57 protein-coding genes and 1 tRNA gene (2 of these 58 only partly in view) are annotated in these 55583 nt (G+C 64.8%); 36 read left to right on the top strand and 22 right to left on the bottom strand.

The window, feature by feature from the left end; genetic code table 11:
* The 5 genes in view from E5675_RS13385 to E5675_RS13365 are tightly spaced (at most 1 nt apart) and all read left to right on the top strand, a layout consistent with a single transcriptional unit that may run on beyond the window.
* Positions 1-1100 carry the 3' portion of a lysophospholipase gene (locus E5675_RS13385; protein ID WP_247594617.1) on the top strand. 31 nt of this gene lie to the left of the window's left edge, so the window shows 1100 of its 1131 coding nt (coding positions 32-1131); its start codon lies off the left edge, out of view; its stop codon occupies positions 1098-1100.
* 1 nt (position 1101) lies between these two features.
* Entirely contained in the window at positions 1102-2079 is a 978-nt protein-coding gene (locus E5675_RS13380; protein WP_247594616.1) for an aminoglycoside phosphotransferase family protein, read from the top strand.
* Positions 2076-3374: a phosphopyruvate hydratase gene (eno, locus tag E5675_RS13375; RefSeq protein WP_136174950.1), complete on the top strand. Its 1299-nt coding sequence runs from the start codon at positions 2076-2078 to the stop codon at positions 3372-3374. Before E5675_RS13380 ends, eno begins: the two co-directional genes overlap by 4 nt.
* Positions 3371-4291 carry an NAD(P)-dependent oxidoreductase gene (locus E5675_RS13370; protein WP_136174949.1) on the top strand — a complete coding sequence of 307 codons (921 nt, stop codon included), beginning with the start codon at positions 3371-3373 and terminating at the stop codon, positions 4289-4291. Before eno ends, E5675_RS13370 begins: the two co-directional genes overlap by 4 nt.
* Positions 4292-4984, top strand: a complete 693-nt coding sequence (locus E5675_RS13365) for an alpha/beta fold hydrolase (RefSeq protein WP_136174948.1) — start codon at positions 4292-4294, stop codon at positions 4982-4984.
* An 85-nt stretch (positions 4985-5069) separates the two neighbouring features.
* On the opposite strand, the gene E5675_RS13360 is transcribed toward E5675_RS13365, so the two are convergent.
* Positions 5070-6122: a 5-methyltetrahydropteroyltriglutamate--homocysteine methyltransferase gene (locus tag E5675_RS13360; protein WP_136174947.1), complete on the bottom strand. Its 1053-nt coding sequence runs from the start codon at positions 6120-6122 to the stop codon at positions 5070-5072.
* A gap of 86 nt (positions 6123-6208) precedes the next feature.
* On the opposite strand from E5675_RS13360, the gene E5675_RS13355 reads away from it, so the two are divergent.
* On the top strand, positions 6209-7774 hold the full coding sequence (locus tag E5675_RS13355; RefSeq protein ID WP_136174946.1) for a long-chain-fatty-acid--CoA ligase: 1566 nt from the start codon (positions 6209-6211) through the stop codon (positions 7772-7774).
* 252 nt (positions 7775-8026) lie between these two features.
* Here the strand turns inward: E5675_RS13355 and E5675_RS13350 are convergent, their stop codons facing one another.
* Genes E5675_RS13350 through E5675_RS13320 form a run of 7 tightly spaced genes read right to left on the bottom strand, consistent with a single transcriptional unit; the run spans position 8027 to position 13462 of the window.
* Positions 8027-8620: a VOC family protein gene (locus tag E5675_RS13350; protein WP_136174945.1), complete on the bottom strand. Its 594-nt coding sequence runs from the start codon at positions 8618-8620 to the stop codon at positions 8027-8029.
* An 11-nt stretch (positions 8621-8631) separates the two neighbouring features.
* Complete coding sequence (locus E5675_RS13345) at positions 8632-9249, bottom strand: glutathione S-transferase (protein ID WP_136174944.1); 618 nt, start codon at positions 9247-9249, stop codon at positions 8632-8634.
* Positions 9250-9295: 46 nt separating this feature from the next.
* Positions 9296-10222, bottom strand: coding sequence for an SMP-30/gluconolactonase/LRE family protein (locus E5675_RS13340; protein ID WP_136174943.1), 927 nt, complete (start codon positions 10220-10222; stop codon positions 9296-9298).
* Complete coding sequence (locus E5675_RS13335) at positions 10219-10866, bottom strand: carboxymuconolactone decarboxylase family protein (RefSeq protein ID WP_136174942.1); 648 nt, start codon at positions 10864-10866, stop codon at positions 10219-10221. The genes E5675_RS13340 and E5675_RS13335 overlap by 4 nt, the downstream gene beginning before the upstream one ends.
* Positions 10867-10876: 10 nt before the next feature.
* Positions 10877-11272 (bottom strand): nuclear transport factor 2 family protein, encoded by a 396-nt coding sequence (locus tag E5675_RS13330; RefSeq protein WP_136174941.1) that lies wholly within the window; start codon positions 11270-11272, stop codon positions 10877-10879.
* Between the two features lie 10 nt (positions 11273-11282).
* Positions 11283-12170 (bottom strand): SDR family NAD(P)-dependent oxidoreductase, encoded by an 888-nt coding sequence (locus E5675_RS13325; RefSeq protein ID WP_136174940.1) that lies wholly within the window; start codon positions 12168-12170, stop codon positions 11283-11285.
* Positions 12167-13462 (bottom strand): MFS transporter, encoded by a 1296-nt coding sequence (locus E5675_RS13320; protein WP_136174939.1) that lies wholly within the window; start codon positions 13460-13462, stop codon positions 12167-12169. Before E5675_RS13320 ends, E5675_RS13325 begins: the two co-directional genes overlap by 4 nt.
* Before the next feature lie 108 nt (positions 13463-13570).
* Here E5675_RS13320 and E5675_RS13315 point away from each other — a divergent pair, with 108 nt between their 5' ends.
* Positions 13571-14338: an SDR family oxidoreductase gene (locus tag E5675_RS13315; RefSeq protein ID WP_168707864.1), complete on the top strand. Its 768-nt coding sequence runs from the start codon at positions 13571-13573 to the stop codon at positions 14336-14338.
* A 92-nt stretch (positions 14339-14430) separates the two neighbouring features.
* On the opposite strand, the gene E5675_RS13310 is transcribed toward E5675_RS13315, so the two are convergent.
* The 3 genes from E5675_RS13310 to E5675_RS13300 are packed head-to-tail and all read right to left on the bottom strand — an operon-like array spanning position 14431 to position 17934.
* A complete protein-coding gene (locus E5675_RS13310; RefSeq protein WP_136174937.1) occupies positions 14431-15141 on the bottom strand; it encodes a glutathione S-transferase C-terminal domain-containing protein in 711 nt (236 codons plus the stop codon).
* Positions 15138-15638: a nuclear transport factor 2 family protein gene (locus tag E5675_RS13305; protein WP_136174936.1), complete on the bottom strand. Its 501-nt coding sequence runs from the start codon at positions 15636-15638 to the stop codon at positions 15138-15140. Before E5675_RS13305 ends, E5675_RS13310 begins: the two co-directional genes overlap by 4 nt.
* 7 nt (positions 15639-15645) lie before the next feature.
* Positions 15646-17934 (bottom strand): TonB-dependent receptor, encoded by a 2289-nt coding sequence (locus tag E5675_RS13300; RefSeq protein WP_136174935.1) that lies wholly within the window; start codon positions 17932-17934, stop codon positions 15646-15648.
* 123 nt (positions 17935-18057) lie between these two features.
* Here E5675_RS13300 and E5675_RS13295 point away from each other — a divergent pair, with 123 nt between their 5' ends.
* Together E5675_RS13295 and E5675_RS13290 are read left to right on the top strand one after the other, a co-directional pair.
* Positions 18058-18555 (top strand): DUF3237 domain-containing protein, encoded by a 498-nt coding sequence (locus E5675_RS13295; protein WP_168707863.1) that lies wholly within the window; start codon positions 18058-18060, stop codon positions 18553-18555.
* The gene (locus tag E5675_RS13290) at positions 18555-19280 is read left to right on the top strand and encodes a glutathione binding-like protein (RefSeq protein ID WP_136174933.1); all 726 of its coding nucleotides are present in this window, start codon (positions 18555-18557) and stop codon (positions 19278-19280) included. The genes E5675_RS13295 and E5675_RS13290 overlap by 1 nt, the downstream gene beginning before the upstream one ends.
* A 139-nt stretch (positions 19281-19419) precedes the next feature.
* On the opposite strand, the gene E5675_RS13285 is transcribed toward E5675_RS13290, so the two are convergent.
* Complete coding sequence (locus E5675_RS13285) at positions 19420-21195, bottom strand: ATP-binding cassette domain-containing protein (RefSeq protein WP_136174932.1); 1776 nt, start codon at positions 21193-21195, stop codon at positions 19420-19422.
* Between the two features lie 134 nt (positions 21196-21329).
* Here E5675_RS13285 and E5675_RS13280 point away from each other — a divergent pair, with 134 nt between their 5' ends.
* On the top strand, positions 21330-22073 hold the full coding sequence (locus E5675_RS13280) for an SIMPL domain-containing protein (protein WP_136174931.1): 744 nt from the start codon (positions 21330-21332) through the stop codon (positions 22071-22073).
* A 70-nt stretch (positions 22074-22143) separates the two neighbouring features.
* Here E5675_RS13280 and E5675_RS13275 read toward each other — a convergent pair whose 3' ends face one another.
* Positions 22144-22824: a 2OG-Fe(II) oxygenase gene (locus tag E5675_RS13275; protein WP_247594615.1), complete on the bottom strand. Its 681-nt coding sequence runs from the start codon at positions 22822-22824 to the stop codon at positions 22144-22146.
* A 102-nt stretch (positions 22825-22926) separates the two neighbouring features.
* On the opposite strand from E5675_RS13275, the gene E5675_RS13270 reads away from it, so the two are divergent.
* From E5675_RS13270 to E5675_RS13260, 3 genes are all read left to right on the top strand, one after another.
* Positions 22927-23003 (top strand) — tRNA-His (locus E5675_RS13270).
* Between the two features lie 98 nt (positions 23004-23101).
* Positions 23102-24154 carry a Glu/Leu/Phe/Val dehydrogenase dimerization domain-containing protein gene (locus E5675_RS13265; protein WP_037554731.1) on the top strand — a complete coding sequence of 351 codons (1053 nt, stop codon included), beginning with the start codon at positions 23102-23104 and terminating at the stop codon, positions 24152-24154.
* A gap of 80 nt (positions 24155-24234) precedes the next feature.
* Positions 24235-24588 (top strand): YbaN family protein, encoded by a 354-nt coding sequence (locus E5675_RS13260; RefSeq protein ID WP_136174930.1) that lies wholly within the window; start codon positions 24235-24237, stop codon positions 24586-24588.
* 3 nt (positions 24589-24591) lie between these two features.
* On the opposite strand, the gene arr is transcribed toward E5675_RS13260, so the two are convergent.
* Positions 24592-25014: an NAD(+)--rifampin ADP-ribosyltransferase gene (arr, locus tag E5675_RS13255; RefSeq protein WP_136174929.1), complete on the bottom strand. Its 423-nt coding sequence runs from the start codon at positions 25012-25014 to the stop codon at positions 24592-24594.
* Positions 25015-25238: 224 nt separating this feature from the next.
* On the opposite strand from arr, the gene ccmC reads away from it, so the two are divergent.
* The 10 genes from ccmC (at position 25239) to E5675_RS13210 (ending at position 33580) form a co-directional block, all read left to right on the top strand.
* Positions 25239-25970, top strand: coding sequence for a heme ABC transporter permease CcmC (gene ccmC / locus E5675_RS13250; protein WP_136176474.1), 732 nt, complete (start codon positions 25239-25241; stop codon positions 25968-25970).
* Positions 25971-25973: 3 nt separating this feature from the next.
* Positions 25974-26129, top strand: coding sequence for a heme exporter protein CcmD (locus E5675_RS13245; protein ID WP_136174928.1), 156 nt, complete (start codon positions 25974-25976; stop codon positions 26127-26129).
* Positions 26126-26563 carry a cytochrome c maturation protein CcmE gene (gene ccmE, locus E5675_RS13240; RefSeq protein ID WP_136174927.1) on the top strand — a complete coding sequence of 146 codons (438 nt, stop codon included), beginning with the start codon at positions 26126-26128 and terminating at the stop codon, positions 26561-26563. The genes E5675_RS13245 and ccmE overlap by 4 nt, the downstream gene beginning before the upstream one ends.
* Positions 26560-28530: a heme lyase CcmF/NrfE family subunit gene (locus E5675_RS13235; RefSeq protein WP_136174926.1), complete on the top strand. Its 1971-nt coding sequence runs from the start codon at positions 26560-26562 to the stop codon at positions 28528-28530. The genes ccmE and E5675_RS13235 overlap by 4 nt, the downstream gene beginning before the upstream one ends.
* Positions 28527-29057, top strand: a complete 531-nt coding sequence (locus E5675_RS13230) for a DsbE family thiol:disulfide interchange protein (RefSeq protein ID WP_136174925.1) — start codon at positions 28527-28529, stop codon at positions 29055-29057. The genes E5675_RS13235 and E5675_RS13230 overlap by 4 nt, the downstream gene beginning before the upstream one ends.
* Entirely contained in the window at positions 29054-29485 is a 432-nt protein-coding gene (locus E5675_RS13225; RefSeq protein WP_136174924.1) for a cytochrome c-type biogenesis protein, read from the top strand. The genes E5675_RS13230 and E5675_RS13225 overlap by 4 nt, the downstream gene beginning before the upstream one ends.
* Complete coding sequence (locus E5675_RS13220) at positions 29482-30165, top strand: tetratricopeptide repeat protein (protein WP_247594614.1); 684 nt, start codon at positions 29482-29484, stop codon at positions 30163-30165. Before E5675_RS13225 ends, E5675_RS13220 begins: the two co-directional genes overlap by 4 nt.
* A 39-nt stretch (positions 30166-30204) precedes the next feature.
* Entirely contained in the window at positions 30205-32166 is a 1962-nt protein-coding gene (locus E5675_RS13215; protein WP_136174923.1) for a potassium transporter Kup, read from the top strand.
* Between the two features lie 113 nt (positions 32167-32279).
* Entirely contained in the window at positions 32280-33107 is an 828-nt protein-coding gene (locus E5675_RS21505; RefSeq protein ID WP_168707862.1) for a hypothetical protein, read from the top strand.
* On the top strand, positions 33104-33580 hold the full coding sequence (locus E5675_RS13210; protein WP_168707861.1) for an AHH domain-containing protein: 477 nt from the start codon (positions 33104-33106) through the stop codon (positions 33578-33580). The genes E5675_RS21505 and E5675_RS13210 overlap by 4 nt, the downstream gene beginning before the upstream one ends.
* Before the next feature lie 313 nt (positions 33581-33893).
* Here E5675_RS13210 and E5675_RS13205 read toward each other — a convergent pair whose 3' ends face one another.
* Genes E5675_RS13205 through E5675_RS13195 form a run of 3 tightly spaced genes read right to left on the bottom strand, consistent with a single transcriptional unit; the run spans position 33894 to position 36435 of the window.
* Positions 33894-34907, bottom strand: coding sequence for a histone deacetylase family protein (locus E5675_RS13205; RefSeq protein WP_136174921.1), 1014 nt, complete (start codon positions 34905-34907; stop codon positions 33894-33896).
* Positions 34904-35482: an FMN-binding negative transcriptional regulator gene (locus E5675_RS13200; RefSeq protein ID WP_136174920.1), complete on the bottom strand. Its 579-nt coding sequence runs from the start codon at positions 35480-35482 to the stop codon at positions 34904-34906. The genes E5675_RS13205 and E5675_RS13200 overlap by 4 nt, the downstream gene beginning before the upstream one ends.
* Positions 35479-36435, bottom strand: a complete 957-nt coding sequence (locus E5675_RS13195; RefSeq protein ID WP_136174919.1) for an alpha/beta hydrolase — start codon at positions 36433-36435, stop codon at positions 35479-35481. Before E5675_RS13195 ends, E5675_RS13200 begins: the two co-directional genes overlap by 4 nt.
* Before the next feature lie 176 nt (positions 36436-36611).
* Here E5675_RS13195 and E5675_RS13190 point away from each other — a divergent pair, with 176 nt between their 5' ends.
* On the top strand, positions 36612-37370 hold the full coding sequence (locus tag E5675_RS13190; RefSeq protein WP_136174918.1) for a helix-turn-helix transcriptional regulator: 759 nt from the start codon (positions 36612-36614) through the stop codon (positions 37368-37370).
* A 14-nt stretch (positions 37371-37384) separates the two neighbouring features.
* Here E5675_RS13190 and E5675_RS13185 read toward each other — a convergent pair whose 3' ends face one another.
* A complete protein-coding gene (locus E5675_RS13185; RefSeq protein WP_136174917.1) occupies positions 37385-37798 on the bottom strand; it encodes a DUF2147 domain-containing protein in 414 nt (137 codons plus the stop codon).
* Complete coding sequence (locus tag E5675_RS13180; RefSeq protein WP_136174916.1) at positions 37795-38652, bottom strand: metal-dependent hydrolase; 858 nt, start codon at positions 38650-38652, stop codon at positions 37795-37797. The genes E5675_RS13185 and E5675_RS13180 overlap by 4 nt, the downstream gene beginning before the upstream one ends.
* Positions 38653-38813: 161 nt before the next feature.
* On the opposite strand from E5675_RS13180, the gene E5675_RS13175 reads away from it, so the two are divergent.
* On the top strand, positions 38814-39440 hold the full coding sequence (locus E5675_RS13175) for a TetR/AcrR family transcriptional regulator (protein WP_136174915.1): 627 nt from the start codon (positions 38814-38816) through the stop codon (positions 39438-39440).
* 12 nt (positions 39441-39452) lie between these two features.
* Here the strand turns inward: E5675_RS13175 and E5675_RS13170 are convergent, their stop codons facing one another.
* Both E5675_RS13170 and E5675_RS13165 read right to left on the bottom strand, forming a co-directional pair.
* Complete coding sequence (locus tag E5675_RS13170; RefSeq protein WP_136174914.1) at positions 39453-40448, bottom strand: FecR domain-containing protein; 996 nt, start codon at positions 40446-40448, stop codon at positions 39453-39455.
* Positions 40445-40957: an RNA polymerase sigma factor gene (locus E5675_RS13165; protein ID WP_168707860.1), complete on the bottom strand. Its 513-nt coding sequence runs from the start codon at positions 40955-40957 to the stop codon at positions 40445-40447. The genes E5675_RS13170 and E5675_RS13165 overlap by 4 nt, the downstream gene beginning before the upstream one ends.
* 333 nt (positions 40958-41290) lie before the next feature.
* Here E5675_RS13165 and E5675_RS13160 point away from each other — a divergent pair, with 333 nt between their 5' ends.
* The 3 genes from E5675_RS13160 (at position 41291) to E5675_RS13150 (ending at position 48149) form a co-directional block, all read left to right on the top strand.
* Entirely contained in the window at positions 41291-44551 is a 3261-nt protein-coding gene (locus E5675_RS13160; RefSeq protein WP_136174912.1) for a TonB-dependent receptor, read from the top strand.
* A gap of 597 nt (positions 44552-45148) precedes the next feature.
* Positions 45149-45619: a hypothetical protein gene (locus E5675_RS13155; protein ID WP_136174911.1), complete on the top strand. Its 471-nt coding sequence runs from the start codon at positions 45149-45151 to the stop codon at positions 45617-45619.
* 190 nt (positions 45620-45809) lie between these two features.
* Positions 45810-48149: a hypothetical protein gene (locus E5675_RS13150; protein ID WP_168707859.1), complete on the top strand. Its 2340-nt coding sequence runs from the start codon at positions 45810-45812 to the stop codon at positions 48147-48149.
* Between the two features lie 3 nt (positions 48150-48152).
* Here the strand turns inward: E5675_RS13150 and E5675_RS13145 are convergent, their stop codons facing one another.
* Positions 48153-48632 (bottom strand): Lrp/AsnC family transcriptional regulator, encoded by a 480-nt coding sequence (locus E5675_RS13145; protein WP_136174909.1) that lies wholly within the window; start codon positions 48630-48632, stop codon positions 48153-48155.
* A gap of 187 nt (positions 48633-48819) precedes the next feature.
* On the opposite strand from E5675_RS13145, the gene phhA reads away from it, so the two are divergent.
* The 8 genes in view from phhA to E5675_RS13105 are tightly spaced (at most 7 nt apart) and all read left to right on the top strand, a layout consistent with a single transcriptional unit that may run on beyond the window.
* The gene (gene phhA, locus E5675_RS13140; RefSeq protein ID WP_136174908.1) at positions 48820-49692 is read left to right on the top strand and encodes a phenylalanine 4-monooxygenase; all 873 of its coding nucleotides are present in this window, start codon (positions 48820-48822) and stop codon (positions 49690-49692) included.
* Positions 49689-50594, top strand: a complete 906-nt coding sequence (locus E5675_RS13135) for a tryptophan 2,3-dioxygenase family protein (protein ID WP_136174907.1) — start codon at positions 49689-49691, stop codon at positions 50592-50594. The genes phhA and E5675_RS13135 overlap by 4 nt, the downstream gene beginning before the upstream one ends.
* Positions 50591-51220, top strand: coding sequence for an arylformamidase (gene kynB / locus E5675_RS13130; protein WP_136174906.1), 630 nt, complete (start codon positions 50591-50593; stop codon positions 51218-51220). The genes E5675_RS13135 and kynB overlap by 4 nt, the downstream gene beginning before the upstream one ends.
* Positions 51217-52458 carry a kynureninase gene (gene kynU / locus E5675_RS13125; RefSeq protein WP_136174905.1) on the top strand — a complete coding sequence of 414 codons (1242 nt, stop codon included), beginning with the start codon at positions 51217-51219 and terminating at the stop codon, positions 52456-52458. The genes kynB and kynU overlap by 4 nt, the downstream gene beginning before the upstream one ends.
* Positions 52455-53468 (top strand): carbon-nitrogen hydrolase family protein, encoded by a 1014-nt coding sequence (locus E5675_RS13120; RefSeq protein ID WP_136174904.1) that lies wholly within the window; start codon positions 52455-52457, stop codon positions 53466-53468. The genes kynU and E5675_RS13120 overlap by 4 nt, the downstream gene beginning before the upstream one ends.
* Positions 53465-54607 (top strand): cupin domain-containing protein, encoded by a 1143-nt coding sequence (locus E5675_RS13115; protein WP_247594613.1) that lies wholly within the window; start codon positions 53465-53467, stop codon positions 54605-54607. Before E5675_RS13120 ends, E5675_RS13115 begins: the two co-directional genes overlap by 4 nt.
* Positions 54595-55503 carry a fumarylacetoacetate hydrolase family protein gene (locus tag E5675_RS13110; protein ID WP_136174903.1) on the top strand — a complete coding sequence of 303 codons (909 nt, stop codon included), beginning with the start codon at positions 54595-54597 and terminating at the stop codon, positions 55501-55503. The genes E5675_RS13115 and E5675_RS13110 overlap by 13 nt, the downstream gene beginning before the upstream one ends.
* A 7-nt stretch (positions 55504-55510) precedes the next feature.
* Positions 55511-55583, top strand: partial view of an Asp/Glu racemase gene (locus E5675_RS13105; protein ID WP_281727856.1) — the start only. Its footprint extends 680 nt past the window's final position; 73 of the gene's 753 nt are visible here — the first part of the coding sequence; the start codon lies at positions 55511-55513; its stop codon lies beyond the right edge, outside the window.

Raw genomic sequence — 55583 nt, 5'->3', positions numbered from 1 at the left:
ACGCGCAATTTATCGGGCGAGTGTCGCCGACGGCGCCGCGCATCCAGGCGGGCGGGCATCCGTGCCAGGGTATCTATTGGACCCAAAGCGGCAAGCGGCCGAAGGTCGCGATCATCGCGACGCATTACAACGTCGATTTCTCCGAACATTATATCGCGCCCTATTTTGCCCGGCAGGGGTTCGGTTTCCTCGGCTGGAACACGCGTTATCGAGGCGTCGAGGACCAGTTTCTGCTCGAACATGCGGTGCTCGACATCGGCGTCGGGATGAAGTGGCTCAAGGAAGAGGCGGGCGTCGAACAGATCGTCATTCTCGGCAATTCGGGCGGCGGTTCGCTGATGGGTGCCTATCAGGCCGAGGCGATCGCGCCGACGCTCACCGATCGCCTGCCATCGGTCGGACAGGACGCGCTTGCGAACCTCGTCAAAGGCGATCTCTACATCAGCTTCAACGCGCATCAGGGGCGGCCCGAAGTGCTGACCGACTGGATGGACGCGTCGGTGATCGACGAGAATGATCCGACGCTGACCGATCCCGAACTCGATCCGTTCAACCCCGACAACGGGCCGCCCTATTCGGATGCGTTCATCGAAAAATACCGCGCCGCGCAGCGCGCGCGCAACCAGCGCATCACCGACTGGGCGAAAGCCGAACTGAAGCGGCTCAACGATGCGGGCATCCCCGATCGCATCTTTCCGATGTTCCGTTGCTGGGGCGACATCCGCTGCGTCGATCCGGCGATCGATCCGTCGGACCGCAAACCCAACTGGTGCTATCGCGGCGATCCGGCGGTCGCGAACCGCACGCCGAGCATCGGACGCGCTAACACGATCAAGACCTGGCTCAACATGTGGAGCCTCGAAACCTCGCCGTGCCAGGGGCAGCCGCACCTCGCCAAACATGATACGCCCGCGCTCGTCGTGCAGGGAACGGCGGACACCGGCGTTTTCCCCAGCGACGCGCGCAAGATCTTCGATTTCCTGGGGAGCAGCGACAAGAAGCTCGAATTGATCCCCGGGGCGCATTATTTCGAGGATTCGATCGAGGAACGGCAGAATGCCGCCGACCTCGTCGGCGCATGGATCCGGGAGAAGCTGTGACGTGACGGTGGACGCCGACATCGTGGACGGGTTGCGCGGCGCCGGCTTGGCTGGCGAGGGCGATATCGTCCTCGAACCGCTCACCGGCGGTGTGTCGTGCGATGTGTGGAAGGTCGAAACGCCGTCGGGGCCGATCGTCGTCAAACGCCCACTGCCGCAGCTCCGCGTCGCGGCCGAATGGCTCGCGCCGGTCGAACGCGGGACGAGCGAGGTGCGCTGGCTGCGCCGCGCGCGCGGTGTCGATCCGCATATCGCGCCCGAGGTGCTCGCCGAATTGCCGGGCCACGCCTTCGCGATGCGCTTCCTCCCCGGTTGCCCGGTGTGGAAGGACGAGCTGATGGCGGGGCGTATCGATCTCGCATTTGCGGCGCAGGTGGGGCAGGGGATCGCCGTTGTGCACGCTGCAACCGCGCATAATGATCGCGACCGCGCCGCCTTTCCCAACGACGAGATGTTCCGCGCGCTGCGCGTCGATCCCTTTCTGCTCCATGTCGCGCGACACGACGCCGAACTCGCGCCCGTGCTCACCGCGCTTGCCGACGATCTTTCGGGGCGCAAGATCGCGCTAGCCCATGGCGACGTCAGCCCGAAGAATATCCTCGTCAGCGCCGATGGTCCGGTGTTTCTCGACGCCGAATGCGCCGTCTATGGTGATCCGGCTTTCGATCTGGCCTTTTGCACCACGCACCTGTTGCTCAAGGCGGTGTGGTCGGGCGATGCGCGGCTGAACGAAGCTGCGGCGGCGCTGGTCGGCGCCTATCGCACGGGGATCGACTGGGAAGACGCCGACGGGCTGATGCTGCGCGCGGGCAAATTGACCGCTGCGCTGCTTCTCGCCCGGGTCGAGGGCAAGTCGCCGGCGCCTTATCTGACCGACCCCGAACATAAAAACATCGTGCGCGATCAGGCGCGGGCGCTGATCGCCCGCCCGTCGCCGCTGGGCGAAATGGTCGCCAACTGGAAAAGGAACCTCCCATGACTTCGCGTATCGCCTCCGTCACTGGCCGCCAGCTCTGGGATTCGCGCGGCCGGCCCACTGTCGAGGCCGAGGTGCAGCTCGAATCGGGCGCCATCGGGCGCGCCATCGCCCCCGCGGGCGCCTCGCGCGGCGCGCATGAGGCGATCGACCTGCGCGATGGGGGCGACGCGTTCGGCGGCTTCGGGGTCAACCGCGCGGTCGCCGGGATCGGGTCGGAGATTGCGGGCGCGATCGCCGGGATGGACGCGCGCGATCAGGCGGCGGTCGACGCGACACTCTGTGCGCTCGATAATACGGCGAACAAGGCGCGGCTTGGTGCGAACGCCATCGTCGCCGTGTCGATGGCGGTGCTGCATGCCGCAGCCGCCGATGCGCGCGAGCCGCTATGGCGCTATCTCGCGGGCGGGCACAAGGTGCGAGTGCCGCTGCCCGAGATCCAGATTTTCGGCGGTGGCGCGCACGCCGGGCGGCGCACCGATGTGCAGGATTTCATGGTGATGTGCCCGAAGGCCGGCAGCTTTCGCCGCGCGCTCGAGATCACCGACGACGTCTATCGCGCCGCGGGCAAGCTGATGGAAGCGAAAGGGCCTCTGTCGGGGGTGGCCGACGAAGGCGGCTGGTGGCCGAATTTCGCGTCGAACGAGGATGCGCTCGATACGCTGACTAAGGCGATCGAGGCGAGCGGGCACCGTGCGGGTGATGAGGTCTTCATCTCGCTCGATATTGCGGCGAACGAACTCGGCGACGCGGGCGGCTATCATCTCGCGCTCGACGAAGGGCGCCTGTCGGGCGAGGAAATGACGGCGCGCATCGTCGAATGGGCGAAGCGCTATCCGATCCTGTCGATCGAGGACCCGGCGGGGCAGGACGACTGGACGACGATGGCGGCGGTGACCGCGGCGATCGGCAATACGGTGCAGATCATCGGCGACGATGTGCTCGTCACCGATGCCGAACGCGTCGCGCGCGCGGGCGAGGCGGCGGTGTGCAACGCGGCGCTGATCAAGGTCAATCAGGTCGGCACCGTGACCGAGGCGAAAGCCGCGCTCGACGCGGCGGTAGCGCGCGGTTGGGGCGCGATCGTTTCGGCGCGCTCGGGCGAGAGCGAGGATGTCACGATCGCGCATCTCGCGACCGGCTGGAACGCCGGGCAATTGAAGGTCGGCAGCTTCACGCGGTCGGAACGCATGGCGAAGTGGAACGAGATGCTGCGGATCGAGGAAGCGATGGGCGGCGATGCCGTGTTCGCCGGCTTCTCGGCCTTTACCGGATCGATCGGACGGGTGGCGGCATGATCGTCCTCCACGCGCGTCCCAGCCCCGGTTTTCGCGACGCGGTCGATGCGATCTTTGGCGCCGGCGTTGTGACGCATATCGACGAGGCCGCGCCGCTCGATGAGATAGCCCCCGACATCACCGCACTGCTCCATGTGCTGACCCCGGTGACCCCCGAGTTCATTGCTTCGGCACCCAAATTGAAGCTGATCCAGAAGCTCGGCGTCGGGGTGAACACGATCGCGCTCGATGCGGCGCATGGGGCTGGCGTCGCGGTGTGCAACATGCCCGGCACCAACAGCCAGGCGGTCGCCGAAATGGCGCTGTCGCTGATGATGGCGGTGCTGCGCCGCACCTGCTTCTTCGACGCGCGAACGCGTAGCGGAGAGGGCTGGACCGCCGATCCGTCCGAGCTCGATCAGGTCGGCGAAATCGCCGGTCGCACGATCGGCCTGGTTGGTTTCGGCAATTCGGCACAATTGCTGGCGCCGGTGCTCTCGGCGCTCGGCGCAAAAGTCGTCTATACGGCGCGGAGCGAGCGCGACGTGCCCTACGAATATTGGCCGCTCGATCGCCTGCTCGCCGAAAGCGACGTCGTATCGCTGCATATCCCGCTGACCGACGACACGCGCGCCAGCATCGACCCCTTTGCTATGAAGAAGGGCGCGGTGCTGGTGAATACCGCGCGCGGCGAGCTGGTCGACGAGGCTCGGCTCGTCGACGCGCTGACCTCGGGCCATCTGCACGGCGCCGGGCTCGACGTCTTCGCCGAGGAACCGCTACCGCGCGGCAATCCGCTGCTCGGACTGCCGAATGCGGTGCTCGCGCCGCATATCGCATGGCTCACCCCCGAAACGCTCGTTCGCAGCCTGACGGTCGCGCACGAAAATTGCCGCCGGCTCGCCGCTGGCGAACCCTTCCTCCATCAGGTGGTCTGAATGTCGCTTCCCATCGTCCTCATCACCGGCCAGCTTTTGACCAATGCCGTCTGGCAGCCTTTGCTCGATGCGTGGGGCGACCGGCAGGTGATCGTCGCCGACAACCGCAGCGACGATAGGATCGAGGGTTTTGCGCAGCGCCTCCTCGACAATGCGCCGCCGAAATTCGTGCTGGTCGGCCATGCGATGGGCGGCTTTATCGCATTCGAGGTCATGCGCCGTGCGCCCGAGCGTGTCGCGAAGCTCGTCCTGATTTCGACGCTCGCCTCCGCCGACGGCCCCGCGCAGACCGCGCGGCGGCAGGGCTATATCGACCTCGTCGAGAGCGGCAATTTCGATCAGGTCGTCGAGGAACGCATTCCGATCCTGTTTCCCGAAGAGAAGCGCGGCGACGAGCGCCTGCTCGGCATCGCGCGGCAGATGGCGGCCGATACCGGCGCCGATACCTTCCTCGCGCAGCAGCGCGCGATCATGGCGCGCATCGACAGCCGCCCGCGTTTGCATGAGATCGCGGTGCCGACGTTGCTGATCTGGGGCGAAAAGGACGGAATCACCAGCCGGGCGCACCATGACGAGATCGCGGAGGCGATCCCCGGCGCGCGGCTTGAGGTGATCGCGGGGGCAGGGCATCTGCCGACGGTCGAGGTGCCCGAGGTGGTGGTGCCGCTGTTGACGGCCTTCATCGACCAATAAACCTTCGTTATTCCCGCGAAAGCGAGAACCCAGTGGCGACGCTTGCTCGCTGGGTTCTCGCTTTCGCGGGAATAACGAGGTGAGTTTATCTTAGCTCCGCCCGCACCAGCTCCGCCCCGTCAACCATCGCCTTCAGCTTTGCCTGGCTATGCTCGCGGCTGTGATATTTCATCCCGCAATCGGGCGCGATCCAGAGGCGCTCGGCGTCGACATAACGCAACGCCTCGCGAATGCGTCCGGCGACGACTTCGGGCGTCTCCACCTCGGGGATCGACAGGTCGAGCACGCCGTACATGATCGTCTTGGTCGGCAGTTCGGCGAGGATCGCGGGGTCGAGTCCGGGCTGCGCGGCCTCGATCGAAATCACGTCGATCGCCGACGCTTCGAGTTCGGCAAGGAAGTCATAAGCCTTGGGCTTCGGTCCCGTCGCGCCCGCGCCGTGATGCACCATTGCGTAGCCGAAGCAGATATGGAGCGCGGTGGTGCCGCCGACGCCGTCGAGCGCGCGGTTGATCGCCTCGATCGCATAGCTGTTCGCCTCGGCAGCGCGTGCCTGCAGATAGGGTTCGTCGAGCTGGACGACGTCGACGCCCGCCGCGAACAGATCCTTGACCTCGGCATTGACCGCATCGGCATAGTCCATCGCCAGCGCGCGCGCGTCGGGATAATATCCGTTCTCGGCTTGCTGCGTCATCGTGAACGGGCCGGGGAGGGTGAGCTTCACCGGCTTGGTCGAATGACGGCGCAGGAACGCCGCATCCTGCGCCTCGATCGGCGCGACGCGGCGGATCGGGCCCGAGACGAGCGGCACCGGGTTGGCGTTGCCCGTGCGGTCGATCGCGGTGCCGTGCTTCTCGCGGTCGATTCCCGAGAGCGCGGTCGCGAGCCGGTTCGAATAGCTTTCGCGGCGCATCTCGCCGTCGCCGACGATGTCGATGCCGACCTCTTCCTGGTCGCGGATCGCCATCAGCGTCGCCGCTTCCTGCGCGTCCGCGAGCCAGGGTTCGGGAATGCGCCACAGCGTCTCGGCGCGCACGCGCGGGGGCAGGCTGGCGTTCAGCCGCTCGCGGTCGATCAGCCAGTCAGGCTGGGGGTAGCTTCCGACGATCGTCGTCGGCAATATGGGGTGGTCGAACAAGGCCAATCCTCTCGATTTTTGGGCTGGCCAAACATTTGCTTAGTATTCTATCTAATTCAAGTCGAAACGACGGTTGGGAGAGCAAAATGATCGATCTGGAGGCCATCCGGACGCTGGCGGACATTCCGGCGGCACAGGCGAAAATGCGGGGGCGCGCGACCGCGGTGAAATTCGGAGAGCGCGAGACGAGTTTTGCCGAACTCGATGCGCGGTCGAACCGCGTCGCGCACGCGCTGGCCGCTTCGGGCATTGCGCCCGGCGACCGCGTGTCGGCGCTCACCAAGAACCACGACAGCTGGTATCCGCTCTTCTTCGGCGCCGCGCGCGCACGCGCCTGCTTCGCGCCGATCAACTGCCGGCTCGCCCCCGCCGAGATTGGCTTCATCCTTGGCGATGCCGGGCCGAAGCTGCTGTTTGTCGGCGAGGATTTCTTTGACTGCGCGCTCGCCGCGGTCGCCGATCTGGCCGCGCCGCCGCGGCTGATCGCGCTCTATGGTGAGCATCCGGCGTTCGAGCCATTCGACGTCTGGCTGGGCACGGCGTCCGATGCGCCGCTCGCCGATCCGCCGCAGCTTTCGGACGATGTGCTCCAGCTCTACACGAGCGGCACGACCGGCCTACCAAAGGGTGTCGTTCTCACCAACGCCAATTATCGCACTTTCCTGGAGGCCGCGACCAAGGTCGATGGTTTCGCTTATGGCGAGGACGAGACGGTGATGATCGTCATGCCCCTGTTCCACGTTGCGGGGACGAACGTCAGCTTCTCGGGACTCGCGCAGGGTGGGCGGCTCGTGCTCGTCAAGGATTTCACCGCGGCCGACGCGGTGCGCATGATGCGCGAGGAGGATGTTGCGCACGCCTTCCTCGCCCCCGCGATGATCCAGATGATGCTGCTCCAGCCCGCGGCGAATGACGGCGTTTATTCAAAGCTCAAGTCGATCGCTTATGGCGCCTCGCCGATAGCAGAGGATGTGCTGCGCCGAGCGCGCGCGACCTTCGGCTGCGATTTCGTGCAATTTTACGGGATGACCGAGTCGGCCGGCGGTGGCTCCTATCTCTCGCCCGCCGCGCACGATCTGCCGGGCAAGCTCACTTCGTGCGGCCAGCCGTGGCCGGGCGCCGCGATGGCGATCCTCGATGGCGAGGGGAACGAGCTTGGTGTGGACGAGATCGGCGAAATTGCGATCCGCGGCGGCATTGTAATGAAGGAATATTGGAACCGCGCTGCGGCGACCGAAGAGACGCTGGCCGGCGGCTGGCTGCACACTGGCGACGTCGGATATCGCGATGCCGACGGCTTCTATTATGTCCACGACCGCATCAAGGACATGATCGTGTCGGGCGGCGAAAATGTCTATCCCGCCGAGGTGGAGAGCGCGATCATGGGCTGCCCCGGCGTCGCCGACGTCGCGGTGATCGGCGTACCCGACGACAAATGGGGGGAGGGGGTGAAGGCGCTGATCGTGCCTGCCGCGGGCGCGACGCTCGACCCCGCCGACGTCATCGCTTGGGCGCGGACACGGATCGCGGCGTACAAGGTGCCCAAGAGCATCGAACTCATCGATGCGTTGCCGCGCAACCCGTCGGGCAAAGTGCTGCGCCGCGAACTGCGCGCGCCCTATTGGGAAGGGCGCGATCGCGCGGTGGGGTAGGGGAAGGCGCGCAATGGGGTGGAGAGCTGTCGTTGCTCTCCTCCACTTCCGTCATCCCGGGCTTGACCCGGGATCCCGCTTTTTGGGGCGTCGACCAGTCTTCGGCATCAAGCTGGACCCCGGATCAAGTCGGGGGTGACGAATAATGAGACGGCAGCAACCGGCCGCAAGCTGCCATTCCTCATTCCGCAAAAAAGAACCCGGCCAAAAGGCCGGGTCCAGGAGGAGTTCCCAGTGGTGTCTTCGGGAATTCTATTCGGCGGGCACCGGCGTGCGGCCGGTGATGAAGCCGTCGCGCTTCGTGCCGTCGGCCTGCACCGGGTCGTGCGCGACGTCGCTCTCGTCGAACTCCTTGGTCCACGCCGCGAATTCCAGGCACACGCCGTCGGGATCGAAGAAATAGACCGACCGCACGAAGACGCCGGGGTGTAGTTCGGCGGACGACTGGGTCGGGCTGTCGTCGTGGTTGAGCACCGGCGTCACCTCGATGCCCTTTTCGATCAGGCGGTTGTAATAATCGTCGAATTTGTCGGCGCGGATGTTGATCGCGATATGGTTCATCGATCCGTGCGCCGACACAAAGCTGCCCCGCGTCGGCAGCGCGGCGGGGGCGGAGATGCCCGGAACCGCTTCGGGCGCGTTGGGGAACCAGAAGAAGGCGAGGCTGTCGCCGTTGCCGATGTCGAAGAAGAAATGCTGGCCGCGCCCGCCGGGCAGGTCGATCGTCTTGGTGAGCGGCATGCCGAGCTTGTCGCGGTAGAATTCGACCGTCTTCGCCATATCCTTGCACACGAGCGCGAGGTGGTTGACCCCGCAGAATTCGAATTCGCTATTGGTTGCAGCCATGATCCGTCTCCTTAGTTTGCAGTGGCGCTGGGGCGGCTTTTCATCCGCTCGTACCAGCCGAGAATATTCGTGTGGGCAGGGGCGATCGGCTGGCCGACCGACGCGCCGAAATCGAGGAACGCGAACAGCATGATGTCGGCGAGGCTGAGAGCGTCGCCCGCGATGAATTCGCGCCCGGCGATCTGTGCGTCGAGCCATGCGACCCCGTCCTGCGCGATCGCCTTCAATCCGTCGGCCGCTTCGGGAAGGCAGCGCAGCCGTGCCTCGAACAGCGGCAGCCCTTCGGCAAAGCGGAAGCCGTTGGTCAGCGGCTCGCAAATCTTGAGATCGACGCGGCGCGTCCACATGCGCGTGTTCGCGCGTTCCTCGGGCGTCGAGCCGATCAGCGTCGGATCGGGATATTTCTCGTCGAGATATTCGCAGATCGCGGTGATCTCGCAAAGGAAGCTGCCGTCGTCGAGTTCGAGCGCGGGCGTCTGCCCGGCGGGGTTCACATCGACATTATAGGGTGCGCGCCGGTTCTCGCCGCCGCGCAGGTCGATTGTGACCTCGGGGATCTCGATACCCTTTTCGGCCATGAACAGCTTCACGACGCGTGGGTTGGGGCCGACACTATTATAGAATTTCATCCTGTCCTCTCACGCGAGTCTTAGCATTTTTCGACATAATCGTCAACTAACTTGACGGTTTATGCAGCCGCAACCCCGGACGTGCCCAGCGGACGCGGTGGAGCGTGCCGGTGGTCGACGCCGTGATCCAGGCGTCGCGGTGACCGGCACCGCCGAAGGCGATATTGGTGATTCCGACGTCGGGGAGCGGCAGGAATTCCGATCCGCCGCCTTCGGGGTCGAATATCGTGATCCCACCCTCGACCATCGTCCCGACGCAGATGCGCCCGCTTTCCTCGACCGCGAGGCTGTCGAGCAGGCGAAAGGCGGGCGGGGTGCCGACGAAACGGCCGGGCGCCCAGGGCGGTGGCGGTGCCAGCTTGCCGGGCGCGACGATGTCCATCGCCCAGACACGCGCGGTCATCGTCTCGCTGACATAGAGCGTCTTGCCATCGGGCGAGAGGCCGATGCCGTTCGGCCCCATCATGTCGGCGCGCTGGCGGCTGATCCGCGATCCGTCGGCGGCGGCGTAATAGATGGCGCCGTGGTCGCGGCCGCTGGCACGAACTTGTCCATGATCGGTGAACCAGAAACCGCCCCAAGCGTCGAAGACGATGTCGTTCGGGCCTTTCAGGCGCTCGCCCTCGAAACTGTCGTAAAGCGTGGTCGCCGCACCGGTGGTCAGGTCGACGCGCTGGATCGAGCCGCAAGGTTCGGCGTTCGCGGCATGGCCGGGAAAGAGGAGGGGACCCGCCTCGATCCATTCGAACCCGCCGTTGTTGCAGACATAGGCCGCGCCATCGGGGCCGATCGCGAGCCCGTTCGGCCCGCCGCCAAGTTCGGCAACGACCGAAAGCGCGCCATCGGGGGCGACGCGCGTCAGCGTCCCGCGCGCGATCTCGACGAGCAGCACCGATCCGTCGGGCATCGGCACCGGGCCTTCGGGGAAGCGAAGGCCTGTCGCGAAGACCTCGGGCGGGCCGTAATCGCTCATCCGTTTGCGGGACGCGGCGCGCTGAGGAAGTCGGCGGCGTTGAAGCCTTCGGGCGCCGCGACCTCGACGATCGGGTCCTCGCGCGCATCATATTCCATGCGCAGCGCGCGGGTGATCACGGCGTGCATGTCATAAAGGCAGGTGATGTAGGTGAATTCGAAGATCTGCTCGTCGTTCCAGAAACTCTTGAGCTTGTCGAACACCTCGAGCGGCACGCGCCCGCCCGCCTGGCTCAGGCAATCGGCATAGGCGAGCACGGTGCGTTCCTGTTCGTCATAGCAGTCGGCGACCTGCCAGTGCGCGATGGCGGCGATCTTCTCCTCGCTGACACCAAGGCCGCGGAGCGACTTGCAGTGCTGCGAAAAGACGAACTGGCTGCCCTTGACCCAGCCCGCGCGCGTCTGGCCGAGCTCGCGGAGCACCGGGTCGATCGTGCGCGCCGGGTTGCGATAGACGGCGAAACCCTTGACCGCATGTTCGAAGATGTCGGGCGACAGCGCGAACACCGTCCACCAGTCGCCGGGCGTGCCGGTCGCGGTGCCGGGTTCGGCGACGGGATCACGATCGCCGAACAGGCGGTTGTAATAGGCGAGGACGGTCTCGTCGGTGACTTCCGAACGGGGAACCTGGCGCAACACGGGCATGATTGACTCCTCAGGCGTTCGCAAATTTGCGGAATTCGGCGACATGCGCGCTGTCGAAATATTCATCGAGCCGCGTGATCTTGCCATCCTCGACCTTGCAGATGATCGCGCAGGGGAGGCGGACGGCGCCGTCGTCGTGGACGCGCTTGCCCTTCAGCACATGCTGCTGGACGAAACCGCCGGGGAAGGTGGTGAGCTGGCGCTCGGCATATTCGCGGTCCTTGATGCGCGCGACCATGCCGGTAAGCGTCTGCGCGGTCTGCGCGGCGGTGACGATCAGCTCGTCGGTATTGTGCCAGATCTCGGCGTCGGGGGTGAAGCTGTTCTGCATCGTTTCGATGTCGCCCGCCTCGATCGCGTCGAAGAAACGCTGCGCCATCGCGCGGATGTCGTCCTGCTCTGCCATAATGCTCTCCTTAAACCTTGGCGCCGAACATGCGGCCGCCGTTGGCCGCGATCAGTCCGTCGATATCGTCGCCTCTGTACGCCGGATCAGCCGAGGGGCCGAAGGACGCCAGCATATCCTGCGTCACCAGTTCGGCCATCGCCTTCCATTCGGGATGGGTGAAGATCCAGTATTCGCCCGCCTCGATCGCCTGCACGACGCGCGCGCCGATCTTGTTGGGCGACATGCCGCCGGCGAGCACGCCCTGCATCGCCTGGCTCGTTGCCGCAGCCTTGCCGACCTCGACCTCGACGGGGCGCAGCTCGCGCGTCGTCTCGACGATCCGCGTCGCCGACATGCCGGGCATCAGCACCGAAATGTCGACGCAGCTTTCGGCCAGCTCGTTGCGCAACGCCATCGCGATGCCGAGCGTCGCATATTTGGAACTGATATAGGCGACCGAGATCGGCGGCGGCACGATCGCGACCATCGACGAGGTGATGACGAGATGGCTCGGCTCGCCCGACGCCTTCATCTCGCCGAGGAAGGTGCGGCAGGCATAGAGATGCGCGTGCGCGTTGACCGCATAGTTCCAGCGCCAGACGTCGGTGTCATACCGTTCGAACGGTCCCGATCCGCCGCCGACGCCCGCGTTGCTGAACAGGATACGGACCGGGCCGCAGTCACGCGCCTTCGCACCGGCTTCGGACCAGCTCTCCTCGCTGGTGACGTCGAGCAGGACGCCGAGCGCGTTGGCACCCTCGCTGCGCAGCATCGCCGCAGCATTTTCTGCGCCCGCCGCGTCGATGTCGGCGAGGATCACCGAAGCGCCCTTGGCGACCAGCGCCTTAGCGGTTGCGAGCCCGAGCCCGCTCGCACCGCCGGTGATGAAAGCGGTCTTCCCCGCGACCTCGGTCATTCGGCGAAATCCTTTTCGAGATAACGCGTCATTCGATATTGGGCGAGACCGGCGGCGGCGGCGAAAGGCATCAGCGCCATCAATGCCCAGCGGAGACTTTCGTCGCCGTGGACCGGCTTCAGACTATCGCTGACGACCCCGGCGAAAAGCGGGCCGAGCCCCAGCCCGATGATGTTGAACATCAGCATCAGCACCGCGGCGGCGGTCGCGCGGCTGCGCGGCGGCGTGAGGTTCTGCACCAGCGCGAGTGCGGGGGCGACATAGGCGGTACATGCCGCCATCGGAATCAGCATCAGCGCGAGCGAGACCTGCCAGCTATCGACGAGAAGCGCCGCGATGAAGGTCGGGATCAGCACCGCGGTCGCGAGCGCGGGGATGGTGCCGTAGGCACGCGCCGACACCTTCGCGCGGTGACTGACGAGCCAGCCGCCGCCGAGGATGCCGATGCCGAAGGTGATGCCCGCGGCGGGACCGAAATATGTGGCCATCGCTTCCAACGGCATCTTCTGGGTGCGCATCAGGAAAGCGGGGATCCAGTTGAGCATGCCATAGCTCACGAAGGCGGCGAGCCCGCTGCCGATCATCACCATGCGGAGCGACGGACGGCGGATAAACATCGCGAGGCTCTGCGAAAAGGGCAGGGCTTCGTCGGCGGGCTTGTGCGCGTCCATCGCCCCGCGCGCGGGTTCGCGGACGAGCCAGACCAAAAGCGGCGCGACGAGGATGCCGACGATCCCGATGACGATGAAGGCGTTGCGCCAGCCGATATTCGCGGCCGCCCATGCGCCGAAGGTTGCGCCGACGAACACCCCGAACGGGCCGTTGAGCGTGAACAGGCCGATCGCAAGCGGGCGCCGCGCGGGCGGATAATAATCGGCGATCACCGACAGCGAGGGCGCGGTGCCGCCGGCTTCGCCGGCGCCGACGCCGAAGCGCATCAGCGCGAGTTGCCAGAAATTCGAGACCATACCGCACGCCGCGGTGAAGCCGCTCCAAACGACGCAGGCGATGCCGATCAGCTTCACCCGGTTCCAGCGGTCGGCGATCATCGCCACCGGCACTCCGGCGGCGGCATAGAAGAGTGCGAACGCAAAGCCCGTGAGCAGCCCGAATTGCGTGTCGCTGAAATCCATTTCGGCGCGGATCGGCTCGACGAGCACCGACAGGAGCTGACGGTCGACGAAGTTGATCGTTCCGACGACGAACAGCATCGCGAGCGCGACGTTGCGGCGGAGCGCATGGCCGCTGTCCGGCGCTGCGCTGCCTGCACTGAGGGCGGTGGCCTCGGTCATAACTCTCCCCAAAAACGCACGAGTCTTCTCGGTCGAAAAATACTTAGATATTTAAGTTTATCTGTCAATGTGCTTTACGGTAGCGGCAAGATGAGCGGGAGAGAAGAGATGGAGATCCAAGGCAAAAGCGCCATTGTGACGGGTTCGGCGGGCGGCATCGGCCGTGCAACCGCCGTGATGCTCGTGGAACGCGGCGCGGCGGAAATCAGGCTGGTCGATGTCAAGGAAGATGCCCTCGCCGAAACCGCGCGGCTCGTCGCGGCAAAGGGCGCGCGGGTCACAACCCATGTTCTGGACCTTTCCGACGTCCCGGCGGTCGAAGCCTGGTTTGAGGTGCATGGCGACGTCGATATATTGCACAACAACGCCGGGGTCGTGTCGGGCCTGCCGCAATTCCCCGATGTCGATGCCGCGCGCATCCGCTGGATCATCGACGTCAACATCACCTCGCTCGTCGCGGCAACGCAGATCGCGGTGCAGAAGATGAAGAAGCGCGGCGGCGGGGTGATTATCAATACCGTGTCGACGGTCGCGCTCGGCACCGGCTTCTACGACGCGATGTATGCGACGACCAAGGCCGCGGTGATGATGTTCACGCGCTGCTGCGCACCTTTGAAGGAGGAGTGCAATGTCCGCGTCGCGGGCATGTTGCCGGGTCTGGTCGACACGCCGATCCTCGACACGACGGGCGCGGGCGGCAAGTCCGAATGGATGAAGGCCGTGCTGGCGAACAATGAGGCGTGCCGACCCGAGGATATCGCCGGGGGCGTCATGGCGCTGATCGAGGACGACAGCCTTGCGGGCGGCGACTGGGTCGCCGTGCGGCGGCTCGACGGCAAGGTCGAATATCAGTGGGGGCACGCGGACAGCATCTAGCCACCCTCGTCATTCCCGCGAAAGCGGGAACCCAGTGGCTACGCTGGCTCGCTGGGTTCCCGCTTTCGCGGGAATGACGAAATTTGAGATGACTAGCGCGTCGGCGCTTCCAGCATATTCTTGCCGAACAAATTCGACCATTGCGCTTCTGTCAGCACCGGGCGCGCGCTCGACAGGTTGGCGGCATTTTTAACGTCGGTCCCGGCGATCACCGCAGGGCGTTCGCCGATGCGCGCGAACCAGTCGGCGACGGCAGGATAATCGTCGAGGGTCAAACCGATCGCGCGGATCGCGCGCGTCCACGGCCATGCCGCGATATCGGCGATCGAATATTCTTCGGCTAGAAAGCCGGCCTCGGCCAGCCGCCCGTTGAGGACGTGGAGCAGCCGCAGCGTCTCGTTGCGATAGCGTTCGACGGGATAGGTCTGCCCCTCGGGCGCGTAGCGGATGAAATGATGCGCCTGACCCTGCATCGGGCCGAAGCTCGCCATCTGCCACATCAGCCATTGCTGCGCCTGGCTGCGCCGGCGCGGGTCGGCCGGAAGCAGCTGCCCGCTCTTCTCGGCAAGATAGAGCAGGATCGCGCCGCTCTCGAACACCGGTAGCGGCGCGGCGCCGCAGACCGGATCATGGTCGACGATCGCGGGCAAGCGGCCGTTCGGGTTGATGCGGCGATATTCGGGGGTCAGATGGTCGCCCTCGAGCATGTTCATCGCGAGAAGTTGATGCGGCAGGCCGACTTCTTCGAGCATGATCGACACCTTGTGGCCGTTGGGTGTGGGCGTGAAATAGACGTCGATCATGCGAGGTTCCCTTCGGCGAAAATGGCGCGCGCGGCGGCGAAGGCGGCTTCGAAAGCCTCCTTCCCGGCGGGATAGGCGACGACGGTCAGGGTCACGCCCGCGATCTTCCATCCTTCCTGACGCACAAGGCGATGCGTGTAGCGGCCGATCAGATCGCCGAGGAGCGCACGGTCCTCGACGCCGACGACATGGACGGCATCGACGATGCTCGTCACCGTCGCGCGGTCGCCGTCGATCGTCGCGATGACGTTATGGAGCTGGTGCGCGGTCGCGTCGAAGCCTTCGAGCGCCTTGCAACGCTTCGTCCACTCGTCGGCGGACACGGTGGCGACGAGCGAGCCAATCGCGCCATAATCGATCGCGATCTCGTCGATGAAGAGCGCGCGATAGGCGGCCCAGTCGCGTGCATCGAGCGCGGCCGCATAACAGGTCACGACCGCGGCTGCCGCTTCCCTGTCGAGGAAAGCTTGGGCCGCGGCCGATCCCTGGGACATCATATCGAACCTAGAACTTGATCCCGGCCTCGACCGAAATATTGCGGGTCGGTTCGAGGTACAGGATCGCGCGCGGTACCGGCGTGATCGGGAAAGGCAGGTTGAAGGCGCTGCCAATCGTCTTCTGGTTCGTCAGATTCTTGCCGACGAGCGCGACGTGCCAGCGGTCGTCCTGATCGGCGAGCTGGACGCGCAGGTCGAGCTTCACATAGCCGTTCTGGACACCGAACACCGGGCTCTGATTGTCCGAATTGAAATATTTCGACCGGCCGGCAGCGACGCCGGTGACATCGAGCTTCAGCGCGTCCGACATGTCGAAGCGCGCGTGCGCCGTGACGCTGCCGGTCCATTTCGACGAATAGGCGACCGGATAGCCCGCGAGATTGTTCGTCGCCGGGGTACAGGTAGCCGGTTGCGACGCGAGGCAAGCCGCGCCAGGATAATCGTCATATTTGATGTCCGAATAGGCGGCCGACGCGTTGATGTCGAAATTGGGAATGGGGAAGACGCTGAGCGATCCCTCGATCCCCTTCGACGTTGCGCTCGCCGCATTGCCGGTCAGATAGCTCGACGTCGCGGGCTGATAGACCGATACCTGCAGATCCTTGAACTGCGTGTGATAGGCCGAAACGTTCGCGACGACTTTGCCGTCGAACAGCGTCGATTTGATGCCCGCCTCGAAATTCTCCGACTGTTCGGGCTCGAAGGTGAAGGTGCTGTCGACGGTGCCGAGCGTGTTCGAGACGAAGCCGCCCGATTTCGACCCGCGGCCCCAGGTCGCGTAGAGCATGACGCGCGGCGCGACGTCATATTGCACAGTGACCGAGGGATCGACGTTGCCTTCGCTGATCTTGCCCACCGCGCTGGAAATCGGGCGCAGCGCAAAGGGCTGTCCGTTGAGGCCGTTCGAGCCGTAGACCAGCCGCGCGGCGAAATCGCCGTCCTTCTTGGTGTGGGTGTAGCGCAGGCTGCCGATGACGCGGAGCGCATCGGTCGCGTTGAGCGTTCCCTGGCCGAAGACCGACCAGCTTTCGGCTTCCTGATTGAAGATGCTGTCGATGCGGCCGAAATAGGGGCCGGTAAATACGCCGGGGATCGTCAGGCTCGGGAGGTTGAAGCCCTGATATTGCTCCAGCGTGTAATTCGACTTGTCGTAGTAAGCGCCCCCGATGAACTCGAAGGTCTCCCCGACCGGCGACAGGATGCGGATTTCCTGCGAGAATTGGTCGAAGCGCTCGGGGAAGGCGTTGTAGACCGAATTGGCCGTAAAGGCGCCGCCGCTGTTCGGGATCGTCTGGTCGAAGCCGTTGACGATCTTCGACTTGAACCAGCTGTAGCCGGTGACCGAGGTCAGCGTGAAATCGCCGAGCGCGAGGTTGCCGACGCCCGATATCATCACCGACTTGTTCTTGTTGCCTTCGTCGCCGAGCGCCGAGCGTTCGAGATAACGGTTGGTCTGCGGGTCCTGATCGCTGGTCAGCGGGCTCGACACGGTGATGCCGCCGATGACCGTCCGCTTCCCATATTCGACCTTCGCTGTGTAGTCGAAATTGTCCGATGGTTCCCACTTCAGCGTCAGGCGCAGCAGCTGCGACTTGATTTCGGGGTCGTCATGATCCTTCGCGCGGTTATAGATGTAGCCGTCCTGGTTGACGATCTTGTACGCGAAGCGCGCGCCGAGCGTGTCGGTGATCGGCCCCGACAGATAGCCCGAGAAGTCGGTGCCCTTATGATCGAAATTATAGAGGCCCGTGATCGCGCCTTCGAAATCCTTGGTCGGCCCCGCCGAGACGACGCTGACCGCGCCCGCAGCGGTATTCTTGCCGAACAGCGCGCCCTGCGGACCGCGCAGAACCTCGACGCGTTCGAGGTCGAAGAAGGGGGCCTGCGCCTGCCGGTTGCGACCGGCATAGATACCGTCGACATAGAGCGAGACCGACTGGTCGAAGGCGAAGTTCGCCGGCGGCGAGCCGAAGCCGCGGATATAGATGACGTCGTTGCCCGCGGTCGACTGAACGAAGACGTTCGGCGTGTAGTTCATCACCGCCTTGATGTCGCTCGTGTTGAATTCGGCGAGCTTGGCGCCGCTGACGACCTCCATCGAAATCGGTACATCCTGCAGGCTCTGCTCGCGCTTCTGCGCGGTGACGATGATTTCGTTGGTATTGCTGTCGTCGACGTCAGGCACGTCGACAGTGGCCGCGTCGGCGGGCGCCGCCTGCGCAAACGCCGGTGCGGCGTTGGCGAGCATCGCGATTCCCGCGACGCCGGACAGCAGAAACTGGTTGCGAGCCTTCATTGTCACCCTCCCATAGAGCTGATCGCTGCCGGTCCCGGAAAGCCTTCCGATCCGTCAATCTGATTGACCCTTAGTATACTAATGGTTTTATGCTTGTCCATAGGCAGGAAGAGGATTCGCATCATGAACGAAGAAAATCGGCACGCGGCGCTCGCAACGCGTCATCTGTGTACCGTCGAGTTCGAGGTCGGCGGCGGGATCATCGGAATCGGCGCGTCGCCGTTCGGCGACCAGCGATTGGGCTATATCAGCGGGGGTCGTTTTTTCGGGCCCCGGATCAAGGGGATAGTCTTGCCGGGTGGCGGCAACTGGTCCCGCAGCGGACGGCTCGGCGGCGATGCGTCGGTCGGCACCTTCGATGCGCGTGCGGTGTGGCAGACCGATGACGGCGAGCTCATCTATCTGAGCTATACCGGCCGAAATATCATTCCCGACGATGTCCGCGCGACCTTTGCCGATCCCGCGGTGCCCGATGCCGACCCTTCGCGCTACTATCTGCGAATCGCGCCGGTGTTCGAAACCGCCAGCGCGACATATGGCTGGCTCAACGGCGTGCTCGCGGTCGGCGTCGGCGAACGCACCGGTTTCGGCGTGCGCCATGTGATCCACGAGATATTGTGATGATCGACCTGCATTATTCGGCGACGCCGAACGGACAGAAGATAGCGATCATGCTCGAAGAGATCGGCGACCCCTATCGCGTCATCTCCTATGACATTTTCGAGGGCGACCAGCTGACCGCCGAGTTCGGGCGCATCAACCCTAACCACAAATTGCCCGCAATCGTCGATCATGCCCCGGCAGGTAGCGGCGAACCCGTGACGGTGTTCGAATCGGGCGCGATCCTGCAATATCTGGCGGAAAAAAGCGGGCGTTTCCTGCCGGCGTCGGGCGCGGCGCGCGCGGCGACGCTGTCGTGGCTGACCTGGCAGGTCGCGGGGCTGGGGCCCATGGGCGGGCAGGCGAGCCATTTCCTGCGTTACGCCCCGGCGGGGCAGGATTATGCGACCGAGCGCTATACGAAGGAGCTCACACGCCTGCTTACCGTGCTCGAGAAACGGCTGGAAAAGAGCGCCCATGTCGCGGGCGACGACTATAGCATCGCCGATATGGCGATCTGGCCCGGCCGCGCTTCGGCGTTCGTAATGGGGCCGGGGCTCGACGAATGGCCTGCGATGCGCGGCTGGTTCGAACGTATCCGCGAACGTCCCGCCGTGGCGCGCGCGATGGCGCGCGATGAGCTTAAGGCGCCAGCGAAATATATCGGCCGGCACCAGGCGCTCGACGAGAAGGAGTGGTCGAACATGTTCGGCGACGCCAATCACGCTGCGGTGAAGGATGATTGAGGTCAGAGCATCCGAAACCGACCGGAAGTTGCCCCTCTTACATCTTCAGCGCCGCGATGGATCCCGGATCAAGTCCGGGATGACGAAGGAGAGGAAGCGAAACTCCGCTTCGCACCCCGAACCGGACATGCGGCGGGTGTTATCCCAGAGCCTCGACCTCTTCGGCGAGCGAAAGCCAGCGGTCTTCTGCCGCGGCTTTCTCGACGCGCAACGTTTCGAGCTTCGCGGTCAGCCCGGTGAAGCGCGCATTGTCACGCGTGAACAGGCTGCCGTCGGACAGTTCGGTTTCGATCCCCGCCATCTCTCCTTCGATCGCCTCGATCCGCGCGGGGAGGAGGTCGTAGTCGCGCTGATCCTTGTAGCTCAGCTTCTTGCGCGCGGTGGGTGGCGGCGGCAGTGCGGCGCCCGATGCCCTGGCCTTGACGCTGTTCGGCTTGGCTCGCTTCGCTTCCCAGTCGGCGTAACCGCCCGCGACGACGTCGACCTTGCCGGTGCCGTCGAGCCCGAGCGTGACGGTGACAGTGCGGTCGAGGAAGTCGCGGTCGTGGCTGACGAGCAGTACGGTGCCGGCATAGTCGGCGATGACTTCCTGGAGCAGGTCGAGCGTTTCGAGGTCGAGGTCGTTCGTCGGTTCGTCGAGCACGAGGAGGTTCGATTCGCGCGCGAATTCGCGCGCGAGGAGCAAGCGCGAGCGTTCGCCGCCCGAGAGCGCGCCCACACTCGCCTCGACGACGCCGGGGTCGAAGAGGAATTCCTTGAGATAGCCCTGGATATGTTTTTTGACGCCGCGCACCTCGACCCAGTCGCCGCCGTCGGCGAGGATGTCGCGGACGGTCTTGTCGGGCGACATCAGGCTGCGCTGCTGGTCGATGACGATGCCGTCGAGCGTCGGGGCGAGGGTGATGCTGCCTTCGTCGGGCGCGATCTCGCCGGTGAGCAGCTTGAGCAGGGTTGATTTGCCCGCGCCATTGGCGCCGACGATGCCGATGCGGTCGCCGCGCTGGACGCGGAAGTCGAGTTTCTTGATGATCGTGCGGTCGCCGAAACTTTTGCTCACGCCTTCGGCGATGATCACCGATTTCGAGCGAACGTCGTCGTTCGCGAGGCCGAGCTTGGCGACGCCAGGGCCGCCGATCATCGCGGCGCGAGTCGCGCGCATTTCCTTGAGCTTTTCGAGCCGGCCCTGATTGCGCTTGCGGCGCGCGGTGACCCCGCGTTCGAGCCAGTGCGCCTCGAGCCGCAGTTTCGAATCGAGTTTCTGTGCGGCGCGCGCTTCCTCGGCGGCGACGGCGTCGCTCCACTCCTCGAAACCACCGAAGCCGATTTCCTTGCGGCGGATACTGCCGCGGTCGAGCCACAAGGTCTGGCGCGTCAAGCGGGTCAGGAAGGTGCGGTCGTGGCTGATGACGATGAACGCGCCCGTGTAGCGCGCGAGCCAGCTTTCGAGCCAGTCGATCGCGGCGAGGTCGAGGTGGTTGGTCGGCTCGTCGAGGAGCAGCACGTCGGGGTTTTGCGCGAGCGCGCGGGCGAGCGCGGCGCGGCGGCGCTCGCCACCCGAGGCGCTGGCGGCGGTGCGGCTCATGTCGATGCCGAGCTGGTCGGCGATGGCGGCGACCTCATGCTCGGGCGGGCCGTCGTCGCCGGAAATGGCGAAGTCCATCAGTGTTGCAAAGGGACGGAAGTCGGGCTCCTGTTCGAGCATCACGACATGGGTGCCGGGGACGATCGTGCGCTTGCCCTTGTCGGGATCGATGCGGCCCGCGAGCAGCTTGAGCAAAGTCGTCTTGCCGGCACCGTTGCGGCCGATGAGCGCGAGCCGGTCGCGTTCGCCGACATAGATGTCGAGGTCCTGGAACAGCCAGCCGCTGCCCTGCACAAGACCGAGGCCTTCGTATGAAAGAATGGGTGCTGCCATGATGAACGGCGCGCTACCGATACGTTCAGCCTGATGCAAGCGCCACGGGAGCAAAGGGCGGAACGCGTTCGCTCCGTCTGCGTTACGGGGCGGAGATCATAATGAACCGGAAGCCCGGTTCGCAGGAGAATGAAATGACGAAGCAAATGCTCGCCGCTATGGCATCCGGACTGGCCCTGATAGCGGCGGTGCCCGCCGTCGCGCAACAAGGAGGTTCGACGGTGACGGCAGCAACGACGCAGGGACCGATTTTGAGCTTCAGTGTCAGCGAGGAGGTGCGCTCGCGTCCCGACCAGGCGACGGTCGGAGCCGGCGTGACGACGACCGCGCCGACCGCGGTCGAAGCGATGCGCGCCAATGCCGCGGCGATGGACAAACTGATCGCCGCCGCGAAAGCGCGCGGGATCAAGGCCGAGGACATCCAGACGAGCGGTATCAACCTGTCGCCGCAATATGACTATAACAACCGCACCGACGGCCAGACGCCGCGCTTCCTCGGCTATCAGGTTAGCAATACGGTGCGCGCGACCACAGGCAAGATCGACGACATCGGCCCGCTGCTCGACGCGCTGGTCGCCGCCGGCGGCACCAATATCGACGGGCCGTGGTTCGGCATGAAGGATGCCGACGCCCAGCTGGTCGGCGCGCGCGGCGCGGCGATCAAGGCGGCCGAGGCCAAGGCGGCGGATTATGCGCGGCTGGCCGGCTATCGCGGGGTCGAGCTGGTCTCGATCAGCGAAGGCAGCTTTGGCGGCCCGCAGCCGCCGATGCCCTATGCGCGCGGGATGATGGTGGCCGAGGCGAAAGCGACGCCGGTCGAACCCGGGCAGGTCGCGAACACGCTGACGCTGAATTTTCAGTTTCGCCTGGTGCGGTAAGTTGACCGGGAGCCGGTGTAAGCCGGCTCCCGAAATCCGTTCGTGTCGAGCGGATTTTATGCAAGCTAGCCTACCCCAGCTCTCCCTCCGCCCACGGCCAGGGCCGTTCGCGGAACCATTTGGTGATGATATATTTGCGGCCCTTGCGCACCTTCATCCCGTGGTGGAGCGTGTAGGGGTTCGCGCGGCCGTCGGGCCGCACATTGTTCCATGCGAGCAGCTTGCCGACCTCGGGCTGGTGCATCTTGCCGGTCGCGAGGAAGCGGGTCGCGCCGCCCGCACCCGGTTCGTTGAGATAGATCATCAAGGTCCAGCTGCGCTGGCCGGGCACCGCGCAATAGGTTTCCCAGTCGGCACCGTGCGGGTCGAAATAGTCGGTGTGCGCCTTGAACTCCTGCCCGACGTCGTAGCGCTGGCCCTGCATCGGCTCGCCATATTCGAGCGGAATGCCGGTGAGGTTGTGGAGCCGGTTGTTGACTGCGATCACCAGCGGGTCGCGGTGGTCGAGATCGCAGGTCGTGCTGGTGCGGAAGGCGTCGTCGCCATTCGGGTCGGCGATGGTCGACGGGCGCACGTCGCGGTCGATCTGCGCGATCAGCGCGGTACAGGTCTCGGCGTCGAGGAACCCCGAGAGCATGAACTGCTGGAGCTTCGGCGTCGGCGCGCGGCGGATGCCGGGGACGGCGGCGAGCCGGTCGGCGGTGCGGTCGGCGCCCGAGGTCGCCATGTCGACATGATCATTGCCAGCCATGGCGCGCTTTTAGTGGCGTCTGCCCGAGCGAACAATGCTTGACGAAGGGGGTGGGCGCGCCTATCGCCGCGCGCTGTCGCAGGCGGTTTCGCCGTGCATGTGGCGACCATAGCTCAGTTGGTTAGAGCGCCGGTTTGTGGTACCGGAGGTCGCGGGTTCGAGCCCCGTTGGTCGCCCCATTTTCTCGATTTTAGCGCATATGCGGGATTTGGGGTGACTCTCCATCTCTATTGGATTATTGCGTATATACGTAATTTTCTAATGCGAGGAGCCGCGCATGTCTGCTGTCTGGGATTTCGCCGATTTCGACGACCATGAGCATGTCCACATGTTCCGCGATCGGGCGAGCGGACTTACCGCGGTCATCGCCGTCCACTCGACGCACCTCGGCCCCGGCGCGGGCGGCGTGCGGTACTGGCATTATCCGCAGCGCGCGGCGGCGATCACCGATGCGCTGCGCCTGTCGCGCGGGATGAGCTACAAAAATGCGATGGCCGGCCTGCCGATGGGCGGCGGCAAGGGCGTGATCCTCGCCGACGAGGGCGCCGCGAAGACCCCCGAACTGCTCGCGGCGTTCGGCCGCGCGGTCGATTCGCTCGGCGGCGCCTATGTGACCGCCGAGGACGTCGGGATCACCGACGCCGACATGGTCGAGATCGCCAAGCAGACGAAGCATGTCAGCGGGTTGCCGGTGGCGAGCGGCGCCGATGCCGGCGGCGACCCGGGACCGTTCACCGCGCTCGGCGTCTATCTGGGCATCAAGGCGGCGATTCGCGAAGGTCTGAACACCGATAGCGCAAAGGATGTCCGCATCGCGATCCAGGGCGTCGGCAGCGTCGGCGGCGGCGTTGCGCGGCGGCTGGCGGCCGAAGGCGCGAAGCTGACCCTCGCCGACGTCAATCTGGCGCGTGCGAAGGCGCTCGCCGAGGAACTGGGCGCCGAGCTCGCCGATTCGGCGGCGATCATGGAGGTCGAGGCCGATGTGCTGAGCCCCAACGCGCTCGGCGCGATCCTGACCGAGCAAAGCATCGCGAAGCTGCGCGTGCCGATCGTCGCGGGCGGCGCGAACAACCAGCTCGCGACCGCCGCCGACGGCCAGCGCGTCCACGATCGCGGAATTGTCTATGCCCCCGATTATGTGATCAACGCGGGCGGCATCATCAACGTCGCGCTCGAATATCTGGGGCAGGGCAGCCGCGAGGAAGTCGAGAGCCGCATCCACCAGATCCCGGGCCGGCTGGCCGAAATCTGGGCCGAGAGCAAGGCGAGCGGTACCCCCGCGTCGGTCGTCGCCGACCGCATGGCGCAGAAGCTGATCGGGCGGGGTTGAGCTCAAGCGTCGCCCCCGCGAAGGCGTGGGCGACGGTATGTGGATGGCGTGGGCGCTTAATTCCGCTAAGCCCTTTTTCAATGAAACGGCATTTCTATCTGGTCGCGGGCTGGGCGTCGTTGGGGCTTGGCGCGATCGGCGCCTTCCTGCCGCTGTTGCCGACCGTGCCGTTCGTCATCCTCGCGGCCTTCTGCTTTGCGCGCTCGTCGCCGCGGCTCGAGACCTGGTTGCTCACCCATCCGCACTTCGGGCATCATATCGTCGCGTGGCGCGAGAAGGGGGCGATCAGCCGCAAGGGCAAGCTCGCCGCCACGGCCGCTTTCGCACTCAGCATCATACTCGCCGCGATCTTTTCGCCCTGGCCGTGGGTGATGCTGCCGGTGCTCGCCGCGGTGGTGACCGGGAGCTGGATCTGGACGCGGCCGGAGGGGTGAGACTTAGTTGATGATTTCGGCTCGTTCATCCGCGCGCAGTGCGGCCAGTCTTTCCCTCCACAATTGCAATGCTTCGGGCGTCAATCTGGCCCAATCGGCGATTTCGCCAATGATCTTGAGCGGTGCGCTGCTTCGATACGAACGGGTGGGATTCCCGGGAAATTTCTTGTCGGTCACATTCGGGTCGTTTTCGAATGCCCCGGTCGGCTCGACGGCATAAACACGCGGGACAGCGCCGCCTTCCCTGAGGTCCGCCGCGATCTCTGCGGCAAGTCCCGCGCCGTCCACAAGAGCGGTGAAATAGATATGGTTCATCACCACCTCGGGGCGATAGTTTGACCGGAATCCCGCGGTAAGGAAGTCACCTACGCGCAAATTCGCGATTGTGCCGTGAAAGAAGGGACCCTCGTCCAGCACTGTGGTCATCGTCATCTCCTTATCCTGCGAGTCCGCTGTAGTCGGTGAGCTAGACGGAGCCAACGCCGCCAACCCCTAGAAACCTGCCATTCGTTATCGGAACGGGCTTGGGCAAGGCGAGGCAGGGGACTCTTGACGCGAGGGCCCGCGCAGGCAACACACGCGCCGCCGGGTCGCGCCGGGCAAATTGCTGGACCCTCTTGTCCGGCTCGCCTAAGGACGACGCGAAACCGATGCACGCCTATGCCAATCCGACCCGTTTTCTGGCGATCGCCAAGCCGCTGACGCCGTGGTTGCTCGGCGCCGGGCTGTTGCTCGTGCTCGGCGGTGCGTTCGCCGGGCTGACGATGGTGCCGGGCGATTACAAGCAGGGCGAAACCGCGCGCATTCTTTATGTCCATGTCCCCTCGGCCTGGCTCGGCATGGGCGGCTGGACGTCGCTGGCGGTGGCGGGATTGGTCCAGCTCGTATGGCGCCATCCCTTGTCCGGCATCGCGGCGCGTGCGACCGCGGTGCCGGGGATGCTGTTCACCGCGCTGTGCCTCGCGACCGGATCGATCTGGGGCCGCCCGACCTGGGGGACCTGGTGGGAGTGGGACGGGCGGATGACCTCGATGCTCGTCCTGCTGTTCCTTTACGCGGGCTTCATCGCGCTGACGAGCGGCGATGACGGCCAGCGGCAGGGCGGTTCGCTGTCGCGCGGCGCGGCGATCTATGCGCTCGTCGGCGCGATCAATATTCCGATAATCAACCGCAGCGTCGTGTGGTGGAACAGCCTGCATCAAGGGCCGAGCATCACACTGAGCGGTTCGAGCATCGACGGCGCCTTGTTGTGGCCGCTGGGCTTGACCGTGCTCGGCTTTTCGCTGCTATTCGGGGCGATCGTATTGATGCGGATGCGGCGGATCATCGCCGACAATCGCGTCGCGGCGCGGCTGCGGCGATTGGCCGACGAGGAGGGTTGACGCGTGACGGGGGTGATCAGCGGGGGCGGCCAATGGGCGTTCGTCGCCGCGGCCTATGGGCTCACGGCCGTGCTGACCGGGGCGGTGCTGTGGGCGAGCTGGCGTGGGATGAAAAAGGCCGAGAAGCGCAGCGATGCGCTGCGCAGGGATCGTCGATGAAACCGAAACATCAAAGATTGATTTTGGCTGCCGTGGCACTCGCGGGCATCGGCGGTGCGGGCGTGCTCGCGGCGAGTGCGCTGCGCGACGAGGCGGCCTATTTCCGCACGCCGATCGAAGTGCAGGGCGGCAAGGCCGAAGTCGGCGAGGCGATGCGGCTGGGCGGCATGGTCGCAAAGGGCAGCATCGCGCGGCAGGCCGACGGGTTGACGATCCGCTTCGTCGCGACCGACGGCAAGGCGTCGGTGCCGGTCGAATATAAGGGCATCGTCCCCGACCTGTTCGGCGAGGAGAGCGGCATGGTCGCCGACGGCCGGATGCGCGCCGACGGGGTGTTCGTTGCCGATCGTATCCTCGCGAAGCATGACGAGCGCTATATGCCGCCGCAGATGGGCGAGATGCCGAAGAATATGAAAGCGCCGGCCGCGACATGATCGCCGAACTCGGTCTGGCCCTGTTGTGGATCGCGGCGGCGCTTGCGTGCCTGTCGCTGATCGCGGGAACGCTGTTTCTTCGCGGTGGTTCGAAGGATCTGGCAGCGCTCGTGCGGCCGGCGAGCGTTGCGCAGGGCGGGCTGACGACCGCGGCCTTCGGACTGCTGATCGCGCTGTTCGTGCGGTCCGACATGTCGGTCGAACTCGTCGCGCGCAACAGCAACAGCCTGAAGCCGATGATCTTCAAGATCGCCGGGACGTGGGGCAATCACGAAGGGTCGATGCTGCTGTGGCTGATGATCCTGTCGCTGTCGGGCGGGCTGATCGCGATCTTCGAGAAACGGCTGCGCGAGGATACGCTGATCGCGACGCTGGCGGCGCAGGCGGCGCTGAGCCTCGGCTTCTTTGCGTTCCTGCTCTTTTCGTCGAACCCGTTCAAGCGGCTGCCGGTGGCGCCGCCTGACGGGCAGGGGCTCAACCCGCTGCTGCAGGACATCGGGCTCGCCTTCCACCCACCCACGCTCTACGTCGGCTATGTCGGGCTGTCGGTCGCGTTCAGCTTTGCCGTCGGCGCGCTGATCACGCGCGAGATCGGTCCGGCGTTCGCGCGCGCGATGCGGCCGTGGGTGCTCGGGAGCTGGATTTTCCTGACGCTCGGCATCACTGCGGGCAGCTATTGGGCCTATTATGAGCTCGGCTGGGGCGGCTGGTGGTTCTGGGACCCGGTCGAGAATGTGTCGCTCGTGCCATGGCTCGCGGGCGCGGCGCTGCTCCATTCGGTCGCGGTGACCGCGACGCGCAACGCGCTGCGGGCCTGGACGGTGATGCTCGCCGTGATCGGCTTTTCGATGTCGATGGTCGGCACTTTCATCGTGCGGTCGGGGCTGCTGACGAGCGTTCATAGTTTCGCGGTCGATCCCGAGCGCGGCACCTTCCTGCTCGTGCTGATGGCGATCTATATCGGCGGCGCGCTGACCTTGTTCGCGCTGCGCGCCGGGGCGGTCGCCGAGGGCAAGAAATTCGCGCTGCTGAGCCGCGAGGGCTCGCTCGTCATCAACAATCTGCTGCTCACGACGATCCTCGCGCTCGTGCTCCTGGGAACGCTCTATCCGATCGTCGCCGAGGCGATGGGCGAGAAGATTTCGGTCGGGCCGCCCTATTATAATCGCGTCGCGGGTCCGCTCGCGCTGATTCTCTGCCTCGTCATGGTCGCGGGACCGCTTTTGAGCTGGCGCAAGGATGACGGCAAAAGGCTGTGGTCGCGCCTGCCGCTGGCGATCTTTGCCGGTGCGGCGGTGCTGTTCGCGCTGATCCTGTTCGGCGGCAAGGTCGGGATTCTCCCGCTGCTCGGGATGACCGTCGCGGGCATCGTCGCGGTCGCGAGCCTAGCGCCGTTGTGGGGACGCAACCTGCGCCGCACGCCGCTGCCGACTTGGGGCATGGTCGTCGCGCATTTCGGCGTCGCGGTGTGCCTTGCCGGCATGGGCGCCGAAAGCGCGTTCATCAAGGAGCGGCTGGTCGCGGCGGCGCCGGGCGACGACATAAGGATCGGCGATTTTTCGGTGAAGTTCGTTGGGGTGAAGCCCGTCGCGGGGCCGAACTATACCGCGATCGAGGGGACGCTGGTCGCGACCACCTCGTCGGGGACGAGCTTTACGATGAAGCCCGAAGCGCGCACCTTTCCGGGCCTGATGGGCACCGCGCCGACCGAGACAAACGAAGCGGCGCTGCTGACGCGGCCGGGCGGGCAGCTTTATGCGGTGCTCGGCCAGCCGGTGACGGGCGACGACGGCCGCGCCGACCGCTACCAGATCCGCCTGTGGTGGAAGCCGCTGGTGTGGTGGATATGGCTCGGCGGCGGCTTGATCGCCGTCGGCGCGGCGCTGTCAATGCTCGGCCGCGCGCAGCTTTTGGCAATCTGGCGCGCGCGCCGTGCCCGCAAATTACAGGAACGTTTCGCGCCATGAAGAACCGCTGGGTCCTTTTCGTGCCTTTGGCGATCATGGGGTTGCTGTTCGGCGCCTTCATCTATCGGCTTACTACACCCGCCGAGACGCTGATCCAGTCGCAGTGGATCGACAAGCCGATGCCCTTGTTCGACCTGCCGCCCGCGACCGCTGGGGTCGAGGGGCTGAAGAGCAGCCAGCTTGCCGACGGCAAGCCGCGGCTGGTCAATGTTTTTGCAAGCTGGTGCATCCCGTGCCGCGCCGAGGCGCCGCAGCTCGAGGCGCTGAAGGCCGCGGGGGTGCCGATCGACGGCATCGCGATCCGCGACCGGCCCGAGGATGTCGAGATGTTCCTGCGCGAATATGGCAATCCCTTCGACCGCATCGGCGCCGACATGCAGTCGAGCGTCCAGATCGCGCTCGGGTCGTCGGGCGTGCCCGAAACCTTCCTGATCGACGGCAAGGGCATCATCCGTGAGCAGATCCAGGGCGTGATCCTCGCCGATCAGGTGCCCGAGATCGTTGCGAAGCTGGAGGCGATGAAGTGAGCCTGCGGCTGATCCTGCTCTGTCTGCTCGGCGCGACGACGCTGCCGCTGGCGGCGCAGGACCGCTTGCCGCCGGCGCCCTATGCCTATCAGCAGCTGAACGATCCGGCCAAGGAAGCGCGCGCCAAGGCGTTGATGGAGGAATTGCGCTGCCTCGTCTGTCAGGGGCAGTCGATTGCCGACAGCGATGCACCGCTCGCGGGCGATATGCGGCACGAGGTGCGGAGCAAGATCGCGGCGGGCGAGAGCCCGGACGAGATCAAGGCCTGGCTCGTCGCACGCTATGGCAACTGGGTGAGTTATGACCCGCCGTTCGACGGCGCGACGGCGTTGCTGTGGTTGGGGCCGCTGCTGTTTCTTGCGATCGGCGGATGGCTGGCGTTCGGGCGGTTCCGGCGCGGCAAGGATGATGCGGAGGACAGCGCATGATCTGGCTTTGGGTCCTTCTGGCCGCTGCGCTGACGATCGGCGGTATTTTCTGGCTGGGCCGGCTGCCCGCGGCGGCGCGCCCGCTCGCGGGGGCGGCGGTGATGCTGGGGCTCGCGGGCTATGCGCTGCAGGGGAGCCCGGCGCTGCCGGGCAAGCCCGTCGCGGCGCTCGAGGAGCCCGAAGGCTTTGGCGAGGCGCTGACCGACCAGCGGCAGGGGATGGCCGAACGTTTCGGACCCGCGGCGCAGTGGCTGGGGATGTCCGACGGTTTCGCGCGCACGGGCAAGACCGAACTTGCGGCGAAGACGCTCGAAAAGGGGCTCGAAAAATATCCCGACAATGTCGATCTGTGGGTCGGGCTTGGCAATGCGCTTGCGGCGCATGGCGGCGGAATGATGTCGCCCGCGGCGGCGCTGGCGTTCGACGAGGCGGCGAAGCGCGACCCGTCGCATCCCGCGCCGCCCTTTTTTGCAGGACTCGCGCTCGCGCAGGGCGGCGACCTCAAGGGCGCCGAGGCGGTGTGGAGCGGGCTGCTCGCGCGCAGCCCCGCCGATGCGCCGTGGCGGCGCGATCTCGAAGTGCGGCTGGCGCAGCTCAGGCAGGCGCTGGGGCCGCAGCTTCCTCCTGAAACTTCTGGCGAAACCCCGACCGCTGCCCCGGCGGGGGGCGTCCCAAATTGAAACCTGTTCCAAAAGCGCAGGCTCGTCTAAAGGCGCGCCATGACTGCTGAGTCGCAACAGGCGGCCGAAGGCGCGCAAAGCGCCATCGAGGCTGCCGCCGATACCGGCCATCACGGCCATGGACATCATGGCGATGGCAGGCTGAAGCTGGCCGTCGGCGCGATCGGGGTCGTGTTCGGCGACATCGGCACCAGCCCGCTTTACGCCTTTCGCGAAACCTTTGCGGGACACCACCCGATCGAGGCCGACCGGCTGCACATCTATGGCGTGCTGAGCCTCGTCTTCTGGTCGATGATGCTCGTCGTGACGTTCAAATATGTCATGACGATCATGCGTGCCGACAACAAGGGAGAGGGCGGCAGCCTCGCCTTGCTTGCATTGATCAGCCGTTCGTCCGGCGAGAAGCGCTGGACGTGGCCGATCATCCTGCTCGGCGTCTTTGCTACCGCGCTTTTCTATGGCGACAGCATGATCACGCCGGCGATGTCGGTGCTCTCGGCGACCGAGGGCTTGAGCTACGTCAACAAGGGGTTCGAGCCCTATATCGTGCCGATCGCGCTCGCGATCCTGATCGGCCTGTTCGCGATCCAGTCGCGCGGGACGGCGAAGGTCGGGATGCTGTTCGGGCCGATCATGCTCGCCTATTTCACGATGCTCGCGATCCTCGGGCTCATCCATATCGTCGATCATCCGGGGATCATCCTCGAAACGCTGAACCCAGTGAACGCGCTGCGTTTCTTCTACGTCGATGGTTTCACGGCCTTTATCGCATTGGGCGCGGTCGTGCTCGCGGTGACGGGAGCCGAGGCGCTCTATGCCGACATGGGGCATTTCGGGCGCGGGCCGATCGGATTGAGCTGGCTGACCTTCGTCCTGCCCGCGCTGATGCTCAACTATATGGGGCAGGGCGCGATGGTGCTTGAGGCGGAGATGGGGCCGCGCGGCGACCTGATCGCCGATCCCTTTTTCCAGATGATGCCCGATGCGTGGCAGATTCCTGTCGTCATCCTCGCGATCCTCGCGACGATCATTGCGAGCCAGGCAGTGATTTCGGGTGCCTTTTCGCTGACGCAGCAGGCGATCCAATTGGGCTTCATGCCGCGGCTGCGCGTCGAACATACCAGCGCCTCGGCCGCGGGGCAGATCTACATCCCGATGGTTAATTGGGGGCTGATGGTGATGGTAACCCTGCTCGTCCTCGGCTTTGGATCGTCGAGCAACCTCGCCGCCGCCTATGGCATCGCGGTGACCGGCGCGATGTTCATCGATACCTGCCTGATGAGCGTCGTGCTCTTCACCTTGTGGAGGTGGCCGGCGTGGAAGGCGCTGCCGATCCTCGCTATCTTCTTCATCGTCGACATCGCCTATTTCGGCGCGAATCTGGTCAAGGTGCCCGACGGCGGCTGGGTGCCGCTGGCGATCGGCCTGACGATCTTCACCATGCTCACCACCTGGTCGCGCGGGCGCAAGCTGATGCAGCAGGAAATGGCCGAGGGCGCAATGCCGATCCCGGTGTTCGTGAAATCGGCGGCGAACAGTGCGACGCGCGTTCCCGGGACCGCGGTGTTCATGACGTCGAGCAGCGATGGGGTGCCGCACGCGCTGCTCCACAATCTGAAGCACAACAAGGTGCTGCATGAGCGGATCATCCTGCTGACGATCAAGATCGCCGATGTCCCCTATGTGCGCGAGGAAAATAAGTGCGCGCTCGACGATCTGGGGCAGGGGTTCCACCGGCTGATCCTGAACTACGGCTTCATGCAGCCGATCGACGTGCCCGACGCGCTCAAACGCGTGACGAGTTGCGGCGGCGAGTTCAAGATGCTCGAAACGAGCTTTTTCCTGTCGCGCCAGACCTTGATCGCGGCGAGCAAGCCGGGAATGCCGATCTGGCGCGAAAAGCTGTTCGCCTGGATGCTCCGCAACTCGGAAAGCGCGATGGAATATTTCCGTCTGCCCACGAACCGGGTCGTCGAGCTGGGCAGCCAGGTCGCGATCTGACGCCGGCGGAGCATGGACCGTCCGATTAACTTTCCGACATGCGTCGATAAGCATTTGAACATTCGGATCGGTCTTGCGATGCAATCGGCGAACCCATGAAGGGCGCGCCACAGATGGATGTCGATGACCGCGATGCGTTGATCCTGCCGGTTCCGCCGGAACCCTTCGCACTGATTCTCGGCCCCGCGATGCGCGGCGCATCGGACGACGCGATCGAAACATCGCTTCGGCATATGGGGTTGCAGCCCGAGCGGGTTCGCGATGTCGGCGCCGATCTCGATGCGCGGATCGCCGCACCCTGTTTTCGCTTGGCATTCGGGACGATATCGATCCTCGCCGGCCCTGCCGCCAGCGCGGCGCTCGATCTGGCCGATCCCGATCATCCGTCGACGAGCCTGCTCGCCGCCAGCCTGCCGCGCGGATGGCGCGAGAGCGGGGACTGCTGGATTTTTGTTCCTGAAAACGATCGTGGCGCATCGCCGTCGCAGACGACGCGAATGCGCGAATTCTTCAAGATGATGGTGCTGTTGATCGACCTGTTCGATGCCGGCCATCTCTTCTGGTCGCCCGCGCGACTCTGGTCCGATGCGCCGCAGTTCCGTGCCTCGATCGCCGAAATGCTGGTTAGCGGGATGCCGCCCGTGCTGCACCTGGTCGCGTTCCGGCGCCAGGATTTGGGGAGCGGCGCAAGCATCAGAACGCGCGGGCTGGCGCTTTTCGCCGGACAGGAACTGGAGGCGCGCATACCGGGGGGCTGGACGGTCGCCGAAATGGTACGGCGGCTGTCGCGGCTCGCGCTCGATATGATGCTCAACGGCCCAGTTCGGACCGCGCGGACGATGCGAGGGCTGGATGCGGGCGAGTGGATCGACCTGTTGCCGCCGATGGACGGGGCGAGCCAAAGATCGACCGTGATCGTCGAATTCGGTCACGACGGTTGATCGGGCGCGGCTGGCATGGGGCGCCGCCGCCGCTATCCGGATTTCAACGTCATCACCTGATCCCGATTGCCCTGCTGCGACGACCGCAAATGGTGGTGATGTTCGATCATCTCCGCGACGAGGGGTTCGCGCTTCAGAATTTCGCGGGCAACGGGCTGGTGCTGCCGGCGTGCGAGCCGGCGGCGCTGCGATCGGGTCATGCCCTGCATCGGGGGCCGCATCGCGGTTACAGCGACGTCGTTACCGCGCGGGTCGAAGGGATCAGGGCGCATTTTGCGTTGCAGGCGCCGGCCGACATCCGCGCTGCGCGTCGTACCGCCGTTATGCGTCTGAGGTTGCTGCAGGAGACGACGCGGCGGGCGTTGACCGACAGACATGGAGCGGGATTCTGGCTCAACCGGCGCGATCCGATGCGGCTGTTCATCGATCGCCCCTATCTGGACGAAGCGATCGACCGGTTATTCGGGGAATAGGCGGCGGCTTGCGACCGGCTGCGGAGGTATAATCCTCCCTGCGGCGAAGCCGTGGGGAGGGGGACCGCCGCAAAGCGGTGGTGGAGGGGCGGCAACGTCGAGCCATAAGCCCCTCCGTCAGCGCTTCGCGCTGCCACCTCCCCATGCCTGCGGCACAGGGAGGATTTTTCTTTCCTCGTCACCCACTAACGAGACACTTGGCTCGTTAGACTTGATCCGGGGTGGATGACGTCAGCGCCGCGGTGGATCCCGGATCAAGTCCGGGATGACGAAGGAGAGGAAACGGAGGTCCGCTAACACCTCAAAGCCGACGCTACCCCTCGAAGCCCGCAAGGAAAGCGGCGACATTCCTGCCGAGGTCGCCGACGGCATAACCGCCCTCCATCACGATCAGCGTCGGAACACCGAGCGCTGCGATACGCGCCGCCAGCTCGACATAATCCGCGCGTTCGAGCGCGAAGCTCGAGATGGGATCGCTGCTGTGCGTATCGGCGCCGAATGACAGCACAAGAAACTTTGCATCCCAGTCCGAGATCGCGGCCAGCGCGGTATCGAGCGCGGGCGCATAGCTCCGTCCGTCGGTGCCGCGGGGCAGGGGAAGGTTGAGCGTCGCGCCTTCGCCCGCGCCTTCGCCGCGTTCGTCGGCATGCCCCCAATAGAAGGGATAGTCGGTGCGCGGGTCGGCGTGGATCGACGCGAAGAAGATATCGGCATCTTCGTAGAAGATGTCCTGCGTCCCGTTGCCGTGGTGATAGTCGATGTCGAGGATCGCGACCGGGCCGAGGCCGCGGTCCTGCGCTGCGCGCGCCGCGATCGCGGCGTTGTTGAGGTAGCAATAGCCGCCCATATAGTCGCGTCCGGCGTGATGGCCGGGCGGGCGGCAGAGCGCGAAGGCGTGTTTTTCGCCGCTCGTCGCGAGATGGTCGAGCGCGGTCAGCGCGCCCTGCGCCGACCAATAGGTCGACTGCCACGTTCCCGCCGCGATCGGCGTGCCGGCGTCATAGCTGTAGGCGCCGAGATCGGCGTCGATGCGCCCGAAACTCAGCGGCCGACGCCGCCTGATCGGAAAGGTGTAGCCGATCGCATCGCCGTGCCGGCCTGCGGCGATCCAGTCGCGATGCGCGCGTTCGAGAAAGGCGAGATAGCCGGCGTCGTGCACGGCGAGCAGCGGGGCCATGCCGAAGTCGCGCACCGCGCGCCAATCGGCGAAGGCTTCGACGATCGAACGTGGCCGCTCGATATTTTCGGCATAGGGCACCCAGTCGCCATTGTGCAATTCGCGTGCCGGTGCATGCGCCATCTGGCGATCGTCGAAGAAAAGCTTCACCTTTTTGCCTGTCCTTCCATCCATGTCGCGAGCATCCGGTCGCTGAGACCGGCGACGATCTCGGCAAAGCCCTCTGCGCTTTCATCCTGGCCGAGCTTGAAGCTGTGTTCGGCCGAGCGGACATGCGCGCGGAAGGCGATGATCTGGGCGAGCATCTTGTCATAACGCGCGCCGAGGCTCGCGGTCGACCAGGCGCCGGCTTCCATCTTGGCGACGAGCCGCTCGATGGCGTCCTTGGTTTCGCCTTCGACAAATTCGATTTCGACCTTGAACCGCAGCACGGCGTAATTCCATGTCGGCGCCCAGTCGGGCTTCGAGAGCAAGGCCGTCGGGACATAGGCTTCGGGGCCGGTGAACAGGATCATCCCGCGCGGGTCGGCGCGGAAATCGGCGACAAGCGGGTTGCGCCGTGCGCAATGACCGAACAGCGCCGTCACCATGCCGTTCGCGTCGGTCTCGGCGATCAGCGGCAGCGGGCTTGCGTGAAAGTCGCGCGAGACGAGCCACGCGAGCGGATAGTCGGCGATGAGCCGGCCGACGTCGGCGGCGTCGCGCGGATCGTAGAGCGAGGTCATATCTTCAGCGTATCACGGATCCACGCCGCCTGCTCGTCGAGCGCGCGCTGCGCGAGCGGCGCGATCGACATGGCTTCGAGGAAGCTGTGCGTCGCGCCCTGATAGGTGACGGCGCGCGTCGGGACGCCGGCTTCTTCGAGCTTGCGGGCGAATTCATGGTTGCAGTCCGCGAGGATGTCGCAATCGGCGATCGCCAGAAAAGCGGGGGGCAGGCCGGTGAGGTCGGCGCGCAGCGGCGCGACGAGCGGGTCGACGAGCTGTGCGGGGTCGGCGACATAAGCGGCCCAGAAAGCGTCCATCTCGTCGGCCTCGAGCGAATAATCGCCCGCGCCGAAGCGCGCATAGCTGGGCGTATGTTCGGGCGCGAAGGCGCCATAGTTGAGCAGCATTGCAATCGGCAGCGGGTGCCGGCGCTGGCGTTGCAAAAGGCAGGTCGCGACCGACAGGTTGGCGCCGGCGGAATCGCCGCCGATCAGGACGCGGTCGGCGTCGAGGCCGAGCGCATCGGCCTGCGCAGCGATCCAGCCGAGCGCCGCCGCGCATTCTTCGAGCGCGACGGGGAATTTATTCTCCGGCGACAGGCTGTAATCGATACCGATCACCGCGATTCCCGCGCGCGCTGCATATTCGCGCATCAGCCGGTCGTGCGTGTCGATGCTGAACAGCATCCAGCCGCCGCCGTGGATATAGAGCATGACGGGCAGCTTTTCGTCGGCGACCGGACGGTGGAGGCGCAGGCGAGCGCCCTCGATGTCCATTTCGCGGGTCTCCGCCATGATCGGGCCACCTTCGCGCCACGGCCGGCGCACGCGTTCGGCGACCTCGCGGCGCGTGGCCATGCTCGCCCCCGGGGTCGCGGCATGTTCAGCATAGGCGGCGTTGATCGCATCGACGAAGCGGCGGATGTCGGGGTCGGCCATGTCGTCCTGCATGGCGTTCAAGCCCTTTGACATGATTGGCATATCCTCTCCAAACGATCCTTTGACCGTCTGATAGCTTCTACAGCGCCGCTTCTATCGCACAAACGGGCCAATCACCGCACGGGACAGGCCAGCGGCGGCTGCGCGGCTGGTCAGCGCGGCGTTCGGCCTATATGGCGTATTTGTCCAATATCTGCGAGGATCGGGCCATGAAGCATAGTGTCGATGTCCTGACGACCGGCCGGCCGGTGATGGCGCTGCAGGATGAATATCCCGCGGGTTTCGTCGATCCGATGCACAGCCACGACCATATCCAGATCCTCTATGCCTCGGCGGGGGTGATGTCGGTGCGCACGCCCGAGACGAGCTTCGTGATCCCGCCGCAGCGCGCGGTATGGCTACCCGCGGGCACGCGGCACGAGGTCGCGTGCCGCGGCCCGGTGTCGCTGCGCACGCTCTATCTGCCGTGCGCGGGGCACGAGCATGAGAAGCAATGCCGGGTGTTCGAAGTGTCGAATCTCGTCAAATCCTTGATCCTCGAGGTCGTCGATTTCCCAGCGCTTTACGACGTCGACGGGCGCGAGGGGCGGATCATTACGCTTCTGCTCGACGAGATCGGGCGGATGCCCAATGCGCCCTATCAGGTGTCGATGCCGTCGAACCCGCGGCTGCTGCGTGTCTGCAACGCGATCATCGCCGACCCGTCGGACCCGCGCGACATCGACGACTGGGCGGCGCTCGCGGCGATGGGGCGGCGCACCTTCACGCGCAGCTTCAAGCAGGAAACGGGGATGGGACTTGCCGTTTGGCGGCAGCAGGTGCGGCTGATGGAAGCGCTGTCGTTGCTCGCCGCAGGCGCGTCGATCACACAGGTCACCTACGACGTAGGTTATGACAGCCCCAGCGGCTTTGCCGCGATGTTCCGCCGCGCCTTCGGCGTCCCGCCGAGCCAGTATTTGAAGCATTGACCCGGCGGGCGACTCTAGCCGGCGCGGGTCCAGATCTTGGTGCGGCAGAAAAAGGCGATGCAGCCCTTGAGCTCGAGCTTGCCGTTGGGAAGCAGTTTCAGCCGGCCGTTCGCGGCGCCGTCGCCCGATTCGGGATCGTAGACGGGGCCGCCTTTCCACTCGGTCGGGCCACCGGTGAAGCCATTGAGGACGACGAGACCCTTGAGCTTGCGGTGGCGCAGCTCCGGGTCCGAATTGCGTACGTCACGCAGGTCGGGGTTGGCGCGCAGCCTTTTGGCGTCGACGACCTTGCCGCATAGCGCATTGCCGCAGCGATAGATTTCGACGCGCCCGCCCTCGCTGCCCGTTGCCCACACGCCGGTGATGTCGGCCGCCGCGGCGGGCGTCGCGAAGGCTGCGGCGGCGAGAAGGATCAGCGCCCGCGTCATGCGGCCAGCTCCTTCGCCTTGCCGCCTTCGAGCAGGCGGAGCGCCTCTTCGAGAAGCGGCCGGTCGTCGAGTTCCCACGGATGGAACCCCGGCTTCATATAGGTGAAGACGCCGCGCAGCAGCGCGCGCATCAGCCCGTCGCGGCCGTAGAGCCATGCCAGCAGACCTTTCCATGTCGCCCAATTGTTGCGGCCGTCCTGCGCGAGCAGGTCGGCGGTGTTGCGGAAGATAACATAGTGGAAGCGCATCGTCGTCACGCACATCACCGTGCTGCGCTTCAGCCAGCGGCGCAGCGGGGTCATGCTGCGCGCGGCGTGGAGATAGGTGTCGAAGGCGACCGCCTTGTGCTCGATCTCCTCGATCGCGTGCCAGCGCCACAGCTGCCGCGCCTCGTCGGCCGCGCCGCCCAGATGGACCGGGTTGGCGAGCGCGTCGTGAGCGAGCGTCGCGGTAAAATGTTCGAGCGCGCAGGTCGCGGCGAGTTGCTGGATCGGCGAGCGGCGCTTGACCCAGGCGATCGTCCGCCGTGCGCGCTCCTCGGCCGATGCGATGTCGAAGCCGGCATCTTCGGCCTGGCGGTTGAACACGACATGTTCGCGGCTGTGCATCGATTCCTGATAGAGGAAATCGTCGATCTGGCCGCGCAGCGGCTGGGGCGTGCCCTCGCGATAATGGCGCACCGAGGTCATGAAGAATTTCTCGCCGACCGGGAAGGTCGACGACAGCGCGTTGAAAAAGGCGGTGCGGCCTGGATCGCCGCTGTGCCACCAGCGCGGCGGCGGCGTCTCGCGACCGAATTTGAGGTCGCGCTTTTCGATCCGGATGTCGTCGGGCGTGCGGAGGAGAGTGGGCATCGTGCAACCTTTCTGCAATCAAAGTTACATTAACATCAATGTATATATCACGACATTGGAAGGCCCGCAAGGTGGACGATGAGGGTGACAATCTGCCGCTTTCGGCTAAGGCTTTTGAGGCGAAGGCCGTCGCGGGGCGCGGGGCCGCAAGGAAAATGTGCATGTACAAGCAAGCGCGGCCGCATCAGAAACGGCGCAAGCGTACAGGGGCCGAGGTTCGCGGAGAGGGACTGGCGGCGGCGCGCAGGCTGCTCCTCGATCGCGGGCCCGCCGCGGTGACGCTCGCCAATGTGGGGCAGGCGATCGGCATGTCGCATGCGAATGTGCTCCACCATTTCGGATCGGCGGCGGGGCTCCAGTCGGCGCTGATGGAATCGATGGTGCGCGATCTGACCGACGCGCTCGGCAATGTCGTCGAACTGATGAAGACCGACAGCGCCGCGCCGCGCGCGGTGGCCGACCGCGTGTTCGATGCCTTCGACAAGGGCGGCGCGGGACCGCTCGCGGCATGGATCATCCTGTCGGGCGACGTCGAACATCTCGAACCCGTGCGCGCCGCGGTGCGCGCGCTGGTCGAGGCGATCGTCGGGCAGTCGACCGACGCAGCCGCACCCGACCGGGTGCGCGCGGCGGTGCTGATGATGGCGGTGACGGCTTTCGGCGACGCGGTGATCGGACCGCATGTGCGCGATATGCTCGACCAGCCCGACGACGCGATGCGCGACCTGATCGCCCGCATCCTGCCGCTGTTCCTGATTCCGACAGGAACTCCGCCGGCCGCGGCCTGACCTACGCCGGTTCTACTCGCTTCCCGATAGCAGGATCTGATCGTCGGTCGCCGACACCCGGCGCGCGATGCCGTTCAGTTCCATTGCTTTTACAAAGCCGTCGACGTCGCCGGCCTGGAACACTCCGACAACCTGCTTTTCGGGAATCTTGCCGTCCTTGAAAATGAGCTTGCGCGGCGAGTAGCGGTTCATTTCGGCAACGGCTTCGGACAAGGGGTCGCGCATGAAGATCAGGCGCCCTTCGGTCCAGCTCGTCTCTTTCGCGACGTCGACGCGGCTGAGCGTCCAATTATGGTCGGCGCCGATGATGAGCTGACCGCCGGGCACCATGTCGGTGCCGCTGCCCGACCCGGATTCGGTCTCCTCGACCCGCACTTTCCCCTCGGCTAGCGTGACGACCATGTTGCCATGCTCGAAGCTGACCTCGAAGGCGGTACCGATCGCGCGCACGCTCTTCCCGCCGGCGTTTACGATAAAGGGTCGTGACGGATCGGGAGCCACACGAAAGAAGGCGCGTCCGGCGACCAGGTCGACCCGGCGCTCGCGCGGCATTTCGCGCAGCCGCATTTCGGTTTCGGCGTCGAGCGTGACGATCGAGCCTTCGGGAAGGGTAACGGTTGACGTCTGGCCCACTCCGGTACGGAAATGCTGATCCTGCGTTGCACCGAAGCCCGGAAAACCATCGAGATAGGCCGCCCAGCCGACCGTGAAGACGAGCAGTAGCGAGGCCGCCAGCGCCAGGTGCCGGCGCCAGCCGGGCCGCCGATGTCGCGCTTCGCCATCAAGCGCGGGCGGGGCCAGCATTTCGGCTTCCTGCGGAATCGTTCCGGCGATCAGCCAGGCGCGCTCGACGAGCCGATAGGCGTCGCGATGCGCGTCGGACTGATCGAGCCAGTCGAGGAAGCGCAGCTCGTCGTCGACCGTCATGTCGCCCGACCGTTCGAGGTTGAACCATTGCACCGCCTCGGCGCGGAGCGCGGCACGGGCGAAGGCGCCGTTGCCGCTCACAGGTCGGGCTCCATTTCCTCGACGATGCGCACGAGCGCGCGGTGCATCAGCTCCTTCACCGCCTCCTTGGAAATGCCCATCCGCTGGGCGATGGCCTGATAGGTCAGATTTTCGAACCGGTGATATTGAAAGGCCTCGCGTGCGCGCGGCGGAAGATTCTGGATCGCCTCGAGCACGCGGCGATATTCCTGCTGGCCGATCACGATGCGTTCGGGCGACCGCTGCTCGGCGATTTCGATGCCGTCTTCGAACTCGTCGTGCAGCAGGGTCGCGCGCGCCTTTTGCCGGCGGTGCCGGCTGATCAGCGCGTTGCGCGCGGCGGTGAACAGATAGCGTTCGACATTGTCGATCGGCGCGCTGAGCTGTGCCGATTGCAGGCGCAGGAACACCTCCTGCACCAGATCGTCGACATCGGCATCGTCGGCGCGGCGGCGGAAATAGCGGCGCAATCCCGGGCCATAGGCCGTCATCCATGCGGTCAGATCGCGGTCCTGATGCGGGACGGCCATCGTCAATAATGATCCTGACAAAACAGGCATTGCGAGATGCTCCCAGCCCTACGTGTCATCCCGGCATCATTCCCAAAACGGTCATTGCGGCTCCACTCTGTGCTGGAGTTAACAGGGTAGACGCGGAAAATTCGCAAGAGGGGGGATAAAAAACGCGCCCGCCAACGAATTTTCCTAACGACCCGTTCACCGGCGTAGATATTAACATTGTTGAAAATATTATTCGACCGATCCCCCCATGTCTGAAAATGGGGCGTCTATCCGAATGGCGTCGCATCGAACGCCGGAAGAGCGGGACATGAATCCCGCAGCACAGGGTGAGGGAGAGGGGACATGCGGGTTCGTGCATGCAATTTGCGCAAATTTCTGTTGAGTGGTGCAGCGATCGGCTGCCTGGTGCTGTCGGGCAATACGGCGCTGGCGCGCGAGCATGTCACGAGTTACCGCATTCCGGCGCAATCGCTCGACCGGGCGCTGCGCGACTTTGGCGTGCAAAGCGGCGCGACGATCCTCGTCGATGCGGCGATCGTCAACGGCAAGCGCACCGCGGGCCACAGCAAGCGGTCCGATCCCGAAACGGCGCTGCGCGCGCTCTTGCTCGGCACCGGCCTCGGCTATCGCCGCGACGGCGATGTCTTCGTGGTGACGCGGGAGGGAAACGTAACCCCGCTCGCCGCCGGCAGTGAGATCGAGGACGATACTGAAATCGTTGTCACGGCGCAGAAGCGCGAAGAGAAGATCAGCGACGTGCCGATCGCGATCAGCGCCTTCACACCCAAGGCGCTCGACGACCACAAGATCGAGACCGGTGCCGAACTGGTGCGCGCGGTGCCCAACGTCAATTTCTCCAAAAGCAATTTCAGCGGCTATGACTTCACGATCCGCGGCATCGGGACCAAGGCGATTTCCGCCTCGAACGACCCCGCCGTCGCGGTCAGCTTCAACAACACCCCGCTGATCCGCAACCGCCTGTTCGAAGCTGAATTCTTCGACCTCGAGCGCGTCGAGGTGCTGCGCGGTCCGCAGGGGACGCTCTATGGCCGCAACGCGACCGCGGGCGTGGTCAACGTCATCCCGGCGCTGCCCGACGACAGTTTCGGGGGCGAAGTGAAAGCCGAGGCCGGCAGCTTCGAAACGCGGCGCCTTTCGGGGATGCTCAACGTGCCGATCACCGACACGCTGGCCGTCCGCGTCGCGGGCGCGATGACCAAGCGCGAAGGCTTCGACTACAATACGTTCACGCAGCAACGGATTAACGGCCGCGACCTGTGGTCGACGCGCGCGTCGGTCCAGTGGGAGCCGAGCGACCGGTTCAAGGTCAATGCGATCTGGCAGCATTTCGAGGAAGACGACAACCGCTCGCGCACCGGCAAACAGCTTTGCACCACCGATCCCGGCGTGTCGCAGGTCGGCGATATCGCGGTGCCCGAATTCCTGCAGAGCCGGTTCAGCCAGGGATGCCAGTCGGCGTCGCTCTATGGCGACGCGGCCTTTGGTGCACCCAACGCCAAGGCGCTAGCCTATGTCATGTTTCCACAGATCAACATGAGCATGGGCTATGACCCGACCGCGCCGGGACGCCGCCCGCTTGTCTTTCCGATCGCTCGCAATTTTGATCCCTATGCCGACGTTGTCCAGTCGCGTGATTTGCGGGAGGTCGCGACGAGCTATGACCCAGTGTTCCGCGCCAAGAATGATGTGTTCCAATTCAACATGGAACTCGGACTCGGCGACGATCTGAAACTCGTGTCGCAGACCGCCTATGCTCGCGATCGTTACTATTCGTCGCAAGATTATAACCGCTTCGTCTCGGCGCCGGTTTTCAACGATTCGGTGGGGCTGATTCAGAATCCGACGGGCGCGCCGCGGCCGATCACGGTGCCAGGGCCAACCCCGGGGGGCATCTTCACTGATCCGCAACTGGGGGCGTCGGACCGAATTCTGTCAGCCGATCTCAGCCGGTCGCGCAATCGCCAATGGACGCAGGAACTGCGGCTGCAATCCGCCTACGATGGCCCAATCAATTTCAACATCGGCGCCAATTATCTCGATTTCAAATCGCAGGATGATTATTTCGTCTATAATAACCTGTTCACCTTGATCGCCCAATATAACTTTAATGGCGACAGTGAAGGTGGCGGCGATATAACCCGCAATTGCGGCGAAGGAACGCCGACGGGCCGCGAATGCGTCTGGGTCGATCCCAATCCGATCGGCGAAGGACCCGAGGATGGCCATAATTATTTCCGCAGCAAGAATCCGGTACGGACAGAATCGCAGGCGATATTCGGCGAACTTTATTGGCAGGCGGCCGATGACCTGAAAATCACGCTGGGGCTGCGCTATACGCGCGACAAGAAGATCGCGACGCCGGTGCCCAGCCAGTTGCTGCTCGGCGCGATCGAAAATAACCCCGCCAAGGGTGGCCCGATATCAGGCGGCACGATCAGCCGCGGTTTCCGAGAATTTCCCGAAATCCGGCAGAAATGGAACGCGGTGACCGGACGGTTGGTCGTCGACTGGAAGCCAGACCTGTCCTTCACCGACGACACGCTCCTCTATGCCTCGGGATCGCGCGGTTACAAGGGCGGCGGCGCCAACCCGCCGCGCGCCGATATCGATCAGACGGTGATTCAATATCAGCCGCTTCCCGAAACCTTCAAACCCGAATATGTGACGGCGTTCGAAATCGGGACGAAGAACAGCTTCGACGGCGGCCGGTTCACGCTCAACGCCGCGGCCTTTTTCAACGCCTATCAGGACTATCAGATTTCGCAGATCGTCGACCGCATCTCGCTCAACGAGAATTTCAGTGCCAAGACCTGGGGGCTGGAACTCGAGACGGCATGGCGGCCCTCGCGCAACTTCCGGCTCGACGCCACGCTCGGGCTGCTCGACACGCGGATCGACAAGGGCGCGAAGTCGATCGACGTGATGGACCGCACCCAGGGCAATCCCGACTGGATGCTGCTGCGGCCGTGGCTTCAGGTCCCCTCCAACTGCATCGCGCCCACGGCGCTCGTCGGGCAGATATTGGACTATGATCGGGCGCCCGAGGAACTGAAGCTGCTGATGCTCTCGGCGTTATGCGCCGGGTCCGCGCGCTACGGCACGTTCAATCCGGAGCTTCCCAACGTCAGCCCCGCGTTCCAGTTCAATCGGCTGCTGGGTTTCACCTATAATCCGCTGACCGATGCGCCGAATGGCGGGAAGGGCTTTTATGCCGACCTCGGCGGCAACGAGTTGCCCAATGCACCGCATTATACATTCAACATCGGCGCCCAATATAGCGTCTTCCTCGAAGGCGGCGACTGGGTGCTGACCTTCCGCGGCGACTATTATCGTCAGGGCAAAAGCTATGCGCGGGTTTTCAACACCGAATATGACCGGCTGAAGGCGTGGGACAATGTCAATCTGGCGGTCAATCTCGCGCGCGGCGAAGGCGATTTCGCGCTCCAGCTCTATGTCAAGAATCTGTTCGACAAGGCGCCGATCACCGGCACCTTCACCAACAGCGACGATACCGGGCTTAGCACCAATGTCTTCACGCTCGACCCTCGCATCGTCGGCCTGAACGCTACCGTGCGATTCTAGGAGGAGTATCGACAGGAACTAGCAGGTCGAAACACCTGGCCGAAGGGGCGTCGGGAAGGGGGCGCGGCGCCGGCTCGGAACAAGCGATATTGGAGGGGTGTCGGTTTCTCCGTGCAATCGGACCGCGCGAGTATCACGAACCTCTCCCCTGGGGCCGCCGCTTCTTATGAGACGGCGGCCTCCGTTTTTGGTTACGCGATAGAGGGCGATGCGCCTGAATGCGGTCGGATCACGCCTATCGCTCCATGATCGGCAACGAGGTTAAGGCGTCAGAGCGTCATGCGTTTAATATGACCCATTCGCCCTGAGCTTGTCGAAGGGCCGTTCTTCCTTTCAGCCGTCAAAAAATACGGTGCTTCGACAAGCTCAGCACGAACGGTTGGGTGACGATGCAGATTTGGCGCACGGCGCTCAAGAAGATTGACCGCAGGCGATGGTGAATTTCTTCGAAACCTTATTCGATCTCGCCACCAAAATACTAAAAATACATATAAAAAAAGTCGTATTCCATCCCCCCTCTTTCGTATCGGGTGCGTCATAGGAGTCGGGAGGCATCCCGCCTTTCCAAATCAACATCGACTAGGAAGAGGAAGTGTCATGAACAAATTCACGGCCCTGATGGGAACCGTCGCAGCGCTCGCCATGCCCTTCGCTGCCAATGCGCAATCGTTCAGTGGCAACGCCAACGGCAGCTCCGGCTATGCCGACCTGGAACAGACGCTCAGAGTAACGTGCGATGTTACCTTCGACGGAACGGTCACGTCGAGCACCACCATCGCGATCTCGTCGCCGGACATCGCGATGGGTGATTTCAACTGCATCTTCGTTGTCCCGCAGGGCACCTGGTCGGCCGCCACGGTCCCGGGTGATGCCACCAAGGTCGACATCACCATGGGCGCCAACACGGTCGCCAACGATCCCTGCTATGGCACCGTTCGCGGCGACTGGAACAACAGCACCAAGGTGCTGACGATCACCAACCAGACGCTGCCGCCGATCGATCCGAGCGGCAATATCTGCACGATCCACGATGCAAGCATCTCAATCCCCAACCTGAATCTCTCCTAAGTCCGGTTGGGAGGTGGCCGGGCTGAACCCTCCGTGCCCGGCCACATCAACGATTGCACGGCTCCGCGAAGCGGCGACCGTCGCGTCCCTGTTCGCATAGGATTTATCGGCGACCGGGGAGGCGACGGTCGTAGCGCAATCGGCAATCGGTTACGAACGGAGGTTTAGCGCCAGGGAATCGCGAAGCCGGATGCGGGAAAGGGAAGCAGCGCGCAAAAACGACGCGGACGATCCATCGGGCCCGTCCGGCGGGCGCGAGGCCTTCCGCAATCCCGGATGGCGTTGTGCGGCGCTGCTGGCTTCGATGTGGCTGTGGCCCTCGGTAGCCGCATATGCGCAGGACCTGCCTCCTGCCGGGCCGCCATCGCCGGACGCCTCCGACGGCGAGACCGTTGCAGTCGGCGATGATCAGGAGATCGTCGTCACCGCGCGATATGGCGAGGCGCTCGTCGAACCCGAAATCGAGCTCGATGAACTGCAGATCGATTCCTATGGCGCCTATTCGATCGGCGAACTGGTGCGCCGGATCGCGCCGCTGACCGGGCGACCCGACGAACGGCCCATCATTCTGATCAACGGCGAGCGCGTCGATTCGATTCAAGACCTGGCCCGCTTCCCGCCGGCCGCGCTCAAGCGTCTTGCGATCCTGCCGCCCGAAGCCGCCGGGCGATACGGCTATGCGGGCAACCAGCGCGTCGTGAACCTCGTCCTCAAACGACATTTCGTGTCGTGGGAGGCGCAGGCCAGCGTTAAGGCACCGACCGCGGGGGGCCAAATTGGCGGCAGCGGATCGGCGGGGCGTTTCGTCATCGACGGCAAGGCGCGGTGGAGCGCGCAGGTCCAGCTTGCGGGCGAGAGCGCGCTGTTCGAAAGTTCGCGCGCCTCGTCGCCACCACGGGCGGATGACGACGACTTTCGGTCGCTGCGCCCCGCGACGGAGCAGATGTCGGTCTCCGCGGGGCTTACGCGGCCGATCGGGCGCTTTAGCGCTTCGTTGAGCCTCGACGCCGCGGCAAGCGGCAGCCGGCAATCGCTGGGCCTGGCGCCGACCGATTCCGGGGCGGGTGCGCCGGTCCTGCTTGGCAGGCAAAATTCCCGGAATCTCGGTCTTTCGACCAGCTTGTCGGGGCCTCTCGCCGGCGGGCGCGCGATCTTCAGCGCCAACTATACGCGCGTCTGGGCGAACGGCCGCATCGACCAGCCCGACGGGCTGTCGCCCGAAGGATTCGCTACAAGCCGCAACCGGTCGGTGAGCGAAAGCTTGAGCACGCGACTGACCTACAACCGATCGATCGCCGACCTGCCGGCCGGGCCGTTGACCGCGACGCTGACGGCGGGAATGAACCGCAACCGCACGACCAGTCGGTTCAGGAACGGAATAGACGATGACGACCGCACCGTCCGCGTGGGACAGGACCGATACGACGGCCGGCTGTCGTTCGCGGTGCCGATCGCCAGTCGAAACGAAAACCCGCATTCGCTGCTCGGTGACCTGGCGCTCGACTTCGCCGGCGGTCTGACCTTCGGTTCCCGCGAGGCGTCGCGTCCGCGGTTCGAGCTGGGCGCGAACTGGAGCCCTGTTCCCGCGCTCCGGCTCGACGGATCGGTCAGCTTCGCCAAGCTCGCGCCATCGCTCGATCAATTGACCGCCCCTTATTCGGAAGAGGTGCGACGCGTTTACGATTTCGCACGACAGGAAATCGCCGAGCCGGTCTGGGTCACCGGCGGCAACCCCGATCTGGGATCGGGCCGACGTCGCACCTTGTCGCTGGGCGCCACTTTGCGTCCGTTCGATCCCCGGCTGCTCTCGCTGTCGGTCGAATATCGGGAGCAGCAGTCGACGGGTGGCGCGGGCGGATTTCCCGGGGTTTCGCTGGCGGTCGAAGCCGCCTTTCCCGACCGGTTCGTCCGTGATGCGTCGGGGCGCCTGATCCGGGTGGACGCCCGGCCGATCCGGATCGTGCGCGACACGACCGAACGGCTGAACAACAGCCTGACGCTGTTGCTTGCACCGGGGCGGAAGGAGGAACGAGCCCCCGCTGCGTTGACGGGCCATCCCTGGCAGTTCACCCTGTCTGTGAACCACGGCTGGTTGCTGCGCAGCGAACTGCTGACCAGCCTTGGCGCCCCGGTGATCGACCGGCTGGACGGCGATACCGCGCAGTCGCGGCACAATCTGAACGTCCAGCTTGTGGCGGGCAAACCGGGCATGGGCGTGACGTTCGACGGCAATTGGCAGAGCGGATTCCGGCTCCGCGCGCCCGCCGGATCGGATGGCCAGCCGGATTATCTCCATCGCCCCGTGACGACGCTGAACCTCCGCCTGTTCGTCGAGCCCGAGCGTCTGCTGCGAACGCCGGAGAAGCCAGAATGGCTTTCGGATTTGAACATCTCGCTCGAAATCCGAAACCTGTTCAACAGCTATCGGCGCGTGGTGCTGGACGACGGGAGTGTTCCGGCCGGGTATCGGCGCTATGATGTGGACCCGCTCGGGCGCACGATCCAGCTGTCGATGCGCAAGCGGTTTTGATGGTCAGTTGACGCGCTCGCGGCTCTCGGTCGTGCGCGCCCATTGGGCGAGATGGCCGTGGCGCTTGATCGTCTTGAGGCACACCACCGTCTTCAAGCGTTGAACGCCGGGCAGTTTCGACAGATTGTGACGAAGCAGCTCGTCGAGATGGTCGGCCGATCGCGCGAAAATCTTGAGCAAATAGTCGCTTTCGCCCGCGGTCGTGTGGCATTCGACCACGGCGGGATGCGCGAGTACCGCGGCTTCGAATTCGATATGCGCGTCGAAGCGGATCTGCACCTCGACGAAACTCTGCACCGCGAGGCCGATCGCGATCGGGTCGAGGCGCGCGGCATAGCCTTCGATCACGCCGCCGTCCTCGAGATTTTTCACCCGCGACCAGCAGGGCGACTTGGAGAGGCCCACCTGCTCGCCGAGGTCGGCATAGGATTGGCGGCCGTCGCGTTCGAGCGCGGCGACGATCTTCCAGTCAAGCTTGTCCACGCGTTTCGTCCTTGAATCGGCTTTTGTTCGGAATGGCGGTAAGAGGCTAACATGGAGGAACATATTCCTTCAAATAAGAAATATTGCAGAACGAATGACGATTTTTCACGCCGCTTCGCCACCAAATCCGCACAATGTTCGCGCACGCGCAGGCTAGTCTGGCGGCCAAGGGTTTGGAGAGAGACCGATGGCCGCGACGCATATTTTCGACGCACCGCCCGAAGGCGTCGCGGCCGATTGGACGATGCCGCAAAACTGGCGTGCCTTCACTGACGGGCAGCACAAGACTTGGCGCGCCCTTTTCGAACGGCAGTCGGCGGCGCTCGATGGTTATGCGTGCCGGTCCTTCCTGGGCGGGCTCGATATTCTTCGCAAGCTGACGCCGGGGGTTCCCGATTTCGCCGAACTCAATGCGCTGCTGAAACCCGTATCGGGATGGGAGGTCGTCGCGGTGCCCGGCTGGATCCCGAACGCGCCGTTTTTTGAGCATCTGGCGAACAAGCGCTTTCCGGCGGCCAATTTCCTCCGGCCGCCCGAGCAGGTGGCATACAGCGAAGAACCCGACATGTTTCACGACATTTTCGGTCATGTTCCGATGCTCTCCGATCCGGCCTTTTCGGACTTCCTCGTCGCATATGGTGAGGCGGGGTTGCGCGCCGAAAAGCTGGGTGCGTCGGATTTTCTCGGGCGGCTTTGGCTTTATACGGTCGAGTTCGGGTTGGTCGTCGAGGATGGCGAGCTTCGCGCCTTTGGCGGAGGGTTGATGTCGAGCGTCGCCGAGACAGTTTCGGCGCTGACGGCGCGCGAACCGCGGCGGATCTGGCTCGATATCGAGCGCGTGATGCGGACCGGATATCATTTCGACCGGTTGCAGCAGACCTATTTCGTCGTCGCGGGGTTCGGTGAATTGCTGCGCGCGACCGAGGAAACCGACTTTGCGAGCATCTACCGCAAGATTGCCGACGAGCCGACGCTCGAACCGGGGGATGGCTGGCGCGGCGATGTCGCCTATGAAGGGCGCCTGCCGGCTGCGCCGGCAAGCGGAGAGGCATCGCAATGATCAGGCAGACGCGCGACGGCGGCACCAACATTTTCGAGACCGAAATCGACGGCGAGACGATCCAGTGGGACAATGGCCTGACCTATGCGCGGCACCTGCAGACCGCGCAATTGCTGTCGGCGCAGGTGCCGGTGTCGGACAAGCCCGACGAGATGCTGTTCATCATCATGCACCAGACGATGGAATTGTGGCTCAAGCTCGTGCTGCACGAGGGGCGGCTGGTCTATGACGCGATCAAGGGCGACCGGCTGGAGATCGCGGGCAAGGGGCTCGACCGGGTCGCGACGATCCAGCGGCATATGATCCATAGCTGGGAAGTGCTCGCGACGCTGACTCCGCACGACTTCCTGACCTTTCGCGGTTTCCTGCGCCGCGCGTCGGGTTTCCAGTCGCAGCAATATCGAGAACTCGAATATATGCTCGGCAACAAGCGCGAGGATATGATGATCGTCCACAAGGACGATCCGGCGGCGACCGCCCGCCTGCGCGCGGCGTTCGACGCGCCTTCGCTTTACGACGAATTGCTGCGGCTGCTCGCGCGGCGCGGCTTCGCCATTCCCGCCGGTCATCTCGAGCGCGACTGGACGCAGCCCTATGAGCCATCGGAGGCGGTCGAGAAGGCGTGGCTCGCGATCTACACCGACCCCGAGCATCACTGGGACCTCTACACGCTCGCTGAAAAGGTCACCGCGCTCGAATATTATTTTCAGGAATGGCGCTTCAAGCACATGAAGACCGTCGCGCGCGTGATCGGGCACAAGCCGGGGACCGGCGGATCGTCGGGGGTCAACTATCTGGTCAAGGCGCTGAATCTCAGCTTTTTCCCGGAACTCTGGTCGATGCGCACCGAGATGGTCGCGCCTCGCGAGGGCGGGGATTACTCCGAAGGGAAGGGCGCATGAGCGGGATCTGGGACATTTCGCAGCCGCTCCACGCCGGGGTGCCGGTGTGGCCGGGTGAGCCCGCATTTGCGCTGCACAGCCATGCAGTGATCGGCGACGGCTGTCCGCTCAATGTCGGCGGCATGTTCACGCCGCTCCACGCGGGGACGCACGGCGATGCGCCGCTGCACTACGCCAATGATGGCGCCTCGTCGGCCGACTGTGCTCTCGATGCCTATATCGGGCCGTGCGTGCTGCTCGACATGCGTCATGCGCGCGGCCGGGTCGAGATTGCCGATGTGGACTGGGATGCGGTCGAGGGTAGCGAGCGCGTGCTGCTGCGCACCTATGAGCATTTCCCGCACGACCAATGGGACTCGGATTTTACCTCAATCGCCAGCGATGTGATCGCGCGGCTCGGTTCGATGGGCGTACGCCTGATCGGCACCGACGCGGCCTCGCTCGACCCCGAACAGTCGAAGACGCTCGACGCGCATCAGGCGGTCAAGGCTGCCGATATGCGGATATTGGAAGGGCTCGTGCTCGATGACGTGCCGCCTGGCCGCTACGAACTCGTCGCGCTGCCGCTCCGTATCGTCGGCGCCGATGCCAGCCCGGTGCGCGCCATCCTGAGGGAAATCGCATGACCGATACGATCTCCGCCACCGATGTGGCTACACTCGATGCCGCGGATCCGCTCGCGCCTTTCCGCGACCGTTTCCACCTGCGCGAAGGCCTGATCTACCTCGACGGCAATTCGCTTGGTGCGTTGCCCAAGGCGACGGGCGAGCGGCTGGCCGAAGTCGTCGGCAGTGAATGGGGCGAGGGGCTGATCACGTCATGGCTCGGCGCGGAGTGGTCGACTGCGCCGCGCCGGATCGGCGATAAGATAGGGCAGTTGATCGGCGCCAACCCCGGTGAGATCGTCGCGACTGATTCGACTTCGGTAAATATCTTCAAGGCATTGACGGCCGCTCTTTCGTTGCGGCGTGAACGGACGGTGATCCTGTCCGAAGCGACCAATTTTCCGACCGACGTTTATATGATGCAGGGCATCGAGGCTTTTTCCGGCGGGCGCGTGAAGGCGGTCACCGTTGCGCCCGACGCAATCGTCGATGCGCTGAACGAGGATGTCGCGGTGCTGCTGCTGACGCAGGTGCACTATAAATCGGGCCGCGTCCGGGACATGGCGGCGATCACGCGCGCGGCGCACGACGCCGGCGCGCTCGTCGTCTGGGATCTGAGCCATAGCGCGGGGGCGATCCCGGTCGACCTCAATGGCGCGAATGCTGATTTTGCGATCGGCTGCGGCTACAAGTTCCTCAACGGTGGCCCCGGCGCGCCGGCCTATCTGTTCGCGGCGACGCGGCACCATGGCGCGACGCCGGTGCTGTCGGGCTGGTTCGGTCATGCGCGCCCCTTCGCTTTCGAGGAGGATTATGATCCCGCCGCCGGGATCGAGCGCTTCCAGTGCGGCACGCCGCCGGTGCTCGGCCTGTCGGCGCTCGAAGTCGGCGTCGACCTGATGCTCGAAGCCGATATGGCCGAAATCCGCCGCAAGTCGCTCGCGCTCGGCGATCTGTTCGTCGAGCTTATGCAGCCGCTGTGCGACGCCTACGGCTTTGAATTGGCGAGCACGCAGCGCCATGCCGAGCGGGGCAGCCAGGTCGCCTATGCCCATCCGCAGGGTTATCAGATCGTGCAGGCGCTCAAGGAATATGACGTCATCGCCGACTTCCGCGCGCCAGACATTTTGCGCTTCGGGCTGACGCCGCTCTATCTGCGCTATCAGGACATCGTCGAAACCGTCGAGCGGTTGGAGAAGGTCTGCGCTACGCGCGCGTGGGACAAGCCGCAATATCACCAACGGGCGGCAGTGACATGAGCGACGTGTCGGCGCCCTTCCTGCCTAAATCGCGCGTCGCAGCGGTGCAGGCCGCGCCGGTGTTCCTCGATACCGCGCGCACGGTCGACAAGGCGTGCGCGCTGATCGCCGAGGCGGCGGGGAATGGCGCGCAGCTCGTCGCTTTCCCCGAGGTGTTCGTTTCGGCCTATCCCTATTGGAACTGGCTGATGACGCCGATCGAGGGCGCCGAGTGGCACGAGCGGCTCTACCGCGCGTCCGTGCTCGTCGATGGCGCCGAGGTCGCCGCGCTGTGCAATGCCGCGCGCGACCATGGCTGCACCGTCGTCATCGGCATCAACGAGCGCGATCCGTTGAGCGTTGGCACGCTCTATAACACCAACCTGATCATCGGCGCCGACGGCAGCCTGCTCGGGCGCCACCGCAAGCTGGTGCCGACCTGGGCGGAGAAGCTCACATGGGCGGGCGGCGACGGCAGCTCGATCCGCGTCTACGACACGCCGGTCGGGCCGCTCGGCACGCTCGCGTGCGGCGAGAATACCAACACGCTCGCGCGCTTCGCCTTGCTGTCGCAGGGCGAGCTGGTCCATGTCGCCAATTATATCGCGCTGCCCGTCGCGCCCGCGTCGTACGATATGGCCGAGGCGATCAAAATCCGTGCGACCGCGCACAGTTTCGAGGGCAAGGTCTTCACCATCGTTGCCTGCTCGGCGATAAGCCCCGAAATCATCGACGCGATGAGCGCCGATCGGCCGCAGAATCGCGAGTTGCTGTCGCGCCCGAACAGCGCCTTTTCGGGGGTGATCGACCCGCACGGCAATCTGGTCGGCGAGGCGCTGATTGATGGCGAAGGCATCGTCTACGCCGACATCGACCTTGGCGACTGCATCCGGCCCAAGCTGATGCACGACATCATCGGCGGCTATAACCGCTTCGACATCTTCAACCTGACGGTCGACCGGACTCCCCGCGCGTCGGCCCTGTTCGTCGACGAGGCGCAGTGCGTCGATCCCGACGAGGAGACCTCATGATGGCAGAAGCCAGCACGATCATCGATCCGCGCGACGACGTTCTCGGGCGCGCGCGGGTAATCGACACGCCCGAACTCGAGGCCTTTTATCAAGAGCTTGCCGCGCGCAATGCGGGCGCTTTCTGGAAACGCGCCAACGCGATCGAGCCGTGGGAGCCCGAGACGCGCTATCGCCCGACGCTCTGGCGTTACGCCGACATGCGCGCGATGTGTCTGCGGGCGCTCGATCTGGTGAAGCCCGAGGAAGCGGGCCGCCGCGTCGTCACCCTGCTCAACGACAGCGACGCGGGGCGCGAAAATGTCGCGGTGTGTGGCTGGCTGTTCAGCGGGATGCAGGCGATGCGCCCTGGCGAGATCACGCCCGCGCACAAGCATACCGCCTCGGCCCACCGCTTCATCATGGAGGGGAAGGGCGCCTATACCGTCGTCGACGGCCACCACATCACGCTCGGCGCGAACGACTATGTGCTGACCCCGAACGGCGCCTGGCACGACCACGGCGTGGTGGCCGAGGGTGAGGTGTCGATCTGGCAGGACGGGCTCGATATTCCGCTGATGAACAGCCTCGAGACCAATTTCTACGCGGTCTACGACAAGCCCGCGCAAACCGCGGCGTTCCCCGTGGACGACTTGCCGCTGAGCTATGGCGGTGCCGCGCTTCGCCCCGAAGGCGTGCCGGCGTGGGAGAAACCCTATTCGCCCATGATGGTCTATCGCTGGGAGACGGTACGCGACGCGCTTTGGAACCTCGCGAAGGTTTCGGAGGGCACGCCATTCGACGGGCATATGATGCGCTATTCGAACCCGCTGACCGGCGGCTGGGCGCTCCAGACGATGGGCGCGCATATGCAGATGCTGAAGCCCGGTTTTCGCGGCAAGGCGCACCGCCACACCGGAAACGTCGTCTATAATGTCGCGGGCGGGCGCGGCTATTCGATCATCGGCGGCGAGCGTTTCGACTGGCAAACGCACGACATTTTCTGCGTGCCCGCGTGGACGTGGCACGAACATGTCAATCTCGATGCCTCTGAGGAGGCTTTCCTCTTCTCGTTCAACGATTTTCCCGTGATGGAGGCGCTCGGCGTCCGGATCGAGGAAGCCCTCCAAGAAAATGACGGACATCAAACATGCGCTTTGTGACGTATCGCACGGTCGAGACCGAACCGCGGCTCGGCCTTCTCCACGACGGGCTCGTGATCGATGTCGAATATTTCGGCGATGCGATCGGCAATGACATGCCGTCGACGATGCTCGATTTCATCGATCTGGGCCCGATCGCACTGCGCTTCCTGCAGGAAGCCGTTGCAGCCGCGACCACGGCCGACCTGATCGGGACCTCGCTGCCCGAAGACAATGTCACTTTGCTCGCGCCGATCCCGCGGCCGCGCAAGAATATCTTCGGAATCGGCCTCAACTATACCGAGCATGTCGCTGAATCGGCGCGTTCGCTCGACACGTCGAACGAATTGCCGCAGCAGCCGGTAATCTTCTCGAAACCGCCGACCGCCGTCGTCGCGTGGAACGATCCGATCCGTCACAATGCGAAGGTGACGCAGCAGCTCGACTGGGAAACCGAGCTCGCGGTGGTGATCGGCAGCACCGCGCGCCACGTCGCGGAGGGTGACGCGCTGAACCATGTGTTCGGCTATACGGTGATCAACGACGTGTCGGCGCGCGACTGCCGCCGCGCGGGTCAGTGGATCGTGTCGAAGGGACAGGACAGCTTCGCGCCGATGGGGCCGTGTATCGTCACCGCCGACGAGGTCGGCGATCCGCACAATCTCAACATCCTGACCCATGTGAACGGCGTCGAGAAGCAGAACAGCAACACCCGCTTCATGCTGTTCAACGTCAACCAGCTGATCGCCGATATTTCGAGCGTGATGACGCTCGAACCCGGCGACATCATCGCGACCGGAACCCCGGCGGGGGTCGGCGCGGGCCGCGATCCGCAGGAATTCATGTGGCCGGGCGACGTCGTCGAATGCACTGTAGAAGGCATCGGCACCCTCCGTAACCCGATCGTCGCGGTCTGAGCGCGATATGACACGCCCCATTCGCATCGGGCAGATCGTGCCCAGCTCGAACGTGACGATGGAAACCGAAATCCCCGCGC

Origin of the sequence: Sphingopyxis sp. PAMC25046 (assembly GCF_004795895.1) — a bacterium.
GTDB lineage: Bacteria > Pseudomonadota > Alphaproteobacteria > Sphingomonadales > Sphingomonadaceae > Sphingopyxis.
This window is presented reverse-complemented; position numbering and strand designations above follow the sequence as displayed.

Excerpts from the sequence above, each read along its gene's own strand:
- eno (WP_136174950.1), top strand. The coding sequence starts at position 2,076 with ATGACTTCGCGTATCGCCTCCGTCACTGGCCGCCAGCTCTGGGATTCG.
- E5675_RS13370 (WP_136174949.1), top strand. The coding sequence starts at position 3,371 with ATGATCGTCCTCCACGCGCGTCCCAGCCCCGGTTTTCGCGACGCGGTC.
- E5675_RS13365 (WP_136174948.1), top strand. The coding sequence starts at position 4,292 with ATGTCGCTTCCCATCGTCCTCATCACCGGCCAGCTTTTGACCAATGCC.
- E5675_RS13355 (WP_136174946.1), top strand. The coding sequence starts at position 6,209 with ATGATCGATCTGGAGGCCATCCGGACGCTGGCGGACATTCCGGCGGCA.
- E5675_RS13350 (WP_136174945.1), bottom strand. The coding sequence starts at position 8,620 with ATGGCTGCAACCAATAGCGAATTCGAATTCTGCGGGGTCAACCACCTC.
- E5675_RS13345 (WP_136174944.1), bottom strand. The coding sequence starts at position 9,249 with ATGAAATTCTATAATAGTGTCGGCCCCAACCCACGCGTCGTGAAGCTG.
- E5675_RS13340 (WP_136174943.1), bottom strand. The coding sequence starts at position 10,222 with ATGAGCGATTACGGCCCGCCCGAGGTCTTCGCGACAGGCCTTCGCTTC.
- E5675_RS13335 (WP_136174942.1), bottom strand. The coding sequence starts at position 10,866 with ATGCCCGTGTTGCGCCAGGTTCCCCGTTCGGAAGTCACCGACGAGACC.
- E5675_RS13330 (WP_136174941.1), bottom strand. The coding sequence starts at position 11,272 with ATGGCAGAGCAGGACGACATCCGCGCGATGGCGCAGCGTTTCTTCGAC.
- E5675_RS13325 (WP_136174940.1), bottom strand. The coding sequence starts at position 12,170 with ATGACCGAGGTCGCGGGGAAGACCGCTTTCATCACCGGCGGTGCGAGC.
- E5675_RS13320 (WP_136174939.1), bottom strand. The coding sequence starts at position 13,462 with ATGACCGAGGCCACCGCCCTCAGTGCAGGCAGCGCAGCGCCGGACAGC.
- E5675_RS13315 (WP_168707864.1), top strand. The coding sequence starts at position 13,571 with ATGGAGATCCAAGGCAAAAGCGCCATTGTGACGGGTTCGGCGGGCGGC.
- E5675_RS13310 (WP_136174937.1), bottom strand. The coding sequence starts at position 15,141 with ATGATCGACGTCTATTTCACGCCCACACCCAACGGCCACAAGGTGTCG.
- E5675_RS13305 (WP_136174936.1), bottom strand. The coding sequence starts at position 15,638 with ATGATGTCCCAGGGATCGGCCGCGGCCCAAGCTTTCCTCGACAGGGAA.
- E5675_RS13300 (WP_136174935.1), bottom strand. The coding sequence starts at position 17,934 with ATGAAGGCTCGCAACCAGTTTCTGCTGTCCGGCGTCGCGGGAATCGCG.
- E5675_RS13295 (WP_168707863.1), top strand. The coding sequence starts at position 18,058 with ATGAACGAAGAAAATCGGCACGCGGCGCTCGCAACGCGTCATCTGTGT.
- E5675_RS13290 (WP_136174933.1), top strand. The coding sequence starts at position 18,555 with ATGATCGACCTGCATTATTCGGCGACGCCGAACGGACAGAAGATAGCG.
- E5675_RS13285 (WP_136174932.1), bottom strand. The coding sequence starts at position 21,195 with ATGGCAGCACCCATTCTTTCATACGAAGGCCTCGGTCTTGTGCAGGGC.
- E5675_RS13280 (WP_136174931.1), top strand. The coding sequence starts at position 21,330 with ATGACGAAGCAAATGCTCGCCGCTATGGCATCCGGACTGGCCCTGATA.
- E5675_RS13275 (WP_247594615.1), bottom strand. The coding sequence starts at position 22,824 with ATGGCTGGCAATGATCATGTCGACATGGCGACCTCGGGCGCCGACCGC.
- E5675_RS13265 (WP_037554731.1), top strand. The coding sequence starts at position 23,102 with ATGTCTGCTGTCTGGGATTTCGCCGATTTCGACGACCATGAGCATGTC.
- E5675_RS13260 (WP_136174930.1), top strand. The coding sequence starts at position 24,235 with ATGAAACGGCATTTCTATCTGGTCGCGGGCTGGGCGTCGTTGGGGCTT.
- arr (WP_136174929.1), bottom strand. The coding sequence starts at position 25,014 with ATGACCACAGTGCTGGACGAGGGTCCCTTCTTTCACGGCACAATCGCG.
- ccmC (WP_136176474.1), top strand. The coding sequence starts at position 25,239 with ATGCACGCCTATGCCAATCCGACCCGTTTTCTGGCGATCGCCAAGCCG.
- ccmE (WP_136174927.1), top strand. The coding sequence starts at position 26,126 with ATGAAACCGAAACATCAAAGATTGATTTTGGCTGCCGTGGCACTCGCG.
- E5675_RS13235 (WP_136174926.1), top strand. The coding sequence starts at position 26,560 with ATGATCGCCGAACTCGGTCTGGCCCTGTTGTGGATCGCGGCGGCGCTT.
- E5675_RS13230 (WP_136174925.1), top strand. The coding sequence starts at position 28,527 with ATGAAGAACCGCTGGGTCCTTTTCGTGCCTTTGGCGATCATGGGGTTG.
- E5675_RS13220 (WP_247594614.1), top strand. The coding sequence starts at position 29,482 with ATGATCTGGCTTTGGGTCCTTCTGGCCGCTGCGCTGACGATCGGCGGT.
- E5675_RS13215 (WP_136174923.1), top strand. The coding sequence starts at position 30,205 with ATGACTGCTGAGTCGCAACAGGCGGCCGAAGGCGCGCAAAGCGCCATC.
- E5675_RS21505 (WP_168707862.1), top strand. The coding sequence starts at position 32,280 with ATGGATGTCGATGACCGCGATGCGTTGATCCTGCCGGTTCCGCCGGAA.
- E5675_RS13200 (WP_136174920.1), bottom strand. The coding sequence starts at position 35,482 with ATGACCTCGCTCTACGATCCGCGCGACGCCGCCGACGTCGGCCGGCTC.
- E5675_RS13195 (WP_136174919.1), bottom strand. The coding sequence starts at position 36,435 with ATGTCAAAGGGCTTGAACGCCATGCAGGACGACATGGCCGACCCCGAC.
- E5675_RS13190 (WP_136174918.1), top strand. The coding sequence starts at position 36,612 with ATGAAGCATAGTGTCGATGTCCTGACGACCGGCCGGCCGGTGATGGCG.
- E5675_RS13185 (WP_136174917.1), bottom strand. The coding sequence starts at position 37,798 with ATGACGCGGGCGCTGATCCTTCTCGCCGCCGCAGCCTTCGCGACGCCC.
- E5675_RS13180 (WP_136174916.1), bottom strand. The coding sequence starts at position 38,652 with ATGCCCACTCTCCTCCGCACGCCCGACGACATCCGGATCGAAAAGCGC.
- E5675_RS13175 (WP_136174915.1), top strand. The coding sequence starts at position 38,814 with ATGTACAAGCAAGCGCGGCCGCATCAGAAACGGCGCAAGCGTACAGGG.
- E5675_RS13165 (WP_168707860.1), bottom strand. The coding sequence starts at position 40,957 with ATGGCCGTCCCGCATCAGGACCGCGATCTGACCGCATGGATGACGGCC.
- E5675_RS13160 (WP_136174912.1), top strand. The coding sequence starts at position 41,291 with ATGCGGGTTCGTGCATGCAATTTGCGCAAATTTCTGTTGAGTGGTGCA.
- E5675_RS13155 (WP_136174911.1), top strand. The coding sequence starts at position 45,149 with ATGAACAAATTCACGGCCCTGATGGGAACCGTCGCAGCGCTCGCCATG.
- E5675_RS13150 (WP_168707859.1), top strand. The coding sequence starts at position 45,810 with ATGCGGGAAAGGGAAGCAGCGCGCAAAAACGACGCGGACGATCCATCG.
- phhA (WP_136174908.1), top strand. The coding sequence starts at position 48,820 with ATGGCCGCGACGCATATTTTCGACGCACCGCCCGAAGGCGTCGCGGCC.
- E5675_RS13135 (WP_136174907.1), top strand. The coding sequence starts at position 49,689 with ATGATCAGGCAGACGCGCGACGGCGGCACCAACATTTTCGAGACCGAA.
- kynB (WP_136174906.1), top strand. The coding sequence starts at position 50,591 with ATGAGCGGGATCTGGGACATTTCGCAGCCGCTCCACGCCGGGGTGCCG.
- kynU (WP_136174905.1), top strand. The coding sequence starts at position 51,217 with ATGACCGATACGATCTCCGCCACCGATGTGGCTACACTCGATGCCGCG.
- E5675_RS13120 (WP_136174904.1), top strand. The coding sequence starts at position 52,455 with ATGAGCGACGTGTCGGCGCCCTTCCTGCCTAAATCGCGCGTCGCAGCG.
- E5675_RS13115 (WP_247594613.1), top strand. The coding sequence starts at position 53,465 with ATGATGGCAGAAGCCAGCACGATCATCGATCCGCGCGACGACGTTCTC.
- E5675_RS13110 (WP_136174903.1), top strand. The coding sequence starts at position 54,595 with ATGCGCTTTGTGACGTATCGCACGGTCGAGACCGAACCGCGGCTCGGC.